The sequence below is a fragment of the Povalibacter uvarum genome (assembly GCF_014202975.1).
Lineage (GTDB): Bacteria > Pseudomonadota > Gammaproteobacteria > Steroidobacterales > Steroidobacteraceae > Steroidobacter > Steroidobacter uvarum.
Genome location: NZ_JACHHZ010000001.1, coordinates 57,672 through 115,342, shown reverse-complemented (window position 1 = coordinate 115,342; position 57,671 = coordinate 57,672). Strand labels below are relative to the sequence as shown.

At 63.2% G+C, this 57,671-nt stretch carries 40 protein-coding genes (2 of these 40 cut by a window edge); 12 read left to right on the top strand and 28 right to left on the bottom strand.

Translation table 11 applies throughout. From position 1 onward, the window contains the following. From HNQ60_RS00420 to HNQ60_RS00370, 11 genes are all read right to left on the bottom strand, one after another. Window positions 1-400: the 5' portion of a hypothetical protein gene (locus HNQ60_RS00420; protein ID WP_184329052.1), read on the bottom strand. Its footprint begins 245 nt before the window's first position; 400 of the gene's 645 nt are visible here — the first part of the coding sequence; the start codon lies at window positions 398-400; its stop codon lies off the left edge, out of view. Window positions 401-464: 64 nt separating this feature from the next. Continuing rightward, window positions 465-2,093, bottom strand: a complete 1,629-nt coding sequence (locus HNQ60_RS00415; protein WP_221303946.1) for a putative porin — start codon at window positions 2,091-2,093, stop codon at window positions 465-467. A 37-nt stretch (window positions 2,094-2,130) separates the two neighbouring features. After that, entirely contained in the window at window positions 2,131-2,775 is a 645-nt protein-coding gene (locus HNQ60_RS00410; RefSeq protein WP_184329050.1) for a TonB family protein, read from the bottom strand. 49 nt (window positions 2,776-2,824) lie between these two features. Next, window positions 2,825-3,232 carry an ExbD/TolR family protein gene (locus HNQ60_RS00405; RefSeq protein ID WP_184329049.1) on the bottom strand — a complete coding sequence of 136 codons (408 nt, stop codon included), beginning with the start codon at window positions 3,230-3,232 and terminating at the stop codon, window positions 2,825-2,827. A gap of 18 nt (window positions 3,233-3,250) precedes the next feature. Further along, a complete protein-coding gene (locus HNQ60_RS00400) occupies window positions 3,251-5,068 on the bottom strand; it encodes a DUF2341 domain-containing protein (RefSeq protein WP_184329048.1) in 1,818 nt (605 codons plus the stop codon). 142 nt (window positions 5,069-5,210) lie between these two features. Beyond that, window positions 5,211-5,981 (bottom strand): thioredoxin fold domain-containing protein, encoded by a 771-nt coding sequence (locus HNQ60_RS00395; protein WP_184329047.1) that lies wholly within the window; start codon window positions 5,979-5,981, stop codon window positions 5,211-5,213. Next, entirely contained in the window at window positions 5,963-16,159 is a 10,197-nt protein-coding gene (locus tag HNQ60_RS00390; RefSeq protein ID WP_184329046.1) for a filamentous haemagglutinin family protein, read from the bottom strand. The genes HNQ60_RS00395 and HNQ60_RS00390 overlap by 19 nt, the downstream gene beginning before the upstream one ends. Beyond that, window positions 16,160-17,752 (bottom strand): ShlB/FhaC/HecB family hemolysin secretion/activation protein, encoded by a 1,593-nt coding sequence (locus tag HNQ60_RS00385; protein WP_184329045.1) that lies wholly within the window; start codon window positions 17,750-17,752, stop codon window positions 16,160-16,162. 117 nt (window positions 17,753-17,869) lie between these two features. Next, window positions 17,870-19,411, bottom strand: a complete 1,542-nt coding sequence (locus tag HNQ60_RS00380; protein ID WP_184329044.1) for a hypothetical protein — start codon at window positions 19,409-19,411, stop codon at window positions 17,870-17,872. A 117-nt stretch (window positions 19,412-19,528) separates the two neighbouring features. Continuing rightward, window positions 19,529-20,341 (bottom strand): VPLPA-CTERM sorting domain-containing protein, encoded by an 813-nt coding sequence (locus HNQ60_RS00375; protein WP_184329043.1) that lies wholly within the window; start codon window positions 20,339-20,341, stop codon window positions 19,529-19,531. Window positions 20,342-20,674: 333 nt separating this feature from the next. After that, window positions 20,675-20,911 carry a hypothetical protein gene (locus tag HNQ60_RS00370; protein WP_184329042.1) on the bottom strand — a complete coding sequence of 79 codons (237 nt, stop codon included), beginning with the start codon at window positions 20,909-20,911 and terminating at the stop codon, window positions 20,675-20,677. A gap of 460 nt (window positions 20,912-21,371) precedes the next feature. Between HNQ60_RS00370 and HNQ60_RS00365 the strand changes: the two genes are divergently transcribed. From HNQ60_RS00365 to HNQ60_RS00340, 6 genes are all read left to right on the top strand, one after another. Then, window positions 21,372-22,175: a LuxR family transcriptional regulator gene (locus tag HNQ60_RS00365; protein WP_184329041.1), complete on the top strand. Its 804-nt coding sequence runs from the start codon at window positions 21,372-21,374 to the stop codon at window positions 22,173-22,175. A 76-nt stretch (window positions 22,176-22,251) separates the two neighbouring features. Continuing rightward, window positions 22,252-22,878 carry an acyl-homoserine-lactone synthase gene (locus HNQ60_RS00360; protein WP_184329040.1) on the top strand — a complete coding sequence of 209 codons (627 nt, stop codon included), beginning with the start codon at window positions 22,252-22,254 and terminating at the stop codon, window positions 22,876-22,878. Continuing rightward, the gene (locus HNQ60_RS00355) at window positions 22,875-23,741 is read left to right on the top strand and encodes a phytanoyl-CoA dioxygenase family protein (RefSeq protein ID WP_184329039.1); all 867 of its coding nucleotides are present in this window, start codon (window positions 22,875-22,877) and stop codon (window positions 23,739-23,741) included. Before HNQ60_RS00360 ends, HNQ60_RS00355 begins: the two co-directional genes overlap by 4 nt. Before the next feature lie 12 nt (window positions 23,742-23,753). Continuing rightward, window positions 23,754-24,680, top strand: coding sequence for a chromosomal replication initiator protein DnaA (locus HNQ60_RS00350; RefSeq protein ID WP_184329038.1), 927 nt, complete (start codon window positions 23,754-23,756; stop codon window positions 24,678-24,680). Window positions 24,681-25,183: 503 nt separating this feature from the next. Next, a complete protein-coding gene (locus HNQ60_RS00345) occupies window positions 25,184-25,888 on the top strand; it encodes a lasso peptide biosynthesis B2 protein (protein WP_184329037.1) in 705 nt (234 codons plus the stop codon). Window positions 25,889-25,900: 12 nt separating this feature from the next. Further along, window positions 25,901-27,745: an asparagine synthase-related protein gene (locus tag HNQ60_RS00340; RefSeq protein WP_184329036.1), complete on the top strand. Its 1,845-nt coding sequence runs from the start codon at window positions 25,901-25,903 to the stop codon at window positions 27,743-27,745. Window positions 27,746-27,960: 215 nt separating this feature from the next. Here the strand turns inward: HNQ60_RS00340 and HNQ60_RS00335 are convergent, their stop codons facing one another. Both HNQ60_RS00335 and HNQ60_RS00330 read right to left on the bottom strand, forming a co-directional pair. Continuing rightward, window positions 27,961-30,297 carry a prolyl oligopeptidase family serine peptidase gene (locus HNQ60_RS00335; RefSeq protein WP_184329035.1) on the bottom strand — a complete coding sequence of 779 codons (2,337 nt, stop codon included), beginning with the start codon at window positions 30,295-30,297 and terminating at the stop codon, window positions 27,961-27,963. Beyond that, window positions 30,298-32,919, bottom strand: a complete 2,622-nt coding sequence (locus HNQ60_RS00330; protein WP_184329034.1) for a TonB-dependent receptor plug domain-containing protein — start codon at window positions 32,917-32,919, stop codon at window positions 30,298-30,300. It lies immediately after the preceding gene. 175 nt (window positions 32,920-33,094) lie between these two features. On the opposite strand from HNQ60_RS00330, the gene HNQ60_RS00325 reads away from it, so the two are divergent. Further along, a complete protein-coding gene (locus tag HNQ60_RS00325; RefSeq protein WP_184329033.1) occupies window positions 33,095-33,769 on the top strand; it encodes a hypothetical protein in 675 nt (224 codons plus the stop codon). On the opposite strand, the gene HNQ60_RS00320 is transcribed toward HNQ60_RS00325, so the two are convergent. From HNQ60_RS00320 to HNQ60_RS00295, 6 genes are all read right to left on the bottom strand, one after another. Next, window positions 33,749-34,783 carry a GGDEF domain-containing protein gene (locus HNQ60_RS00320; protein WP_184329032.1) on the bottom strand — a complete coding sequence of 345 codons (1,035 nt, stop codon included), beginning with the start codon at window positions 34,781-34,783 and terminating at the stop codon, window positions 33,749-33,751. The genes HNQ60_RS00325 and HNQ60_RS00320 overlap by 21 nt on opposite strands. 128 nt (window positions 34,784-34,911) lie before the next feature. Then, on the bottom strand, window positions 34,912-36,483 hold the full coding sequence (locus HNQ60_RS00315; RefSeq protein WP_184329031.1) for a carboxylesterase/lipase family protein: 1,572 nt from the start codon (window positions 36,481-36,483) through the stop codon (window positions 34,912-34,914). Beyond that, a complete protein-coding gene (locus HNQ60_RS00310) occupies window positions 36,480-38,735 on the bottom strand; it encodes a beta-glucosidase (protein ID WP_184329030.1) in 2,256 nt (751 codons plus the stop codon). The genes HNQ60_RS00315 and HNQ60_RS00310 overlap by 4 nt, the downstream gene beginning before the upstream one ends. 4 nt (window positions 38,736-38,739) lie before the next feature. Then, window positions 38,740-39,405 (bottom strand): TetR/AcrR family transcriptional regulator, encoded by a 666-nt coding sequence (locus tag HNQ60_RS00305; protein ID WP_184329029.1) that lies wholly within the window; start codon window positions 39,403-39,405, stop codon window positions 38,740-38,742. Continuing rightward, window positions 39,402-40,730, bottom strand: a complete 1,329-nt coding sequence (locus HNQ60_RS00300; protein ID WP_184329028.1) for a glycoside hydrolase family 1 protein — start codon at window positions 40,728-40,730, stop codon at window positions 39,402-39,404. Before HNQ60_RS00300 ends, HNQ60_RS00305 begins: the two co-directional genes overlap by 4 nt. 9 nt (window positions 40,731-40,739) lie before the next feature. Beyond that, window positions 40,740-43,022, bottom strand: a complete 2,283-nt coding sequence (locus tag HNQ60_RS00295) for a TonB-dependent receptor (RefSeq protein WP_184329027.1) — start codon at window positions 43,020-43,022, stop codon at window positions 40,740-40,742. A gap of 160 nt (window positions 43,023-43,182) precedes the next feature. Here HNQ60_RS00295 and HNQ60_RS00290 point away from each other — a divergent pair, with 160 nt between their 5' ends. The 3 genes from HNQ60_RS00290 to HNQ60_RS00280 are packed head-to-tail and all read left to right on the top strand — an operon-like array spanning window position 43,183 to window position 45,340. Beyond that, a complete protein-coding gene (locus HNQ60_RS00290) occupies window positions 43,183-43,743 on the top strand; it encodes a glycoside hydrolase family 20 zincin-like fold domain-containing protein (RefSeq protein ID WP_184329026.1) in 561 nt (186 codons plus the stop codon). Then, window positions 43,653-44,387 carry a family 20 glycosylhydrolase gene (locus tag HNQ60_RS00285; RefSeq protein ID WP_322096824.1) on the top strand — a complete coding sequence of 245 codons (735 nt, stop codon included), beginning with the start codon at window positions 43,653-43,655 and terminating at the stop codon, window positions 44,385-44,387. Before HNQ60_RS00290 ends, HNQ60_RS00285 begins: the two co-directional genes overlap by 91 nt. Beyond that, window positions 44,387-45,340, top strand: a complete 954-nt coding sequence (locus HNQ60_RS00280) for a family 20 glycosylhydrolase (protein WP_184329024.1) — start codon at window positions 44,387-44,389, stop codon at window positions 45,338-45,340. The genes HNQ60_RS00285 and HNQ60_RS00280 overlap by 1 nt, the downstream gene beginning before the upstream one ends. A gap of 23 nt (window positions 45,341-45,363) precedes the next feature. Here HNQ60_RS00280 and HNQ60_RS00275 read toward each other — a convergent pair whose 3' ends face one another. Further along, window positions 45,364-46,302, bottom strand: coding sequence for a helix-turn-helix transcriptional regulator (locus HNQ60_RS00275; protein ID WP_184329023.1), 939 nt, complete (start codon window positions 46,300-46,302; stop codon window positions 45,364-45,366). Window positions 46,303-46,441: 139 nt separating this feature from the next. Between HNQ60_RS00275 and HNQ60_RS00270 the strand changes: the two genes are divergently transcribed. Beyond that, complete coding sequence (locus HNQ60_RS00270) at window positions 46,442-47,200, top strand: MipA/OmpV family protein (RefSeq protein ID WP_184329022.1); 759 nt, start codon at window positions 46,442-46,444, stop codon at window positions 47,198-47,200. A gap of 9 nt (window positions 47,201-47,209) precedes the next feature. Then, entirely contained in the window at window positions 47,210-47,854 is a 645-nt protein-coding gene (locus HNQ60_RS00265; RefSeq protein ID WP_184329021.1) for a DUF2306 domain-containing protein, read from the top strand. A gap of 8 nt (window positions 47,855-47,862) precedes the next feature. On the opposite strand, the gene HNQ60_RS00260 is transcribed toward HNQ60_RS00265, so the two are convergent. The 8 genes from HNQ60_RS00260 to HNQ60_RS00225 all read right to left on the bottom strand — a co-directional run. Then, on the bottom strand, window positions 47,863-50,211 hold the full coding sequence (locus HNQ60_RS00260; protein ID WP_184329020.1) for an MHYT domain-containing protein: 2,349 nt from the start codon (window positions 50,209-50,211) through the stop codon (window positions 47,863-47,865). A 226-nt stretch (window positions 50,212-50,437) separates the two neighbouring features. Continuing rightward, window positions 50,438-51,730: a phosphopyruvate hydratase gene (eno, locus tag HNQ60_RS00255; protein WP_184329019.1), complete on the bottom strand. Its 1,293-nt coding sequence runs from the start codon at window positions 51,728-51,730 to the stop codon at window positions 50,438-50,440. Next, window positions 51,727-52,680, bottom strand: coding sequence for a phosphotransferase family protein (locus HNQ60_RS00250; RefSeq protein WP_184329018.1), 954 nt, complete (start codon window positions 52,678-52,680; stop codon window positions 51,727-51,729). The genes eno and HNQ60_RS00250 overlap by 4 nt, the downstream gene beginning before the upstream one ends. Window positions 52,681-52,863: 183 nt before the next feature. After that, window positions 52,864-53,691 carry a 3-keto-disaccharide hydrolase gene (locus HNQ60_RS00245; RefSeq protein ID WP_184329017.1) on the bottom strand — a complete coding sequence of 276 codons (828 nt, stop codon included), beginning with the start codon at window positions 53,689-53,691 and terminating at the stop codon, window positions 52,864-52,866. Then, window positions 53,688-54,707 carry a sugar phosphate isomerase/epimerase family protein gene (locus tag HNQ60_RS00240; RefSeq protein ID WP_184329016.1) on the bottom strand — a complete coding sequence of 340 codons (1,020 nt, stop codon included), beginning with the start codon at window positions 54,705-54,707 and terminating at the stop codon, window positions 53,688-53,690. Before HNQ60_RS00240 ends, HNQ60_RS00245 begins: the two co-directional genes overlap by 4 nt. Further along, window positions 54,704-55,333, bottom strand: a complete 630-nt coding sequence (locus HNQ60_RS00235; RefSeq protein WP_184329015.1) for a gluconate 2-dehydrogenase subunit 3 family protein — start codon at window positions 55,331-55,333, stop codon at window positions 54,704-54,706. Before HNQ60_RS00235 ends, HNQ60_RS00240 begins: the two co-directional genes overlap by 4 nt. Then, window positions 55,333-57,129 carry a GMC family oxidoreductase gene (locus HNQ60_RS28010; RefSeq protein ID WP_407676426.1) on the bottom strand — a complete coding sequence of 599 codons (1,797 nt, stop codon included), beginning with the start codon at window positions 57,127-57,129 and terminating at the stop codon, window positions 55,333-55,335. The genes HNQ60_RS00235 and HNQ60_RS28010 overlap by 1 nt, the downstream gene beginning before the upstream one ends. 20 nt (window positions 57,130-57,149) lie before the next feature. Next, window positions 57,150-57,671: the 3' end of a serine hydrolase domain-containing protein gene (locus HNQ60_RS00225; protein WP_184329013.1), read on the bottom strand. 1,065 nt of this gene lie beyond the right edge of the window; only the last 522 of its 1,587 coding nucleotides appear in the window; its start codon lies off the right edge, out of view; its stop codon occupies window positions 57,150-57,152.

The following is a 57,671-nucleotide window of genomic DNA, read 5'->3' as shown; positions in this document are numbered from 1 at the left end:
TCTTGACCGTCGCACGATCGGTCTCGACGTCCCGCAGTGTCTGCGCCGTCTCACGAAACTTTGTCACGAGCTCCTGCATCTGTCCGCGGGTATGTTCGAGCTGCTCTTCCGCCTGACGGCCCACCGCCTGGTCGCGATTGACCGATGCCGCCATCGCCTTGTTGCGACTTTCGAGTGAAGCTTTCGCGGCCACCGCCTGCTGCGCTTCCTTCTTCACCGCTTCAAGCTCCTGCTTGAGCTTCGTGTTCTCCGCCTGCAGCGCCGCGCGCTCACTGGTCATCTGCTGCAACTGCTGCATGACCCGGGCATCCGCGTTCCCACTACGCTCCGTCTGCGCCAACGTGCCAGGCGCAGCCATGAGAACGAGTGGAAAAGTCAGTACCGCAACTCTAAGCTTCATGATCCTCTCCCTCTCTGGCTACAGCTCGCAGCTCGCCGCTAGGCAGCCAGCTGGCTCCACGCCCTCAGAACTGCCCATTCACATCCAGCTGCCACACATCGATCCCAAGCGGCGGCCCGTCCACCTCATTGGCGCTCAGGTACCGCAGACGTACCCACGCACCGCGTGCCAGCCCGAGATCGAAGCCAAGCTGATAGCCCTTGGCATCAGTACCACCGAGGTGGAAGTCGGAGTCCGTGAAGGCATCCAGAACCGCATCGCGCTCGAGATAGCGATAGAGCATGAATGCGCGCCAGTCCCACAGCGCGGCGACAGTCGGCTGGCCCACGATGACGCCCACTTCGTAACCTTCCACGCGCTCGTCGATCGTCTGACCGGTCAGCGCAGCGACGTCATCCTGATCCCACCCGACGTTCTTGACGTACTCGCCGCCAACCATGACGTGCGTGCGACCGAAACCGAGATCGAGCAGCACATTGGCGCTCGCGAGGCTGTACTCGCCCGCCAGTGCATAGAGATTGGTCGTCGTGTCGTTGTCGTTGCGAATGTCGAATACGGTGTTGCCCTTCTGCAGGAACCGGGGCGCGGTGTAGTCGTACACGTCGCTGTCGAGCGTGTTGCGGATACCGGTGACGTTCTCGTAGTCGTAGTACGAAGCGGTGAAGCGCAGGAAGGAATCCGTGCCGAAACCGATCTGCGTTCCGAGCTGCGCGCCGTAGAGCCACTTGTCGTCCTTCGAGAGCTCGACCTCCTGCAGCGAGAACGCGCCGAGCGTCAGGAACAGGCCGCGCTCCATGCGCTCCGATGATGTACCGAAGAAATCCATCGCGTAGGTCGCGGACAGGCCCTCGAAGGTGACGTCGTTGTCCCAGAGAAGCTCATTGTTCGTCACGAACGGATTGCTGAAGCGGCCGAACCGGACATCCATCTCGCGATCCTTCGCCGAGTTGACCGGATTCCAGAGGACGGCGGCCTTGTCGACGTTGAACTGCCATCGTCCACCGTAGTTGCCGAGCGTCTGGTTGGTCGAGACCGCAGACAATGCGTTGCCGCCCGTCAGACGAAAATCGAGCGCGAAGGAATTGCCCAACTGAACCATCGCGCCGGTACGCAGCCGACCGACGAGACGGTGTCGGTCTTCAGTCGTGTTGAGCAGCGCATCGACGCCCGCACGCCCGACGCCGCCTGCGGCGTTCACTTCGTTGAAGTTCAGATACACGTTGGTCGCGTTGTCGTCAGCGTACGTGTCGCTCTCAAAGCGCGATCTCACGTCGCCATACAGGCGAACGTTCTTGATCCATTCCGGCAGTGCACCCGGCACGCCCCAGCCGTCCGCCTGCGCTTGCGCCACGACCTGCTGAGTCACGTCATCCTTGATCCGCGCGCTCACTTCCTGGCCGATCTGCTGACGAACGGTTTCCGGCACATAGGTGACGCGCACGGCGCCGGCTTCCGCGGCATCTCGATCCGACTGCGCTTTCGCAGTCGCACTGGCCTTGGCTTGAGCGGACGCGACCATGGATTCTGCCTGCTCGCGTGTCATGACGCCCTTCTGCACCAGCGCTTCGAGCAGATTGATGACGGTGTTGCGGACTTCGTCGAACGATTGCGTCGACGTCTGCGCCAGCGTCGGAGAGCTCACGGCCATCAGCGCAAGGACGACCGCGGCCCGAAGTCCCCGGCTTTGTTGCATTGCCACCTTGTTCACCTTCTCACCTTGATTGCTGCTCTTATCTCGACACGATTCGCAACGTGACCGGCTGAGGCATCTCGAGCGGAGGCGCCTCATCCATGCGGCTCATCTTCTGCAACGCCTCCTCGATGGCTCCGTCGAGATCGCGATCACCGGAAGTGCTCTGCAGCCGGATCTTCTCCACCCGGCCGTCCTGGCTGACCCACACCCGCACGCTCACCTGATACTTGCCGCGACGAACGCGCTCGTCGTCGGCGAGCAGGCTCTGAATGCTGTCCTTGAGCCGGTTCGTGTACCACGCGAACACGGCGCCACCGCCGCCGATCAGATCACTGCCCCCGCGACGCGCTGCCAGTCCGAAGCCATCGGCACCTGCGACGCCGTCGGCATCGATGCCGAGCTGTTCAGCGGGTGCCGCGTCATCGGGCGGCGCTTCCTCAGGCGTTTCCTGTGGCAGCGGCTCCTCGACCTTCTCCTCGGGCGGCGGCGGAGGCGGCGGCTCCGGCGGCGGAGGCGGCGGCCGCACGATTTTGATCACCTGCGCGACCTGCCGCTTCGGCGACTCGGGCTTGTCCTGCATCAGGCCGCGGATCCACACGACCAGGAAGCCCGTCACGATGAGAACGATGACCGCGCCCGCGATCATCGGCACATATCGGGCAAAGGATTTCTTGGACGTCACGCGTGTCTCGCCTTGCTTCCGCGGGGATGACGAATTCCTGTGTCATTCGTCACTTGACGACGCGCTGCGTCACGAGACCGAGTTGGGTAATCTCGAGCCGGCCCACGAGATCCAGTACATCGACAACCTTCTGATATTGGATCGTCGCATCCGCCTTCACGATCACCGGCAGATCGGGATCGGCAGCCTTGTACTGCGTCAGCAGGCGTTCGAGTTCCGCAAGCGTCACCGGATAGGTGTCGAGATAGATCGTGCCGTCGGCCGTGATGGATACGGCCTTGGTCTTGGGCTTGGCAATCGCCGGCGTTTCGCTCGCCTTCGGCAGATTGACGGTGATGCCCTGCACGGACGCCGTCGTCATGATGATGAAGATGACGAGCAGCACGTACGCCAGATCGAGCATCGGCGTGATGTTGATGTCGTCGTAGACGTCTTTTTCTTCGGCGGAGGCGGACATGATTTATTGGCCTCCTTCTCAGCTGTAGTGCTCTGCGACACGCGTAACGAACTCATCTACGAACACGCGCATGTCCGCATTGATCTCCTTGATCTGCGTGTTGAGCCAGTTGTAGCCGAAGAGTGCCGGGATCGCGACGCCGAGGCCGGCGACGGTCGCTGCCAGTGCGGCTGCGATGCCCGGTGCGATCGAGTTCACGTTGACGTCGCCGCTGGCGGCGATAGCTGCAAAGGTGATCATGACGCCGACGACGGTGCCGAGCAGTCCGAGGAACGGGCCGCCCGATATGGCGATCGTGAGAATCACCATCTGCGCGGACAGCTTCTGCGTCATGCGAACCTGCGTCGCATCCATCGCGGCACGAATTGATGCCATCGCCTGCGGCGTGAGCGAGTTCACCGCCCTTGCGCCGACCGACTTGAGCCCGACGCGGCCGAGCATTTCCTGCACCCCGTGGTGGTACAGGCGGTAGATCGTCGAGACGCGATACTTGTCCTCGTGCCCTTTGACGTGCGGCATGAAGGGCGACTCGTCGAGCGCCTCATCGCCTGGGGCATCGTCGGCTTCGGGCCGGTCGAGTGCCGTCGGGTCGCCTTTGAGCTTGTCGAATTCCTTGAGGAAGGCGGCATTGGCCTTCTTGACCCGCGAGAGAAACAGCGCCTTGCTCACCATGATGAGCATCGCGATGACGAACATGATCGCCAGGATGACGATGACGACCCAGGCGTCGACGGTGAGATTGTCGAGGGTGACCTTCAGATAGGAAACTTCGCCGCCCTCCTTCTGAGCATCGTTGCCGTACGCAACGAGCAGGCTGTCGATTCCCTGGCTGCGCGCAGCGGCCTGCAACCATTCGGCCGAGCGCACGGTGTTCGAAACCTGCACTTCGTCGATTTCGCCGGTGAGGAAGTTCGTGCTTCTGGCGGTTCCGCCCAATGTCAGCGTGCCTGCAATCTCCGCGATATCTGCCGGCGACGAAGACACTTCGACGCCATCGACGAACAGTGCGAAGCGATTGGAGGACACGGTGACTGCGAGGTGATGCCACTGCCCCATGGCGAGGATCGGTGCCGACTGGGCCTGTGCGACCGCGGCCCCATCGGGTTGATATCGGGCGAACACCTGGGCGTCATTGATACCGAGTGTCAGAGAGCGTCCCGGCGCAGCCAGCTCGAGCACGATGGCCTCCGCCTGAGGCGCCTCGATCCGCACCCACGCTGAAAGCGTTACGCCTTTGTCCGGCAGGAGCCGCAGGGACGCGCTCCCCGGAATCGTAACCACGCCAGCGCCGGTGAACTTCACGCCGTCGCCGATGAGCGATGCCGACGTCGCCTCGGCGCCCGATGCACTCGAGTTGTTGGCGTATGCCGTTGCATCGACGGGGCTCGTGCCGCCGAAGTGCATCACCAGCACCTGGCTCGGATCGTAGGTGCCAGGAGCGTCCGAGCCGGCCGGTGCCTTCGGATTGCCGTAGTACAGGTAGATCTTCTCGGCAGCCCCACCCGCGAGCCGAGGCACCTTCACCCAGACGAAGGCGAGGTTGTTCGTCGGGTCGTAGCGTTCGACATGAAACTTGAGCGGCGTCTTGTCATCGCCGGCCACGAAGCGCAGGTCGGCGCCGTCAGGCAGCGTGTCGCCGAAGTAACCGAAGTTGCCGAGGTGCAGCCGGACCAGCACCGGGACTTCCGCCGGGCTTCCGGCGATGTTGGCGCCAGCGGGTGTCAGGTCGAGCGTGATCTCTTTGCGGAAATTCCACTCGTCGTTCCACCAGGCGTGGCTGATGGCAGGCGCCAGCGAACATGCGGCCAGCAAAAGTGTTGCGAACAGTCTTCTCACGTGTAGTCCCCATAGTCATCCGCGCGATGTTGCGCGCCGATGACGCCCCTCATTGCAGGCCCGGAATTATGGAAGTGCCGGGTGATGATTTTGTGACACGATGCGTCTGACGAATGCATGACACACGCATGCCGCGTCGCTTCTATCGGGCGGATGCCACGCTCGCTGTCGATTCCAGCGTGCGCAGCAACTGCTCCGGCGTCACATAGCCGCCGATGGTTCGCCCGTCCTCGAGCACGATCAGAGGCGTACCCTGCAGGCCGAACTGTTCGCCGAGCTGGTAGTCGTGCTCGATTGCGGCCGGCTTGCACGGCTCGGTGCGATCGATCGCCTCTCCCCGTTTGGCGCGCGTCAGCGCATCGCGGGGATCCTTCGAACACCACACGGATTCCATGGTCTTCCAGGACGGCGAGCCCGGGCCCGTTCGCGGAAAGGCGAGATAGCGCACCGCAATACCCTTCTCGTTGTACTCGCTCACATGCGAATGCAGCTTTCGGCAGTAACCGCATTCCACGTCCGTGAACACCGTGATCGTGTGCTTCGTCACGGCCGGCGCAAAGACGATCGCTTCCTTGTCGTCGACCTTCGCGAGCAGTTGCTTGCGCTCCTGCGCCCGACGCACGTCGCTGAGGTTCTTGCGCGTTGCGATATCGAACAGATCGCCGCGGATCAGGTACTGCCCATCGGGCGTGACGAATGCCGATCCGCCATCGAGCCGGATCTCGAACAATCCGGGAATCGGCGACGGCCAGACCTGCTCCAGGGTCAGGTTCGGCAGTTGCTTCACGAGCTTTTCGTGCACGTCACGCGCAGTCGGCGCGGCTGCATGCAGATTGCCGGTCGCTACCATCAGAGCCAGCAAGGCCGACCACACGCCGCGGCGCACGAGCTTCTTCACTGTCGCTTCAAGCATTCGACATCATCCTGGCGACAGCCTTCTTCGCCCAATCCGACCACGAAAACTTCGAGCCATGAGAGCGCCGTGTCGGCCAGCGTCGCCGGCGCTTCTTCCTGCGCGCGCTCGCCTTCGACAGCAGTCGTCGCTGCACTGCTGGCGCTGCTCCCCACCGAACTGACCGCAGCGAGACTTGCGCCGATCCCGCCGGTGTCGACGGGCACACCGACCGAAACACCGCTGACCTGAATGTTGTCGGCGCCCAGCACGGCCGTCGCGGCGATGGTGAGATTTCCGGCCACGATGCCTGCGTCGCCAGCGTTCACTACTCCGCGCGGCGCGAACAGATCGACGTTGCCGGGCTTGCGCCCTTCCGTGCTGGCCAGCGTCTGGATACCGCTGCCGGCGAGAGCCGGCGGGAACACGATGACCGGCGCGCCCGTCGTCGGATCGAAGGAGATCTGCGGCGGCGGCGCGGAGATCGCCGTCTTCGCACCGCGACCAGCGTCAATGTCGCCTTGAGTCGCCCACACGAGAATGTCGCCGCCGTCGGCAGCAAACACGCGCGATTCGTTGACGAGGAAGTCGTAGAACGACAACGCACTGACGCTGCCCGAGCGCTGAGCCACGATGCCGAGATCCGCGGCACCCTTGTTCAGATTGAACGCGGCCGGTGGGCTCGCGAGACCCGCATTGATCTCACCGCCCGGCGCGAGCAAACGGATATCGCCATCGTCCATCGTGTAGATCTGGCTGAAGTACAGCCGCATGTCGCCGACGTACGGATTGACTTCCTTCGCATCGAGATCCGGGTTCGCGCCCGGATAGTAGGTCGTGAGCGCGGCGAAACCCCGGCTGAAGTCCTTGTTGGTCTCGCCCGGCTGCGCAGCCGAGCGGCCCGAGGCACGCAGCTCGCTCATCAGTATCCGTTCGAGCAACGGGGCACGTTCTGACGCCGAGAGCTGCACGAATGCGGTCAGCGCCTCGTCGAAGCCCCCAGTCACGCCGTACCTGCGCATGTAGGTGACGAGATCGTTGCGATATTCCTGCGACGACTTCGGATACTGCGACGCGAACTCCGCCGAGCGCAGGTACTTGTCCGCGAATGCCGTGAGGTTCGGCGCCTTGGCCGCGGTGCCCACCTCGACACTGACGTCGGCGCCGCTGTCCGCAAGCGCAGGATTGTTCAGGTTGCCCCATGTAGTGATGCCGGCCGATGCCTGGAGATCGAGATCCCGCCCCGCCCGGATCTCGAGCGTGCCCGGACCATCGAGCATGATGCGTGAAATGTCCCTCTCCACTCCGCCGAATTGATTTCGGCGCAGCGGATAGATGACGTCGCGGCCCGCGCTGACCGACGTAACGTCACGCGCTTCGAGATTCTGCGCGTCCAGGCGCAGGCCGGTGACGTCGCGCCCGGCGGAAATACGCATCGACTCCGCCGAGTAAATGCCCGACGTGCCGCCCAGCATGACTACGTCGCCTTCGCGGGCAACGATGCGTGAAGGCGTGAAGTCCGTGCGTGGCAGGCGAAGCCGCTCCGGCACACTCGCGTGGAACACGTTCTTCGCCGTCGTACTCAGTGAATCACTGCTCTTGAAGACATCGATCAGGCTGAGTGTGTTGGGCTGGGGCCGATTGAATGTCGGCAGGGTCTGCGGATCCGCATCCGAGATGATGACCTCCACGCTGCTCGAGAACAGCACGTCGCCGTAGCCGAACATCTCCAGTCCGCCGCGAATCGCGGGCACCAGCGAGAACGAGCGTTCGATCAGGGCGTCGCCTCGCAATGCAGCCGCCTGCACCGTTGCCGGATACAGCGCGGTCACGTACTCCTCGCCCGGTGACCGGTTCAGAGTGGTGAAGGTCTGCAGCAGGTCTTCAGTGCTCGTATTCAGCAGGCGCACATCACCACCCGTGCTGCGGGCGCTGACCGCGCTGTCCGCCGTGTACGTGGAGAAATACGCGTTCGTGTTGGTCTGCGAGGTGCCTCGGCCGAGCAGCGTCGGATTGAGAACATTCCCCAGCGTCAGATCGGTACGGCTCGAGAGCTGAGCCTGCGCATCGCCCAGCGCAATGATCGGCGCCAGCCCCGAATTCGTACTGACGTTGATTGCATCACCGGCCGTGAGGCTCACACTGCCGCGACCCGAGTAGGCGCTGCCGCCGCTGATATTGTGCGCTGCGCGCACATTCACATGACCACCCGCGATCACTTCCAGATTGTTGGCCGCGAGCACCAGACCGCCAACCTGGCGTCCGATCGAGGGCGCCGAGGCATGAAGATCCACGACATCGCGGCCCGCGCTGACCGTAACGTCACCGCCACCGAGCGCGCCGATGTTCTGCATGAACCGATCGAAGTTGACCGTCCACGCCGGCGCCCGCGAGGTGTCTACAGTAGAGGTGGTGCTGCCGATGGCGCCGACACGCCACAGCCAATCCGTGACGAACTGGTTGGTCGATGCCCCGACGACGTCCTGCCCTGCGCTGATGGAAATGTCGCCACCGCGATCGGGATAGAGCCGGCTTCCCAGTTCCACGGGATTCTGGCCGCGGCCGGGATAGATCACGCCCTGTGTGGCGATGCCGGCCGTGTAGATCACGGAGCCGCGATTGCCCAGTTCGACGTTCCGGGCGGCAGCGATATCGATGCTGCCGGTGCCCGTGCGAATCATGCGCGTCGGCCTGGTCGTGCTCGTACCAGGGGCGACCAGCAAGGTGCCTCTGCCCTGCTCGCCGAGATCCGACAGCGAGCGAACCGTCATCGGGTCTGCGCTCGTCAGATCCGCTCCGGCTGCGAGCCGGTACGACCACGACTGTGTCGTTTCTGTGAGCAGGCCGGGACTGTCGGTTGTGAAGCCGTCGCTGAGCGACGCGTTGAATGTCAGATCGCCCGCGGCCCGCAAGGTCAGGAATCCTGGCAGAGAGTTGAAGCGCCAGTCGTTCAACGACCAGTCGCTCTGCAGCTCGAGGTCACCCGTCGAATTGATCTCGATGCCGGCCATGATCTGTGGCGTCGGCGCGCGCACCGATCCAAGACCCTGGACCATTTGTGCACTGAGCGAAGTGAACGCTAGTGCGTCGTCGTACATCGCCGTGCCCGGCGTCGCCGCGATCTCATCGGCGGTGATGGCGCCGTCGAGATCCGTATACGCCGCGTAGCCTTCCAGAGTGACGCCGTTCAGACGCGTCAGGTCGCCCGCAAGCACGAGTGCATTGTTGGTGGCGTCGCCATCCAGGAGAGTTTCGAACGCGGTGCGCGGCGCGCGAATGTGCAGCGTGCCGTCCGCGACCGAATGATTGATACCGGTGTTCGCGACACCAACGATGCGCGCAGGCGCTGCGATTCGGATCGTGCCCTGCGTCGTTCCGAGCTCGATGCGCCCGTTTCGCTCCGACGCGTTGGCCGCGCTGACATCGAGTACGCCCGAGACCGCAACGCCATTGCGTCCGGACAGTACGATCTCACCGCCACCCAAGTCATGGCTGCGGAGTGAACCGTCGACAACGACCTGGCCCTGATCGCTCACCAGCGCGATGCTTCGTGCAGTGATCGAGTTGTCGGCGCCGACGACGAGGTTTCCCGCACCGCGCTGCCGCACGTACCGATCACCCGAGAAGTTGCCCGCCGTCAGTGCGCGATTGAGCGCCATGAAATCGACGACCTGATTCGCATCGATCGTGAAGTCAGCGCCTGCGCCCGTCAGGGTTCCCGCGACAATCGCGTTGCCGGAAGCAGCGCGCACGGTAACGGCCCCACGCTCATTCGCTACGTTCGAAGCCTGTGCAACATTGATCGCGGCTCCCTGCGCCACGGATACATCTGCCCGCTGGCTCTCCAGTGTCAGCCAGCCGCCGCGACTGCCCACGGCTACGGAGTCGAAGAGTGTCGTCAGGCCATTGAGCCGCAGATCGGCGGTCTCCCTCAACGTGACATCGCCTGATGTGGCGACGAGGTTCAGCACCCCGGAGTGCAGTTCGACTCGACCGCCGACGTCGATCGAGGCAGCACGGACCGCCATGCGCGCACCGAGCGATTCGTCTTCAGACGCAGGTGTCGTACCGTTCTGTGAGTAGCGGAACGCGCCACTCACCTGGATATCGCGAGACGCTCCGGACGCAGCCCCCAGCCGCGCTGCTGAAAGCGACAGATCGCCGTCGACGATCAAGGCACCGGTGTCCTTCGCATCAATGTCGCCGCTTGCTTGCAACGCGACCGAGCTGAATCCAGAGACCGTGGTGCTGCCTTCGCCCAGAACCATGTCGCGAGCGCGGACGTTCAGCGATCCCGCCGGATCGCCCGCAGGCTCGCTGCTGGCCGTGCTTGCCCCTTCGAGCGTAAACGTGCCGGTCGCAACGAGCTGCGCTTGCCCGTCGCCGAAGCCACGGACTGCGCCACTGCGCAGCGACAGGTCGCCGGAGGTGAGTGAGACATTGCCATAGAGATCGATGGACGAGCGGCTCGACAGCACCAGCGCGTCGAGGGTCAATCCGGCCAGCTGCTGGTTGGACAGCACCAGTCCCGAGACATTCTCGCCGACCGCGCCAAGGCTGATGCGATCGCTGGTCAGCGACAGCACGCCGCCCGCGAGGTCCAGAGTGCCGTCGAAGGTTGCGGCGCCCGCCGATTCCGCCGCAATTGCGCCGCCGCGCGCGTAGAGCTGCGCGCCGGATTCCACGTTGAGCAGCGCGGTGCCGCCAGCGCTGTTGGTACGCTCGATCGCGGCGTCCGCTCCACTCGTGACTCGCAGAATCGCGCCATCGCCTTGCAGCGCAACCTCTTCGCTCTGTACCCCGGCCAGCGTGCCCGATCCACGCAGCTCGGCGCCTTCTCGTACTGCGACGCTCTGCGTACCGACGATCAGGAGCTCCGGTGCCGTGAGAATCGAGCCTTCCAGGATCTCGACTTCGCGTGCGAGAGTCGTGATCGACAAGCCTTCGCTCGTCTGTGTCCGACTGCCGCCGAGCAGGATCGATTCCGCACCGAAAGCGCTGAGCGCGTCGGCATCGATGTCCACTACGCCATCGACCGGCGTCGCACCCGTACCGTGAACGATTCGCAGAGAGTCGCTCGAAATATCCAGCGCGGTTCCGCGTCCGCCAGTAGCGGTGCTGCCCAGCAATTCTCCGTCGAGACGCAGCATCTCGCTCGCGCCGATCGAAAGCGTGCCGGCATCGCGCGGCAATCTCGCCAGCGCGGTCTCGGCATCGTTCGCAGCAAAGAACTTGTTCGCGTTCGTGAGGTTGTATTGAGCCTCACGCATCACGTCGCTGCCGGGACGAATGGCATATCCCTCGCTGCGCCCATCAATGCGTAGACCGGTGTCGGCAAACATTCGATAGCCGCCGACGAGAGTCGATCCGTCCGGGCGGACGTTCACTTCGGTCGGGCCGATGTCCTGATAGCCGTCAACCGGACGCACGTAGTACGCACCGGGCAGATGCGCGTAGCGCGCGGGCAGGATCGTGTACGTGCCCGCCGGAATCTTATCCGTGCCGTCGAGATAGATGCTGTCGCCTGCGCGAATGCCGGAGCCATCGTAAAGAGAGATGTCGTACGGCGCGTACGGCATGTTGGCCGCCGGCACGATCACGAATGCATCCGGGCGAACATCCGCCGACAGAACGTCGCGCGTGCCACCGACGCCGGGCACGAACTCGTAGGCGACCAGGTCACCGCCACCGCGGACGTCGACGACTGCGCCGTCCCCGATATCAACGTCAGCGCCGTTCAAGCGCACGGACTGACTCGGCATGGTTGCATCCTTGCCGTTGTAGACCAGCGTCTGATTCCCGAGCTGATACACCCAGTCGAATCCGCCCTGGGTCTGGCCGAACGGAATCGACAAGCCCGCGGCGCTGGTAGCCGTCGTGCTTCCCGCGAGCAGCGACAGCGAAGGTGCGTTGAGCGAGATCGTACCGAACGGCGCACGCAGTACACCGCCCTGTTCGATCGTTTGGGCGGTCAGTGAGAGGCGACCACCCGCTGAATACACGGGCGCAGCGGTGCCGCTCACGGGCTTGACCCGAATCGCGCCAACCTCCGCTTCGTCTGCGATCAGTGCGAACTGCGACAGAGTGGTCGGATAGACCTGCTGTGCTTGCAGAGTCAGCGCGCCACTCGTGCGCAGCGATCCGGTGGCCTCGCGTGCCGAGCCGAGCTGAACGCCACGTGCGCGAATGTCGCCCCGGGATTGCAGTTCAACGTGCCTGAACCCGCTGAAGGTGCTGTGACCGACGAGGTCGATGAGCCCGGCATTGATCGTCAAGGACCCCGGCCCGGACGCGACAGTGCCCGGCACATCCTGCAACACACTCGACCGCTGGCCGAGCGTGACGACGGACGCTGCAAGATTCGCTTTCCCGCCGTCCGACACGATGGACGCCGCGTCGATCGCCAACCGGCCGCGCAGCGAAAGATCGACGCCGTTGCGAACGGCTACTTCACCAGGAACCGGCGTCAGCGAACCGATGCTTCCCTGGCGCGTGCCGGCTGAGAGCTCCAAGTTGTCGAAGCCCGCGGCTTCGATCTGATCCGCGACCAGCACGGCACGGCCGCTCGATTCCGCATCGAGCGCCGCACCGGCCCGGATCACTTGCGAGGCTCCAGTCGCCGCCAGTTCGATGCGGCGGGCCATTTCCGGGAACGGCGGCGGCTCGAGATCGAACCGACCATAGCGTCGCGTCGGATCGAGCGTCACCGACAGCGTGCCGCCGATGACATTCTTCGGATCTCCCGAATGAGCGCGCAGCTCGCCGCCGAGCACGATGCTCTCGGCAGCAGTCACGGAAATGCTGCCGGCGCGCGATGCGATCTGCCGCCGTTCGTAGCTTTCCTGGCCGCCCCGTCCCACCGTTCGAATATCGACCGGGGCCGAAGTCCCGGAGACATCGAGCACCGACGACGGGTTCGCAGCGATGTAGCCGCGCGCCGCATCCATGACGATGCTTCCGCCGTTGAGCACTTCACCGATCAGCAGTCCGCGCGCATCAGGCTGGTAGCGCGTCGTACCCTCTGCGGAGAGCCGTGCGTTGTTTCCGAGCCAGATCGACTGCGTCGGCAAATACTCTGCGACGGTCAGATCGCTGTTGAGCGCCAGCGAAATCGTTCCTGCCGGTGCCGTGATGTGTCCGTCGACGCGGATCGAGGTGTTGCTCTCGAGCTGAACCCGCGCACCGGGTTCCGTGTTGATGCGAGCCCCTGCGAGGACGGAGAGGTAGGGCAGATTCGCGAACTCCGCTGCGGTCAGCAGCGTGCCGGTCGCCTGCAGGTAGCTCGATTCAAGAGAAAGGTCGACTGGTCCGCGCTGCCAGCTGTCGAGGAGTGCAATGGAAGTGAGGTCCGCCAGCGAGCGGGCAGATGCGACGCCCGCGGCACCGTCGTCGAGAACGAAGTTCTCCGCCTGCAACTGGACCTGCGTATCACGGCCGACAGTCAACCCACCTGCAGTGGACGAGACCGAGTAGGAACTGAAGCCGCCGCTCTGGAAGCGGCCAGGGTGGATGAGGAACATATCGTCGGCGAGCCCGGCGCCGCACAACGCACTGTCGACGCCGATACAGACCTGCGCGGCAGCGAGCGACAGGCTTCCGCCCTGTGCAAGCGCATATCCGCGCAACTCTCCGTCGAGCCGCAGCGCCGCAGCGTCGTCGGCAAAGATGGACGAAGTCTGTACGGCAATCGCGATCGATCCGCCGCGACCGGCATTGACCCGTCCGCCGCGCTGCATGCGTGCGCCGCCGGATACATCGATGACACTGCCCTGCTCGACTACGACATTGCTGTCGACGCCGCGCAGACTCACGCTGCCGCCGTTGATCGACAACGCTTCCGTTGCCTGCCCCGGATTGAGCACCTGCGATTCGTTGACCCAGCTTCCCGCCAGGTCGAGCCGGGCCGATGAACCGAGTCGCACCTCGCCCTGGCCGAAGCCCTGTTGCGTCGTGGTGCGATTGGCTCGCAGGTTGACGCTGCCGCCGGCACTCGAGAGTGAGCCATCGAAGTCCACATCGCGTGCGGTGATGCTCAGGCTGCTGAACGCAGGCATCGAGAGCTGAGTCTCACGCGGCACACTCACTCGACCGTCCGATCGGATCTCCACTCGCGTCGCGGCGCCTTCGCCAAAGAGCTCCGGACGCACGCGTGTCGCCTTCAGCGACGACGGCAGAGCATCGCTCAAGGGATCGAACGCGCTGCCGTTGGCATTGCGCAACGAAGGAAGCACGAGTCCCGTCGTGACCTGCACGTCGCCGAGCACGTACGGTGAGTTGTCACCAGCAGCCGGGCCAAGCAGCAATTCGCCACCGAGCGGAATCTGATCCATCGGGCGGTAGAGCGAACCCGTGAACGTGCTGGCCTGCTGCCGCTGGCGCGGACCGATCGTGCGATCCGCCTGCAAGCGGCCGTCGAAGATCGCAGTCGGCGCAAGAATCGACAGCGTGCCCGCGTCCTTGCCTTCGATGTAGCCGCTTTCGAACTGACCCAGGCTGCCAGCGAATGTGCCGTGATAGCGATCCGTCACGCCCCAGCGCTGATCCTGCCGCGTGTACGACGCTCCGCTCACAACACCTGTGTACTCGAGGTTTGGATCGGCATCGGCCATGTCATAGACGCGCCCGTCTGCGCCCATCAAAGCGGACGGCGTGATGTAGCCATCCTGATAGCGCACGGAACCGCCGGAGACGTTCACCGTGGCGCCCTGAGCCACGATCACATCACCTTGCGATTCGATCGCGACGGTACCGCCGGTCAGGCTGCGCTGTTCGATCGTTCTGGACATCGTCGCGACGTCGCCGGCGAGATCGCCAATCGGTGATCCCACCCACGTGCTTCCGTCTTCGCGCTTACCGGTCTGTCGTGTGTCAATCTGCACACGCTGGCCGCGCAGGGCGCCGTTGCGTTGCGCCGGGCTGTCGGCGAGCTGGCTGCCGCGCAGTTCGACGGTCAGCATGTTGCTTTCCATGGACTGCGTCGTGTGCACACCGGAGACGTCGAGTACCGCGCCGCTGTCGATGAACACGCGCGAGGTAGTATCTGTGCCAACGGCCGGCGGATTGCGAACCGCGCCGGAACCTTCGTTGCTCGCCTTGATGCGGATGCGGCCGCTCGGCGCGACCACGGAAGAGTCTTGTTCGAGCACGACGCGATTGCCCGCGAGCAGGACGTTCGATCGCGGCTGATCGTTGATGTCGACGGTTTTGGATTCCGCGTCGCTATCGAGCCGTACTTCGGTGCGGCTGCCTTCGGTCAGCGTGAGACTGCCACCGGAGTTGCGAGTCGCCGCGATCAGCTGGACAGAGCCGTTGGCGCGCACCGATGTCGTCGCCGATACGCGTCCCCGCTGATTGACCGTGAGGCCCGCGAGAGTCACGTTGCCGCGTTCGGCAATGATCTGCCCGACGAGCTTCGAAGGGTCCGTCACGCCTGCGTTCGATACGTCACCGTTCTCGACCGTGCCTTCCAGGTCGACCGCGACGATGAGTCCGCGCAGATTCTGATCGGTGCTTGCGCTCAGGTACACCGACTGGCCGGCTGCGAGGATCGTCTGTCCATCAGGCGTTTCGATCCGGCCCTTGTTCTCGACGACCGGAGCGAACAGGAAGATCTGTCCGCCATCGGCCCGCAACAGGGCGCCCTCCTCGACCTGCAATGCCCCAGCCACCATTTCCTGGCCATTCTCGTCGAATCGGGTGGCGATCGGCGTTGCTTCACCGCCGCCGGTCAGGCCGGAGGCCATCACCTTGTCCGCGTTGATATTGAGCGTGGAAGCGAGGAGCGCTCCCACGTTCACTTTCGCGCGTTCGCCGAAGATGATGCCGTTCTGATTCACCAGGTAGATGCGGCCATTGGCCTTGAGCGAACCGAAGATCCGGCTCGGGTCGGCCTGGAAGATGCGGTTCAGCGCGACCGACGTTGCGTCCGGCTGCTTGAACTCGACCGTACCGTCCGGTGCGATATTGAAGCTGCGCCAGTTGAGCACGGCGTTCTGCGTTGTCTGCGTGATCGTCAGCGAGTTGTTCTGGTACACGGCAGTGGCGTTGCCGGAAGTAACCCAGGTCGACGGTCCGTTGATCCCGCAGGCGCCCGCGGCGCACGGAACGGGCAAGGGTTCCGCCGCTTGTGCCGCGGCGACTACCGCCGTTGCCGAATAACCTGCAATCAGGAGCTGCAGGGCGATTTCGATGTTCTTCATTCAGAATCCGTAGCGCACTTGGAACAGCACGCGGGTGTCATAGGCTTCGGTGCGATCAGTGGCGCGCAGCGTGTAGGCACCATCGAGGGCGAGCAGCAATCCGCCGAATGCATTCATGCGCAGGCCGAGGCCGGTGCTCGTCAGCTCGAAATGATCCTGCTGGTCCGGCAGCGGATCGAGGATCGCGACCGTACCCGCGTCGAAGAAAGCGAAGACGAAGAGCTCCGACACGAAACCGTTCGACCACTGCGCGAACGACGGGGTGCGCCATTCCAGCGACGCACTTGCGCCGTGATCGCCCAGGGCTTCGGATTCGAGATAGCCGCGCACACTGTCGGCGCCGCCGATGGAGAACTGTTCGTTGCTGATGAGCGGGTCGACTGAGTACTGCGCCGCCACGCGGGCGTAGAGACGCGTTCCCCAGAAGATCTGCTGTTCGTGCTCGCCGCTGCCGCGCAGATAGAAGAAGTTCGGCCGCGCGTGATAGCGCTTGTATCCGAACTCCTCCGGATCGTTGAACACACCGCGCATTCCGAAATTGGCCGCGAGGCTGAAGCCACTGTTGCTGCGTTCGCCGCGCGCGCCGCCGGCGTATGTGACCGACCACGTCGCGTACTCGATCGGTGTGTCATCGGTGTCTGAAGTATCCGGAAGCGCGATGCTTTCCTTGAAGTCCTTGTAGTCGAACCCGAGGTTCACGCTGCTGTAGACGCTCCCGATCTGGGGCACCGGCAGGATGTAGCGAGCGCCGTAGATGCGCCCTGCGCCGAGCACTGAGAGCGCACCGATGGTCGAAACATCGCTGTTGGTGTCGACCGCATACACCGCGAGCGTCTGCCCTGATGTCGTGATCGGCGCCACGTAGGTCGCTGCGATGACTCGCGCTTCCTCGGGCTCCTGCGGTGCTGTCTGATACTGAAGAGAGAGACTGTGGAACTGCTGCCACAGATTGTCGTAGCTCAGATTCACGCTGGCCCGGGTCTGGCTGGTATCCGCGGTATAGCGATTATTCACTTCCGCTGCCGCATGAACGGGCAGAGAGTCCTCGACCTTGAGCTCGACATCGACCGTGCCCGGCGTGCGACCGGCCCGCAGCACTGGGGTGATGACGCGATCGCGTGACTGGCGGTTGGCAACTTCGAGCTCGCGTTGCACCCGCGGCAAGTGAGGAACGTCACCCGCTTCGAGCGCCGGCAATACGGCCCGCAACTGGCCATTCGAGTAGTAGCGCGCGCCGGTGATACGGATGCGATCGAGGCGCCCTTCCGTCACCTGCAATCTCACGACTCCGTCGGCGCTGACGTCCTGTTCCGGAATATCAACGAAGACGGTCGCATATCCCGCGTCCTTGTACGCCGTCTCGAGCGCCGTGCGTGCCGCTTCGACATCGGCGAGCGATTTCTTCGGTCCGAGGAATGGCGTGATCGCACGTTCGATCTGTGCGTTGCCCAGCACCGAATTGCCGAGCACCCGCAGCTCGAACACGTCGAACGACTGCTCGGCGGCAGCCCCCGGAGCGACCTGCGCGTGTATGACAGATGAAACACAAAGCGATGCGATCAAGGCGGAACAGGCTGGCGCGACGTGTTTCATTTCACAATTGTCGGAGGCGATTGTTGTACTGATATTGCAAAGAGAAAGGGCGGCGCTGCTTTCGCAGTCGCCGCCCTCGCAGTCTCCGTCTGCTATCGACCGAACAGCATCACTCCATCACAGCGGCGGAACCACGGTGATCGGCGCGTTGCAGTTGTTCGGAGCGGAACCCGGCAGCGTGCGCGTCTGGCTGTTCACCGGACCGCCGTTGGCGGCGAGCGGCGAACGAACGTTGGCGGCAACGATCGGGAACACCGGCTCGATCGAACCGGCGACCGGCGTCACGAGAATGCCCGTGTCGGCGGCACCGCCCGTCGTGCCCAACGCTGCAGCATTCTGGAAGCCTGCATTCGTTGCCGAGACGGCCGCGCGATCACCGATACGCGTGCGGATGTGCGTCCAGATGGCGCGATTGCCGCCAGCCGTGGTCACATCGGGATTACGCGTGTTGAGCGTGTTCTCTGTGAAGAAGTTGTAGCGGCCTTCCTGGGCTGCAACGAGCGTCGGCTCCTGGCCGTCGACGCGAACGTAGCGGAAGCGATCCGCAGTGCCCGTCGTGAGCGGCAGGCGCTCGGTGCTCGCCGTACCGATGCGATACTGCGTCGCGGTGTTGAACGACACGCAGTTGCGCACGTCGCCCGAACCTGCGCCGGCGAACACGAAGTCATCACCGAACTGGCCGGCAGCACCGCCAGTCGTCGGGCTCCAGGCGCAGCCGCCGTTCAGGCACGAGGGCTGGTCCGGCGCCACGAACGTTGCCGAAGCTTCGCCGCGGTTGCAGTTTTCGTTCAGGAACTGGATCTCGAAGCTGGTCTGCGTGCCCGAGGTCTCGCCACGACGGCAGAGGTAGGCGCTCGTGTCGCCGGAGATGCCGACCTGCTGGCCGTTGATGTAGACCTGCGACCAGTCGAGCAGCTGGCCGGAGAAGATGCCGGCGAGAACCGACTTCGGAATCGACGGGACGTTGGCCAGCGTGTCGCTGCCGGAAGTGAGGCCCTGAACCGTCTGGAGACGGTTACGCAGCGCTTCGGAAACGATCGGCGCGAAGAGGACCTGGAGGCCCGGATCGACGCTGAGCGCGGCAGCATCCGCGGCGGTCACGCCGGCGGTGCCGATGAAGGTGCGCGGATCGATGTCAGAGATGCCGACGTGCGGCGGTGCAGCCGTGTTGGTCAGAGTGGTGGCACAGGAACGCACCTGGTAGCTCATCAGGCCACCGGCACCACCGGCATTCGTCGCGGCTGCCGTGCAGTTCGCAACGATGTTGGCTTCGGTCGGCGTGATGAAGTTCGACAGATTCGACTGGCGTGCGACGGGGAGGACACCGTTGGCGGAACCGCCAGCGGTTTCCTTCACGACGACGATGTGGCTGCCGGTGGCGAGACCGACGACGTTCGCGGTCGAGAGGCAGGAGATCAGAAAGTCATTGCCGCGCGTGTAGATGTCGAGCGAGCCGGCCTGGCAAGCGGCACGATTGCCCGTCTCCGCATCGGCCGGGTCGAGCGCAAACAGATTGCGGAGTGTGTTGTCGCTGGCGGTCGCGCCGCCGACACGCAGCACCACCGGTGCGGTGTCATCGAACGCAGCCGGATCGACGGCCCATGCGCCGGCGCTGCCGAGGCAGAGCGCGCCAGCCACTGCTACTTTCAACATGTTCATATTCATCTCCAGTGAGGTAAAGCGATCCCGTACCGGCCGCATTTAGAGTGCGGCCGGCGTATTTCCGGGAAGGGATCAAGGGACGCGTATCGCCGCGAAGGGCGATACGCGTTGAGGTCATGCCTTGCGACGACGGCCGACCACACCCATGCCGGCCAGACCCGACAGCAGCAGCCATGCAGCTGCAGGCAGCGGGACCGGGGCGCCGCCGCCAACGTTCCAGCTCAGCGTCGAGGTGGCGAGATCGAAGGTCCAGCGACCGATATCGCCGGCCAGAGTCTCGTAACGATCGATGCTGGCAGCGCCGCTGGCGCCGCGAGCCGGGTTCGTCATCAGGAAGAACGCGAGCGCGTCATCGAGACCGCCTGCAGTGGCGAACTGGAAGACGTTGGAGCCGACACCGTAGCGCGTCGGAGCGAAACGCGGATCCGCCGGATCCGTCACGACGTCCGGGTTGCCCGCAACGGCGTTCAGGTTATTGACGAAGTTGTAGTAGGTGCTCGACGACGCACTCACCACACCCTGGTTGGTGGCGGTCGGGTTGTCGATCAGGGCGGTCGTCAGGTAACGGGCCGAGTTGGCGACCGTGGTGGCGCCCAGGTCAGCGGCCGTCACGTGCCAACGCAGATCGGCAACGTTACCGAGGGCGCTGATGTCCGGGAGAACCCAGCTCAGCGACTTGCCGGCGCTCGCCATGTCGCTCGTGCCTTCGAGCACGTCGTTCAGGCGCAGGCCGAGGTTCACGGCATACGACCACGGTGTTTCCGAGTTCACGCTGAAGAGGGTGAAGATCAGGCCGCCGTTGTCGGTGTCCGAGTTCGGAATGACTTCCGGGATGTTCGTCGGCACGGTGACGACCTGCGCCATCGTGGATGTCGAGGCGAGCGCGATGGCGCTGGCAGCGACAAGCTTCTTCAGAGACAGTTGCATTGGGCGATCCCCTTCTCGTTTGTTGACAGTAACCATGTCGGATCGGAGCGATCCGTCCTTGCCGAATCGAGTTCACGTGTCCGATCCGAGCGATGCGCACAGTGCGCGTGCGATGTGTCACTCGATCTCGAACTTCTTGACGCTTTTACGACGCGCGGCCGGCACATCGATGAATCCGCCTCAATCCGTGACGCGGGCAACGTTAGTCACGGTCCATGACACGTCGGTGAAGAGTTGGTGAAGCGGCCGCAGATGGCGGCGCACGTTGGAAGCGCAGGTGTAGGACGAATGAAAGACAAGCGGGCCAGCTGGTAGCTGCGAGCCACTGGCTGTTTAGCCGGCTAGCCGGGCGGCGTTGGCGCTCCCCTGCTCTCGAACGATTCGATCCGCGAGCGCGAGCAACTGTGCCCGCTGCACGTGCGTGAGCGTCAGTTTCTCTCTTTCGGCGAGGACCGCTGCGTGCAGTTCCTGCATGCACGGATCCTCCATTCCGTATCGGAGTCGCCACTCCAGGAATGTCCGGACGTACTCGGCGACCGGATCGTCGGGCTGGCGGTTAGCGAAGACCATGCTGCACCCCCACGACCTCCGATGAAGCAACACCTGTCATTCCCGCGCACGCGGGAATCCATCCGGCTGAAGCCGGGCCGACTGGAGATCCTGCAGTGAGCAGGCGCTGCTGCCGCTGCCGCGCCACTACGGACTCCAGATGCGCCGTCCAACGCACGTAGTGCGCGTCGCGCACGGATTCCACTTCGCTTCCTGGATGCCACCGGCTCATTGACATATCCGCCCTTGCCTTGAGATGGCGCGCATCCTCCGCGCGCAACGTGAAGCGATCGTGACAATCCACTTGAAGTGTGGAGTGCGTCTCATTGAAGGCGAAGACTGCGGGATGCGCGCATTCCCTTGCTTCGGCAACGCACTACGCTGCTCGTTGCCGTCATGCGGCATCATCGATTCGCCGCGAAGCGGCACCAGCAACGGAATGCTGGCAAACACTCAAGGGACGCACCAGGGAGACAAGAACATGGACCAGTTGGATATCGCCCGGCATTTCATCGAGCACGCCGAGCAGACCGCCCGGATGGATGAGCTGACGAGCACGTTCGAGGCGGCATTGCAGCGCCTGGGATTCCGCTACTACGCATGCGGCTCGCACGTTGATCCGCTCAATCCGCGCGAAGCTCTCATGGTGCTGAACTACCCGAAATCCTGGGTGGAGGACTACAGCGGTTTGCAGCTGCATCGCGTGGACCCTGTCTTTCAACGCGCGAGCCGCAGCCTGATTCCCTTCTTCTGGGACACGCCGGAATTCAGGAAGTCGATGACCCCTTCGCAGCTCAAGATGCTCGATCTGGCGCGTCGTCACGGAGTGGCGCACGGCTACACGATTCCGATCCATGGCCCGATGGCCTTCTCGCTGACGCCCTCCTCCTGCTCGCTGATTCCGGACTCGGCATCGCTCGATGAGCGGGCCTACCTCGCGGCGCAACTGATGGCGGTCCACCTGTTCGATCGTGCTTCGCGCCTGACCGGCGGTGATCGCAGCGACGAGGATGTACCGCGGCTGAGCTACCGGGAACGGCAGTGCCTGGAATTCGTCGCCCGCGGAAAGTCCGATTGGTCGATCGCCAAGCTCCTGGGCCTGAGCGTTACCACAGTCCATAACCACATCGAACGCGCAAAACATCGGTTATGCGTCGTTACACGCGTCCAGGCAGTGGTGCATGCCCTTGGGAGCCGACAGATCGCCTTCGGCGACGTGATCCGGCCAACAGACCGGCCCCGTTGCCAGCACCGCCGACGCAATGTGCCCTCACAGGACAGTTGATCCAATCAGATCAATTTCATTCGATTCGTCCTCGTTGCAGTCTTGTGACAGACAGGGGCAGGGAGGGCGAATCATCATGATCTTCATCGTCACGGGCGAAAACCGTCATCTGTTCGAGTCCGAGCTCGCGCAGATGCACCGGCAGCGCAAAGCGGTATTCATCGACGACCTCGGCTGGAAGGTTCCGGCGATCGGTGGCATGGAAATCGACAGCTACGATCACGCAAATACGATCTATCTTCTCTTGCACGACGAGGCCGGCCAGGAGCTGCTCGCTTCCGCCCGCCTCTTCCCCACGACGCAGCCGCACCTGATGACGGATGTGTTCGCTCATCTGTGCGCACTGCCGCCTCCGACCGGTCCCCTTGTCTGGGAAGCATCGCGATTCTGCGCCTCACCCGAACTCGCCGGTCGTCGGCGGCTCGAGGTGCTGTGGCAGATCCTCGCGGGTGTCATGGAAACGTGCCTTCTCTTCGGCATCGAACAGATCGTCTTTACCGCGAATCGCGCCTTTCTGCCGCTTGCGATGCAATGCGGCTGGGATGCCCGCACTCTCGGTAATACGGTGGCGGATGGCGATGATCACGTCACCCCAGTGTGCGTGCAGATTCATCCCGCCGGGCTGCGCTCCCTGCGCCGCCGCTTCGGCATCGAAGGCCCCGTGACGCGCTTCGTGACGCCGCGCCTGAGGGTTGCGGCATGAACGCATCAGCAATCGGCAACGATGATCTCGTCGACACGCTTCATCGCCTGAGAACGGACGGCTACGTTGTGCTCGAACATCAGGCCAGCGAGTCGTTGATCGGGCAGATCGAAGAGGAACTCGCGCCGTGGTTCGAGGCTACGCCGCGCTGCGAAGGCGATTTCCATGGATGGCAGACGACCCGCATCGCGTCCGTGCTCCTCAAGTCCCCGGCTGCACAGCAACTGCTGCTGGATCCGTTCGTGCTGCGCCTGCTCGATCATGTGCTCGCGCCTTATTGCGACTGGTACCAGGTCAATCTCTCGCAGGCGATCCGGCTGCATCCGGGACAGCGCCAGCAGTTTCCCCATCGGGACGACGACATGTGGCCCTGTTCGAAAACGAACGAGTACATGGTGAACGTGATGTGGGCGCTGTCGGACTTCACGCGCAAGAACGGGGCGACGCTCCTCTGGCCACACAGGCACCTGGCATCGTCATCGGTACCTGACCCGCGCGAAGCCATCGCAGCCGAAATGCCACGAGGATCGGCGCTGATCTATCTCGGATCGACAGTACATTGCGGCGGAGAGAACCAGGCAACCACCGCGCGCACGGGCCTGGTGCTGAGTTATTGCCTCGGCTGGCTCAAGACCTACGAAAACGCATTCCTTGCCTACCCACCGGCAATCGCGCGGTCCTTTCCAAAATCCGTTCGCGATCTTCTGGGCTATCGGATGCACCGACCCAACCTAGGCAACTGGGAAGGTCAGGATCCCGCGATTGCACTTACCAGCAGCTCGCGCGTCCATCCGACCGTCGATGCCCTTCCCGAGGACGTTGCCGAGCAGCTCCGCTCGTACTACGAGATGAACGGCCGATAGCGACTTCCCGTCATGCCGCGTCCACCGCGCATTCATCTGGTGGGTGGGACTTACTATGTGCTGCAGCTGTCGAGCCGGCATCAGCCGCTGTTCACGACGGACAACGACTACGAGTACCTCGAGCAGTTACTTGCGAAGTCCCTCGTGCAAGCGCAGGCCCACGCGCATGCCTATTGCTGGCTGCCGCACGCGTTGCACCTCGCGATCCGCACCTGCCAGACGCCGGTCAGCCGGATCATGCAAGGGTTGACGGGCAGCTACGCACGGCATTTGAATCGACTACGGAGGGACGCTGGTCACGTATTCAGCAGCCGCTTCCACTCGACGCTGGTCGATCCGACACAGTGGCTTCCCGAACTGGTTCGCTACATTCATTACGCCCCGGTACAAGCGCAGCTCGCGGAAAATCCAAACACCTATCCACAGAGCAGCTATCCCCGCTTCACGCGGTCGAGAGCGGCACAATGGATCGACAGCGATGCTGTGTTCTCGATCCTGGAAGCTCGTGGGATGGGCCGTGCTCAGGCGTGCGAGTTCCTTGCCGCCCCACCTCCGGTCCGCGAACTGCAAGTGTTTGCTGATGCAGGTCGCGGTCACAATCGCATTCTTGGCAGTACGGAGTTCCTGGAATCCTTACCCCGATCGCTCCGGCGAGGGCGCCCGCGCCTGACTCTGGACACGCTCACCGACCTCGTCGCACGCGGTCAGGGCACAACGAAGTCCGACCTGCACTCACATTCCCGGCAGCGCGACCTGGCCCTCTGCCGCTCTCTTGTCGCGTGGCACGCCATCGAGCGACGCGTTGCTACATTGACTGAAGTGGCCCGCTACTTCTCACGTGATGCATCCACTTTGTCGAAGGCCATCATCCGGCATCGTCAGATGCATCCGGAGCTGTTTCAGCTCAATGCCTGGCGTCATCTCGTGCCGATTGCTTGAGCGCAGGCGCGGGAACACATGCCCACAACCCAAGACTGGCACCACCGCATGCGAGCCCGGAATGTGGAGGTTCGAGCACCGAGCTGGCCAGCGAGATCGCGGGCGACGATCAAGTCTGGCACTGACTTTCTGGTTGTATTTCAACAGCGGATCAGACCGAACGTGGCGTTCGCCCCGTGCACGACTGACGAGCGACGCCGCACGCACGGGTCTGCACGCGCGAACCTCAACGCTTCCGCATTGACGCTGATCGCGAGTCGAAGCACGGTCGGCTCGCCACCGCGGATGGCGCTTACACACTCAACAGGAGAATCGTCATGAACGAAGAACTGATGCTCGTCGATCTGGGCGACGCGACGGAAGAGACCAAGGGCAAGGTCGGTCCGGAACGGGACAGCTTCCAGTTGCCCGACATCGAGCCGCTGGGCTGAACCTTCGATGCTTTGGCGGATGCGCGCAAGCGCATCCGCCCTTCTCGCGATTCTCGCCACTCTGTCCGCTGCATGAGCGCGCAACCTGCAACGTCCGAGGAAGGATTGGTGTACGGCCTTCCAGGTCACGTGCGCTGGTGCACGACCGGCTCCGGGATCGTCTTCCTCGATCTGCAACGCAACCGTTACTTTGGCCTAGGCGCGGATCAGGCACCGCATCTTCAGTCGCTGCTCCAAGCACAGCGCATTTCGAACACGCAGCAGGCCGCCCTTGCGAAGCTATTGATGGAGCGCGGCCTGCTCACCGCGTCCGCTTCTTGCTGTCCTCTGCCTGAAGAGTCGTTGCCCAAACCCACCCTCAGCATCGATGCACCCGCTGTCGCCGCATCCTTACGACCTGGGCACTGGATTCGATATCTGCTGGCACTGCGCTGGGCGAAACGCCACATCGATCGTTTTCCGCTTTACACCACAGCAGTCGAGTTGCTCCGCCAGCGATCGTCCCTGTCCACCGGCAACAACGACACAGAGCGCGCTATCGAACTAGCCCTCGCGTTTCGCAGCCTGCGACCGTATCTCATGACAGCGCGCGAGCGTTGCCTGCTGCACGCGCTCACCCTCACCCGATTCCTCGCGCTGCATCAGCTGCGCGCACATTGGGTAATCGGCGTGCAGACGCATCCTTGGAAGGCTCATAGCTGGGTGCAACTCGGCACCTACACGCTCGACGCCACACCAGAAGAAGTCGTCGGCTACGCGCCCATCCTGGTGGTCTAGGAACTCGACGCGATGTTCCGATACCTGGCCTTCATCTACGAACCATCGAGCCCGGTGCAATCCAGGTTCATGCGGCACGCACAAATGGTTCTTTCAGCGCACCAGCAATGGTCCGCTGCAGCAGCGTGCAACGGCCTTCAAGTCTGGTCGGCCGGCGGACATCCTTCGAGACTGCACGCTGCAGCACTCCCCGGCGAGGCAGGCGTCGTCCTCGGCTCCGTATTTCGCCGACTACCCATCGAAGACCCGGAACCCGCACCGCGGGCTCATTGGACCGAACCGCTCGCCGCCGAACTGGTGCAGACGCGAGGCGATCTGCTGCTCACGTACTTCTGGGGTAACTACGTCGCCGTCCTGAATGATCGCGAATCCGGCAGCACGTTCGTTCTGAAGGACCCTACTGGCGATCTTCCGTGCATCCAATGCCGCCAGAGCGACGTGACGATCCTGTTCTCGCACGTAGCGGACTGCGAACTCATCGGGTTGCATCCCTTCACCCTGCGACGCGCCTACCTCAGCGCCCGGGTCCTGGGCAACCTCGATCCGCGAGAAAGTCCGTTTCACGATGTGACGCCCGTGCTGCCGGGCATGCGCCTCGAGATTCGGCGAGGCGTGATCGGTCAGACGATCGTCCCATCGATGCGCTGGTGGCCGCAGACGTTTTGCTCCGCAGAGCAGCGCATCGAACAGGATGGCGCGGCGCAAATACTCGAAAGCACCTTGCGCAGTTGCACGTTGGCACTGGCTCAAGGACACGAACATCCGCTCGTCGAGCTCTCCGGCGGACTGGATTCCTCACTGATATCTGCTTGCCTGGCAGCGCTGCCGGCCCGGCAGCGTCCTTTCGCGTACACCTACTTCGACTTGCGAGCGATCAGCGACGAACGGCCCTGGGCACGGCGCGTCGCCGATCATCTCGGACTCGAGTATCAGGCCTTTGGCTGCGACCCACGCGGCGTACGACTCGAACCATTGGAATCCCTGCAGAAGACATTCGAGCCTGTCTATGTGATCGCGCATTTGCAGGGAAGCACTGTCCGCCAGACACTTGTCCAGGATCGTGGCAGCACAGCGGTCTTCACTGGCATCGGCGGTGATTCCATTCTCGGCAGTCATTCCCTGACGCATACGCTGAGCGACTACTTCAGCGCCCGCGGCCCCGGTCCGCGCACCTTCGCCCTTGCTGCTCAGCTTGCCCGCTGCCGCAATCTCACGGTGTGGCATGTGCTCCACCGGTCTCTGCGCCGCTGGCTTCTGGGATCGACGATGGCGGAACAGCGCTCCGGACTTACCTCGGCCAACTCCATCGCGAGCGCTGAAACTCGACGTATGCAATCGCAGCAGCGGACCTATCCGCACCCCTGGTTCGAGCATCAAACACGGGTTCCGTGGTCGCTGATCCGCCGCCTGGGTTCTCTGCTCTACTCGCCGCAGTTCTATGACGCCTCCGTCGGCCCGGATGAACACGCGGCAGAGACACTCTCGCCCCTTTACTCCCAGCCCGTGGTCGAACTTTGCCTGCGCATTCCGCTGTATGTGCATTTCGATGGCGGCCGTGATCGCGGGCTCGCGCGGCGCGCATTCGAAGCGCATTTGCCCCGAGAGAATCTCGAGCGGCAATGGAAAGACAGGGCGCCCGACTACGCTGAGGAACTGATTCGCGGCAATCGCGCCTACGTGCGCGAGCGCTTGCTAGACGGTGTACTAGTTCGCGAGGGCCTCCTCGATCGTGCCGCCCTCGAAGCTACGCTGTCTGACACGCCTTCTCGAAGCTCCGTCGGTACGGGAGAGATCCTGCGTCACCTCGACGCGGAGCTTTGGCTGTCAAAGTGGACCGCGACGTCATCCCTGCGTTGAAGATCGGTCGCAACAACGAAGCGGCAATATCTTTCTCACTGCTCAAACTTCGATCAATCCAACGTCGCTGCCGAATTCTTCCGCGCTCCAGTGAAGTCAAGCCCGTCTTATTCAGAAGTTGTGCACAGCTTCTGTGGATATCTGATCGCGTGAAAAAGACCGCTCGCGGCAAGTGAGCCTCGCAGTGCTCCGGGAGACTGCCGCGAGCGGTGGCGTCAGCGCGATGCTTGGGCAGAGGCATCCAGCGATTGCAAGTCCTTTTTGTGCTGCTGGCGAAGGATGTCCCAGCGCGCGTACTGCTCGGCTTTGGCCGGATCGGGATCGCGCTCATCCTTCAGCCAGTAGCACCACCAATCCAGAGCCCGCCCTTGCAACGATATGAGTTGCCCGGGGTTTTGCAGCTGGTGGCTGCCATGTTGCTGATCGGCTACGAAGAAATACTCGACGGGCTTGCGCTGAAAGCGAAGCCTCGAGAACAGCTCCCATCCGCCCAACTCCACCGCGGCTGACGACACCGTCATCAGGAGAGGCGTATGAATGCGTTCCGTGTTCATGGCCGGAGAATGCTCGAGCCAACGCTTCAATCCCTCGCCGAAGGGCGGAGCACCGATCAGGTGTTCGCCCAGGCTATAGGGCCATCCGGATATGGCAGCCTGCATGTAGCTGCCGTCCTTGTTGTCATCGGTGATCGCCGCTGCATACCGGAACTTTTCGCGGACGAGCGCATAGCTGGTCAGCCAGCCCGTCGCACTGAATCCGATGATGCCGACCCGATCGCGATCGACCTTCCCTTCGTCGACCAATCGATTGATCTGCGCCTCGAACGCATCGGCCACTACATTCACTTCATCGACCGATTCGGCGCGTGACGGTCCGTGCAGCACGAATACGTCACGACTTGCGAGCGGCTGTGCAATGTAGGCGGATATCCCCGGCCCCAAGGGCGAACCGTCGAATCCATACAGAGAGAATTCCTCGCGCCGGGCGTAGACGTAGGTCTGGAACACGAGCGGGTAGCGCCGGCCGGGCTGGTAATTGAGGGGATAGTAGAGACGGCCCTCCCACGCTTTACCGTCCGGACCCACCTGCTTTATCCATTCCACCTTGGCGAAACGGATCTGCGATCCGAGCGCCGGGTTCGGGTCCAGCAGCACCGCCTCCTTGCCGGCTTTGCCTCGACTCACCAGCTTCGGCGGCGAATTCAGATCCTCCTTGACATAAACCGGCCGCTGCTCCGCACTCATATATATAGAAGGATCGGTCGGTCCGGACTGGCTGACCCAGCCAGCTTCTTCCCGACGCAGAGTCCACTGGCGCCCGTCACGAACGCGGATGTCTACCGTCGCCGCATCCAGCCAACGGACCGTCTGAATGTTGCGAGCCTCAGAGGCCGGAAACGGAAGACGCCAGTACCGACCTGTCGCGACATCCACTTCCGCCACCGCCAGTGCGTTGCGCGCGTCATCATCTGCAACTTCGGTTGGCAGGAACGTTGGCCCCAGCAACAGTCGATCGCCACTGGGCGACCATGCGATGCGCGTGCGACCAGACGGGTCATTCGGGACATCCCACAGCGGTCGCGCATGCGCCTTCTCCATGTCGACGACAAACAGAGACTCAAACTGCCGCCCGTACCACGCGTTGGGATCCTCATCACGCTCCTTCCACATATCCTGGAAGTGCGGGAGCGTGTAGCTGCGCCAGGACTGGGGCAGTCGCTCCGGCAGCACCGAATGCGGCGTGATGGTGAACCTGCCGTCAGGCGAAAAGGCCGGTGTCCTGTTGACTGGCAAATAGCGGCTCACAACCTCGCCACCCTCGAACACGACACGGCGTGGCGCCTCCGCGCCACGTGCAATGAACCGTTGGTTGAACATCCAGTCCCACCCGCCGCGGAGACTTCCCTGCAACAGCTCGATCGCATCAGAGTCTGTGACTACGTAGCTGCCGCGTCGTCGCGCCTCCGCACGAGTCCGGTCTATTGGCATCGCGGCCGTGTAGAAGATCGTCCCGTCGGGCGCCGCTCCGTAGTACACGACACGCGTCGGATGGCGCGTCAACGGCGTCACACGCCCCTCTTCGACATCGGCGCTCATGACTTGCTGGACGCCCCGTTCATCCTCCCAGAAGAACGCGACATGCCGTTCATCCAGCCAGACCGGGACATTGCTGCCCGACGTCAGCGCATCGCTTCCGTAGACCTCCTCGTACCCCGCTCCCTTGCCACTCGTGAACAGCCGCGCAATGGAACGAGGCGCCGCCGGCTTCGGCAAAGCCTCACCCACTTGCAGCTCCCACCACACGCCATCGCGTGCAACATCACCTCGCACGAGCGCCACTGCGTAACGCTTGCCGCTCGGCGAAAAGAACACAGCATTGCGATTGCGATCTCGCATGAAACGCGTCGATTCGATCGCGTCCGTCAGCGTCAACGCACGTGCGTCAGCTTCTGCCGCCGTCGAGGCCGCATTCGTCACCGCAGCCAGCGACAATCCAAGGCAGCCAAGAGCCGCCAGCCCCCCTGACTGGCGGCGATTCATTGCATTGATCATTCAGAACCTCTTCGACAGATTGATGTAGCCGAAACGCTGGCGCATATCGCCTTGCGTCAAGTCATAGCCGAGCGTTGCGCTGATCTCGGCGAAGGGAGGCTCTTCGTCGAACAGGTTGACCACGCCGGCTTGCAGCGACAGGCCTCGCAGCCAGGTGGGTGCGCTTTCCATACGCCGGAAATCGAGACTGACCTGGGCATCGAGCAGGAACTGGTCCTCGATGGTCCGCCCGTTGCGTACGCCGATTGCATTCGCATCGTCGTACTCCGGTATGTATCGGGCTGTGAGCGCAGCACCCCACACGTTGCGTTGCCACCCCAATCCCGCCACCGCGCGCCAGCTGAGAATCGATCCGTCCTGACTTGCGAGATCGACCCGATCGAGTGGCGGCGTCCCGGGCGCCTGTCCTGCTTCGTATCGATTTACCCACGTGGCGCTCACGTGCGGCAGCCACTCACCCCAACTCGAACCGATAGACCAACGCAGATCGAGATCGACGCCATCCGTTTCCAGTGCACCGAAGTTGAGGCGCGACGAATCGACGGCCTCAACCACTCCCGGCAATCCGGCGGCGACATCCGCAGGAGTCGGTGCTGCGCGCATGACTCGTTCGGGGAACAGGGACTCGTACTCGAGCACGAGCTGTTCCGTAAAGGTCTGCACGCGATCGTCCAGTTCGATGCGCCAATAGGTCGCCGACACCCGCAATCCTTCGAGAAACGACGGTGACCATGTAACGCCAGCAGTCAGCGACTGCGCGCTGACCGGTTCCAGCTCTGGATTTCCGCCGTGGATGACCGTCACGAACGTTGGCTCGTTGTTGCGACGTGGATCGGTGACGGGCGTGTTGTCGAACGGGGTCCGCGGAAAATAGAGATCGAACAACGATGGCGGCCTAAAGCTGGTGCCGTACGAGACGCGCACGTTCAAGTCCGACACTGGCTGCCACACCAATGTGTACTGCGGATTGAAGTCGCTGCCGAAGTCGCTGTATCGATCCTGTCTGGCGGCGACCGTCATCGACAGTCCACGCACGGCTGGAATCTCCATCGCAGCATCGACGAGCGGCACACTCACTTCGGCGAACGCTGCGGACACATAGCGACCGTTGTCGATGAAGATCGAGCCGTCGAACACCACCGACTCTTCCCGATACTCACCGCCCAGCACGACTTCGAGCGGGCCCGCCGGCAGTTGCCACACGTTGCCTCTCATGAAGCCGCTGACGAAATCCGCACGCGACACGTAGTTGGCCACTGTCGGCTGCGCAACGAGTGAGTCCAGAAGCGCTTGCGATCCGCCCGGCCCATCCTGAAACGGATTCAGTGCCAACGCCGGATTGGTCGCAGCGAGCGCCGCCGCGACTGCCGCTGGCGAAGCGGTGTTCTCGACCCACGAGCGGCCCGTCTCGTCCGAATACAGATACGACAGCTCCCAATCGAACGAACCGACCTGCCCTCGTGCACCGGCAACGGCCCGCAACGAATCCGCCTCGACCACCGAGTGCTGCGGACCGATGCCCGTCAGCAGGAAGTTCGAGCTCACCGGCACCCCGAAAGGATTGAAGGGATTTGTCGCGGGAACGAGCGTTCCGTTGAGCGCGGAAGGCGGTGACTGTGAGATCGAGCTTCGATCTGTGTAGAGGCCTTCGACGAAGAGCGAGAGCGACTGACCCACGTCGTACGTCGCATTGAGGATAGCGCTGCCCCGCTCCACCTCCGGAATGATCGAGCGATACCGCGACAAGCTTTCGAGATTGCGCACCCCCGCTGTCTCCAGAAAGTCCTCCGGCGTTAGTCCAACCCCCGTACTGCCTTCGGGCACGCCCGCGGTGCGTGATGGCAGCCCAGGGAGATTCGCGGTCGTTCGCGACGTGACGTTGCCGGGATTCCCATTCGGCGATCGCTGATCGACGCTGCCGAAGCGCCTGTAGTCCTGATTCCGGTATCTGTCGCGCGCCTCGCCCAGCAGGAACTCGCGATTCAACCAGTCGAGTGACAACGCAGCGGAAAAGCGTTCGGTCGAGAAGCCTGCTCCAAGGGATGCGCGGAACTCTTCGGCGCCATCGCGCGCCGTTCCATAGCGCAACCCGACTTCCGGCGCATCGATCGCGCGCTTGAGCACGATGTTGACGACACCGCCGACGGCATCCGCACCGTAGACAGCCGACGCACCATCCGCCAGCACATCGATTCGCTCGACCGCGGAGATCGGCATCGAGTTCAGGTCGAACGCGTTGAAAGCAATCTGCGGTGCTGATGTCACCGCGCGTCGTCCATTGATCAGCACGAGCGTCATGTCGGCGCCGATGCCTCGGAGCTCCACGAACTGCGCGCCGCCGAAACGAGAACCTTCGACGGGCATGAAAGGCTGCTGCGGCAGGTACCGGAGCAGGTCGGGCACACTGGCTGAACCCAGTTCTTCAATGAGCGCACGATCGAACACGGTCAGCGCGGATGCCTCCGTCGAACTGCGCAACCGCGTTCCCGTTACGACCACCTCCTCGAGCTCGATCCGTTCCTCCGTGATGTCGCGCCCGGCGGCGTATGAGCCGCTCGCGCACGCCACGCTCCCCATCGTCAGCAACAACCATCGACCTGATACGAACATCGATCGTCTCATCGTCGTGCCCCCTGTTGTGTAGTTCCTGGCGATCCGCCAGGTGCGTCGTGCAATGCACGTTCGCTGGGACACTAGGTCGGACGAACGCCCGGGAGTCGGTAGCAAATATTTCCCTCCCGACTTTCCCTCGCGAGACCGACGTGGAAGACGGACACAGTATCCAGGGAGGTGATCGATGCCCTTGAAGTCGATGGAAGTCGACGAGTCGCATGCGCCGATCGCCGCGGAGAAGATGCATCGACGCGTTCTTTGTTACGCACTACGACACTGGCACACGCCCGGGGAACTCGATGACTTGGCGATGAAAACTCACGCTTACCTGATCCGGGTGCCGCGCATCTGCTTGCGCCAGACTCCGTGGCGCTGCTTGTTCATTCTTTCGGCTCGCACGGTTCGCAAACTCGACCATCAGCGCGCACTACCGTCCTTGAGCATCCCGGATCTGCTCGCTCGCGTACGTGAGACCGCCGCGGAACTGCGCGGTACGCACGGTGACGTGATGCGTTCAACGATTGGAGACGACGAACATGGATCGCACGGCACGCATGCTCTCTCGCCGAGTCTCCGGGAGTTCTACTTTGCCCAGGCCCGCGCTTTGTTGAGATGCGCCCGCGTCGAGGCGGATCACGGCCGTGAGGGCTCGCTGCTCGCGGCTCACGCCGCTGCTCTATGGGTAATGCGTTACAGCGCTCTCACGCTCGCACAGAAATGGGAACTGGGAGACTGGCTCTGTGCCTCACACGAGCATGTGCGTGAACTGCTGCTCGCGTGCGTCGATGACGTACTTCTGCTGATGCTCAGGCGCAAGCATCCTTGCACCCGCACCGAGTCAAGCGCCGCTCGATGCTGAGTCGACCCACACCCGATTTCGGCCATTGCGCTTCGCCTCGTACAGAGCGCGATCGGCGCGATCGAGCACGGATTCCAGCGTGTCGGATTCGCCCGCTTCCGCGATCCCCACTGACAGAGTGACTTGCGCGATCGGCTGTTCGAGGCCGGAGCGGCGAATCCGGCATCCCGCCATGGTGGCCCGGATCTGTTCCGCCAGGGCCGTTGCGCCTTTCACCGACGTTTCCGGAAGGAAGATCGCAAACTCCTCCCCGCCGATGCGTGCCGCAACGTCGCGTCCCTTGATGTTCCCCCGGATGATCTGCGCGACCGTACGGATGACCTTGTCACCGAGGACGTGGCCGTAGTTGTCGTTGATCTGCTTGAAATGATCGAGGTCCGCAACCAGCACGACACCGCGACGCAATCCGCCGCCACTGGACTCCGGCGCCTGCAGTTGCTGTTCGAAACCACGGCGATTGAAAATGCCCGTCAGCGGATCGAGCTTGGCCTGGTGCTCCGCCCGCTCCAGCTGTTCCGTCAGCTCCTGAACCTCATTCTTGTGGCGATCGAGCTGCTCCACGAGCTCCTCGGTCACCCGTCGCATCCGTTCGGTATCCGCCAGGAGCTCCGTCACGACCGTCGGCAGATGTTCGAGCGGCAAAGGCTGCATCAACTGGTTCTTGTGGATCGTCAGGGTCTGACTGAACTGCGACGCTTCGATACCGGCGTTCGTAGCGCTCGTGGACGTATCGTCGAGGAGCGCTTTCAGCCGCTGCTGAATCCTCTCCATCGATTCCGCATCCCGGGCCACGACGAAATTGACGTAGAGGCGCCAGACTTCTTCATCGTTGAGCGGCGTATTCTGGGACAGCCGCTGCTCGAGCACATTGGTCAGGCGGGGATTGATGCCGGCCGAGTGCTCGTACCAGATCGTGTAGCTTTGGGGATGGAACGCCGCGGCCTGCTGCGACATCAAGGGAAGCGTCAGGCGCAGCAACTCCGCGCTCTGCTCCCGGGTCTCGTAATACCTCATCTTCGCTCCGACGGCTCCCCGCTGCCCGCTGTGGCCGGGCATTATGGCCGCCATTCCGGAACGTGCAACATTGCGCTGCCGCGCAAAGGCGGGGCGTCAAGAAAGCCGACACCGCAGAGGTTGCGGACTCATCGATCGTTCTGCAATGCCTCCACCAGGTCCAGGCGCCTTCGCCATGGATCCGCACGGGCCCTGACGAAACCGTCCGCCGCAAACTCGAGGATCTGCTCGTCCTCGCCGTATCTAGGCCAGGAGGTCCGCCCCCCCGCATTCGGATCGCCTGCCTTCCCGAAGGCCACCCAGTAGTCGCTCATCGCCGCAGCCATCGCGGAATCGCCTGTGCTGACCCCGGCTCCATGAACCGCGTTCAACCGATCGAATGCGAATGGAACGTCACTGGCATGCTGCGCCCCGTAAGGAGAGGCCGCGCGCTTGGCATCGAGCACGTAGGAAAACCGATAGCTGTAGACCGGTTGCCGCAAGCGGACCATCGAACGAGCGATGAAGCGCGCGGGCTCAACCATGGCGCGGTCCGCACCGATGGCGTTGTTGATGCGCTTCAGCTCACCAGACTTCTGCGGGTCGTACAGTTCCTTTGCGAGGGCAGCACTCGATCCGAACGCAGCGAAGGCTTCGTCGATACTTTTTGCCGTGTGGAGACTGAGATCGGAGCTGGTCGTCCCGATGATGACGGGCATCGGATGCTGTCGTCCCGCCGCATACGCGGCCTCAGGCGTTTCGGTGAACAACCGACCATCGATCACGGGACCGCTGAACAGTGCTCGCTCGGGCAGCAGCAAACTCACCATGTTCAGGCCCGAAGTGATTTCCTCTGCGCTCAACGCGCGCAAGCGCGAAAGCGCAGCCGCATCCGTCCCTTCGATTCCCTTGCTGCGCGCAAACAGGGAGCCGAGTGTCGTTGCACTGAGCGCTCCCGGCAGATCATCGGTCAGCGTCCGTCGACGCACGAGGTCTCTGCCGCCGCCCGACTGGATGATTGCCCGATCGAACAGGCCGCTGGTCGACGGTGAGGTCAGCAGCATGTTGATCGAGATCCCGCCGGCTGACTCGCCGACGACCGTCACATTGTCCGCGTCGCCGCCGAATGCTTCGATGTTTCGGCGAACCCACTGCAACGCGGCGATCTGGTCCATCAGCCCATAGTTGCCCCTGCCCCCGGCGGACTGTTCATCGTTCAGTGCGGGGAATCCGAAGAAACCGAAGCGCCCGAGCCGATAGTTGAAGCTGACGAAGAGGACGCCCCGGGCCGCGATTCCTTCTCCGGTGGAGTCGGCAGAAGAGGAGCCGCCGTTCACGAAACCACCGCCATGGATCCAGACCATCACGGGCAGCTTGCGCGCAGCCCTCGCCGGCCGCCACACGTTGAGATACAAGCAATCTTCGGCCACGGGATGCCGGCCGCCGGGAGGCACGACACCGAATGCCCCCTGCATGCAGTCCGGACTCAGCTTGTCCACGGTCCGAACGCCCTTCCACCGCTCGACGTGCTTCGGCGCGCGCCAGCGCAGATCGCCGACCGGCGCCTTCGCGTAGGGAATGCCTCGAAAAACTACGAGTGCCCCCTCCTGCACGCCTGCAACGCTGCCGCTTTCCGTTCGAACGCGGGTGGGAGTCTCGTCCGCCTGAGCGAACGTCGGCAGAGTCGACGCCGCCAGGATCAAGGCAACGCGCAACATCATGAGCCGCGAGCGGCCTCAGCAGATTTCAGGGTGATCTTCGACTGCAGCGTGCGCATTCCCGCCGCGGGGCCGACATACATCGAATACGTTCCCGCAACTCTCTGCCAGCCGGTCTTCTTGTCATACGAAGCGAGCAGGCGCGGGTCCGCGTCGATCGTGATCGAGCGCGATTCGCCGGGTTGCAAAGTCACTCGAGCCCATCCGGCGAGGCGATGCGTTCGTCCCGGCGGCGCTGCATAGAGCTGAGCCGTCTCCGTGCCGGCACGCGACCCGGAGTTCGTCAGCACGAAAGTCACCCGAGGCTTGTCCCCATCTTCTATGCGCAGGTCGCGGTACGCGAACGTCGTATACGTCAGGCCATGACCGAATGCGAAGAGCGGCTGCTCGCCCTGACGTTCGAACCAGCGATAGCCGACATCGCTGCCTTCTTGAAAGTCGATCGCGAACGGCTCGACCGGCGCGCCGAGCCCGAAGGGAGTCCGCCGGGCGCGCTCGATGCCGGCAATTACCGGCCTTGGCAGTTGCTTCGCAGCGCGCGGAAAGGTCATCGGCAACCGGCCCGACGGCGACTCGGCACCGGCAAGAATCTTCGCGATCGCTTCGCCGCCGCGCTGGCCCGGATACCACGCCTGCACCACCGCACCGGCCTTCGACAGCCAGGGCATGGCGATGGGATTGCCGGTCTCGAGCACGACCACACTACGAGGCTGGGACGAGGCGACTGCATCGATCAGCGCGTCCTGATCGAAGGGCAACTGAAAGTCCGGCGAGTCCGAACCCTCCTCCTCCGCACGAGTTGCGAACACGATCGCAACATCAACGGATCGTGCGAGCGCCGCTGCCTTCGCAGCGTCGGCGCCGTCGTCGAACTCGATCTGGGCCGCCGGTAGCAACGCGCGCAGCGCCTGCAATGGTGAAGACAGGCCGTACACCGGAGAAAAGATGGCAGCGATCCCCTCGCGGCCACGCGTGTCGAGAAAGTGCCCGCCATAGGGCATGACCTGCGATGAGCCGCCGCCCGAGAGCACACCGCGATCAGCGAAGCCGCCGATGACTGCTATACGGCGAATCTTTTTCGAAAGCGGCAGCACGCCATCGTTCGTCAGAAGCACCATGCCGGCCAGCGCTACCCGCTCGGCAACGTCACCGTGCGCGTCACGATCGATCGCACCACCCGGCCGCGCAGGGTGATCGATGACCCCGACCGCAAAGAGACTTCTCGCAATGCGCCTCGCCGCCTCGGCCACGCGTGCGCCGGAGACATCTCCTTTGAGCACTGCTTCCTTCAAGCCCGCGAAGTGCGATGCGTCCTGCGGGGACTCCTGGTCGAGTCCCGCATCGATGGAGGACTTCAGCCCGTGTACCGCACCCCAATCCGACATGACCCAGCCCGGGTAACGCCATTCCCCTTTCAATACGGTGTGGAGCAGGAAGGTGTTCTCGCACGCATAACCCCCGTTGATGCGGTTGTACGCGCACATGACGGAACCGGGCTGGCCCCTGTCGATCGCAATCTCGAAAGCCAGCAGGTCTGACTCACGCAACGCGGCCTCGTCGATGCGCGCGTCATGAACGAATCGACCGGTTTCCTGACTGTTGAGCGCGAAATGCTTCGTGGTGGAGACAACGTGCCGGCTCTGAATACCTGCGATCTGCTCGCCGATCATGATCCCCGACAGCAAGGGATCTTCGCCGGCGTACTCGAAGTTGCGGCCGTTGCGCGGCTCGCGAGTCAGATTCACGCCGCCGGCGAGCTGGATATTGAAGCCTTTTGCATGAGCTTCGGAACCGACCATGGCGCCAGCTTCGTGGGCAAGTGCCGGGTCAAAGGTGGCGGCCAGCGCGAGACTCGCCGGCAGCGAGGTCGCTTCATCGCCCCGTCGCACGAAACCGCCAAGATTCGCGACGCCAAGACTCGCGTCCGACATCTGCTGTGCCGGCATGCCGACACGCGCAATCGCGGGCACAAACCCGGCCGAGCCCAGTGCGCCTTCCGGAGTGTGCTTGCGCATCGACTCCGGGACAGTTGGCGGCAGTGGGATCCCCAGCGACAGCAAACCAAAGCCCGACTGCGTACGCAACAGCGAGATCTGTTCGTCCAGCGACAGCGCATCGACCAACAGACGCGCACGTTCGTCCGCTGACCGTGTGCGATCCTCCCAACCCCGCGCCGGCTGCGCGTTATCGGCAAGCGACTCTGTCATCAGCGCGCCGCTCATGAGCAGCGCACCCGCAATCGATTTGAATTCCATCGTGCTACTTGACGCTCTTCTTCTTTCTCGGCCGGCCGGCGGCTGCCGGCACCTTTAGGACATCGTTCTCGGTTGCCGCAGCGAGGAGGTCGCGCAGCAATTTCACCGACCTGTCGATATCACCCGGCTCGTCGGTCAGCACTCGCGCAACAGACAGTCCGCGCAGCGCCCAGACGAACAATCGCGTTGCCGTGGACGAGGCGCGGCCTCCGACATGACCGATGATCGCACCGGCTTGCCTGAAGGAGTCCTGTTCGATCTCCCGCTGCAGCGGCTTCAATCGAGCGGACAGTTCCGGATCGCTGCGCGACCCCTGCATGATCTCGAGCACGGCCACACCTGCCGGCCTGCTCAGCACCTGCCACGCCACTTCCGGGAACGCGAGCATGCGCTCGCGCGGGTCCTCGATCGGCTCCAGCGCCTTCTGATAGAGGGCCACTTCTTCTTCGTACACGGCCTTGACCACATGCAGCATCAAATCGACCTTGCTCGGGAACTGATGCAACATCGCACCGCGACTCACGCCGGACTCTTCGCAAACGACCATGGTCGTCGTCGCTGCGTAGCCGCGGGTGTAGAGCGAACGAACAGCCGCTTCCAGGAGTCGCGCGCGCGTGGCAGCACTGCGATCTTCCTGGGTCCGCCGCGGAGCCGATTTCGAGCGTTTCACCTTGCTTTCGATCTCGCTGGCAATTCGGCCCGTGCGATGCGGCCGAGATGGTGGGCGCTGGGCTTGGGTGTGCGCACGAAGCTCGAACGGTCGACCGACACCAGTCCGAATTTCGGACCGAAGCCGGAGACCCACTCCCAGTTGTCCAGCAACGACCAGTGAATGTAGCCCCGAATATCGATGCCGTCATCCACGCAAGCGGCGACGCCCGCTACTGCCCTGTCGATGAACGCAATGCGCCGCGAGTCATCCTCGGTCGCCACGCCATTCTCGGTGACGTAGATCGGTCGCTTGGACAGCCGTGCCACGGCACGAATGACGCCTTCCAGTGATTCCGGCGCAAAGGGGTATCCCATCTGCGTCAGCTCGACACCGGCCGGTGGCGGCAGGTCCGAGTCGCCTTCGACGACGCTGTACGTGTAGTTCTGAACGCCCACGAAATCGCCCTGCGCGTCGAGCCATGGCTTCCAGACTTGCGCCTGTTTGAGTTGCACGGCGTCGGGGTCGCCGCGCTCATCGTTCAGCGCCAGCGTGACCCCGACGGGGAAACGACTCCCGGAAGCTCCCTTGATCGCCTCGTACGCCCTATCGTGCGCCTCCACCATGATCGGCTGTTGAATGCGGAAGTCACCGAGCATCGGCGGGCTCCAGTGGGCCGCTCCGATCGATGCGCGAGCCAGCTCACGAGCCGCCAGGATATGAGGCCGCAGAGGCCGAATCGCCGGCGACCAGCTGACGAGCGCACCGAGATTGGGTTCATTGAATGTCGCAGCGATATCGATCAGATCACCCAGCCGTTCGGCGATCAGCCGACAATAGCGCACGAAGGGTTCGATGCCTTCCCGCGTCTCGAATCCCCCGGCCGCAGCGAACCAGCGCGGCGCCGTGAAATGATTGAAGGTCACGAACGCTGTCAGTCCATGACCGCGAATCGTCTCGAGCACGCGCCGGTAGTAGGCAATCGCCGCGCCGGAGATCTGGCCGCGCTCCGGCTCGATGCGCGACCACTCGATGGAGAATCGATGGGTGTTGAATCCCAGGGACGCTGCCAACGCGATGTCCTCATTGACGCGGTGATAGGCGTCGGCGGCGTCGCCGGAGGGGTCCTTGAAGATCGATGGCTTCGTGTGCTCCATCACCCACAGATCGCTCGCGTAGTTACCGCCTTCGATCTGATAGGCCGCTCCCGCACTGCCCCACAGGAAGCCCGGCACCCTCGCTTTGCGCGCTGTGCTCGTGTTTGCGCTCGCGGCCGCTGCTCCGCCGGCCAGCAGTGAGCTGCCGACCAGGAGCAGGGCCGAACGCCGGTTCAAAGTCGTGGTCATCGCGGCGGCCTAGAACTTCGCCGTCACGTTGACGCCGACAGTGCGGAACGCATCGGGACTGACGATACGGTAGTAGCCACCGGGATTCAGCGTGCCCGACGCATACGGCGCGTAGAACCGCTCATCGAGCGCGTTGCGCGCATAGATTCCGATTCGCCACGCACCGTCATCCCTGCCGAAGCCCACACTCGCATTCAGAATCCCGTAGTCCTCGATGCGTGCCTTCGGATCGGCTGTGACGGCCTGAGCTTCGCTTCGCCAGGCCCAGTTGAGACTCGCGTCGATCGCGTAGCTCGCGCCGATGGATCGCTCGTAGTTGCCGCGGATCAGATAGGTCCATTCCGGGGCGTTCGGCAGGCGCTCGCCCGCGTAGTTCGCGACTCGCAGACCCGTCTCGGGATCGAGGTAGCAGCCGACGCCAACGACGCTCGATGCCGGCTGGCCGGCGTAGCAGGCCGCCTCATACTCCTCGAACTGTGCGTCGCTGTAGGTGGCACCGAGACTCAGCTCGAGTCCCGCGGTCACCTGCATCGACGACTCCAGTTCCACGCCGCGCGAGCGCATCAAACCCGCATTCGAGAGAGCGAAGCTCGGCGGAGACGTATTGAGATCGAGCGCTTGCGCCTGGAAATCCGAGAAATCCGACCAGTACAGCGCGGCGTTCAGCGTCATGCGTCCGTCAAACAGTGTCGACTTCACGCCGGCTTCGTAGCTGTCGACGGTTTCCGGCTCGATCTTGCGCGCAATGCCGCCCGTTCCATCGATCGCCGGTCCTTTGTAGCCGGTCGCATAGGTCACGTACAGCATCACGTCGGTCGCAGGCTCGTACTGCAAACCCACGCGCCCGGAAATATTGTCGTCCTTGACCTTACCGTCATAGGGAAGAAGCACGCCGATTGGCGCGGCCGGGAACGGCAGCGGCGTCACGACCATCTTCGCTGTCACCTCATCGTGCGTGTAGCGCAGGCCAGCGATCAGTTTCAGCGAATCCGTCAGACCGAACGTCGCATGACCGAAAGCTGCAATGCTTTCGTTGGTTCCAGTCTGGTCGCGGCGTCCGCCTCCCAGAACCACCGGCACGCCGAACAGCCCGTAGTAGTTCCCGACCTGCGCTGCCCAGCCGCTGCTGTCCGTCTCGAAGTAGTAGGCGCCGAGCACGTACTCGAGACGCTCACCTGAAGGTGACGTAAGACGCAACTCCTGCGTGAACTGGCTGTTATCGACACCGCCGTCGCTGTTGTTGAAGATGTTGACGGGCGCAGCATCGATATCGCTCAGTTGCAGAGTCTCCACCTGGCGGTAGGCACTGATCGAGGTCAGTGTGTGACTACCGATGGTGTAGTCGACCTTGAGCGAGGCCGCGTCGACTCGCGTATCCGCGGTCCAGTCACCATCTTGATAGCTCTTGTAGACGCCATGCCCAGGACGCACATCAAACGCGGCGAACTGTGAATTGAAAAGCGCGCTCGTTCCCAGCGACTCGATCGTATGTGCATCGCGAGCGAATCCATCCTGATGCTCCGCGCTCACCAGGAATGACAACTGGTCCGTCGCCCACCACAGGAGCTTGGCGCGAACGCCGCTATTCTCGCGGTCGCCCACATTGCCGTCGCGAACGAGATAGGGAATCGCGCCGTCCTGCGCCTGGTAGTAACCGGAGACGCGCAGCGCCGCAGACTCACCCAGCGGCACGTTGACATTGCCGCGTGCGATCTGCTCTTCGCGTTCGCCGTAGGAGAGACTCAGATCACCCGAGGTATCGCGCAGCTTCGGGTCCTTGGTCACGATTTGAATCACGCCGGCGGAGGAATTTTTGCCGAACAGCGTGCCTTGCGGCCCGCGCAGCACCTCTACGCGCTCGATGTCGCTGAACCCGGTGGCACCCGGATCTCGCGAGGTCCCGATGACGACTCCGTCGACCACCAGGCCGACGGTCTGCTCGACGCCGCTGTCATACGTCTGCGTGCCCACGCCGCGAATCTGGTATCCACCGCCGTTCGACACCGGATTCGTCGAGGAGAATGTGACGTTCGGTGCGAGATACTGAAGGTCAGTCACTTCGCGGAAATTCGATTGCGCCAGCGCTTCGCCGGAGACAGCCGTAACGGCGACCGGTACATCCTGCAGACCCTCTTCACGACGTGTCGCCGTCACGATGACCGTCTCGAGGCGAAACTGCTCCTGCGCCGGATCGCCGGCCTGCTGCGCCCGCACATCGGCCGCCAATGAGGCAACCCCCGCCGTCGATACCCACAGGGCTGCGCGTACAGCCTTAGAAATCCGCCAGCTCATGAACTCCCCCTTTTTCAACTTGTGCCTGCGTCGGCAGGTCCGCCTGATTCATTTACAGTCAATCATGACTGTTATTTACAGTCAACACTGACTGCATATTGAGAACGGATGCTCCCTGGCTTACATTTGGGCCACTGCATTTCGACGACGCGGACCTCCGATGACATCTCCACGCAGCGCATCGATCGTTGGGCTCTTGTTCTTCTGCGCGCGATTCGCGGCCGCGAATACGACACCGTCGCTGCTGCCGCTTCCGACATCTGTCCGGGTTGAAGAAGCGGAACTCGTGCTCAGCGGACGGTGGGACGTTCGCCGGGACGGTTGCGATGGACCCGTTCTCGACCGCGCCTTCTCACGCTTCGAGGCAGACTACGAGCGGTCGACAGGCATCGTGGCCGCGGCAGGGCAGGACGTCGCCGTGTCGATCCGCTGCAGCAACCCCGCCGCCGCAATCAACGCGACGCAGGACGAGTCGTATGCGCTGAAAATTTCGCTCGATGGCATCCGCATCGACGCGGCCGGATCTGCCGGTGTCCTGCGTGCTCTGGCAACCCTGCGACAGCTGGTCTCATTGCGCAGCGGCCGGCCGACGCTTCCGCTGGCGCTCATCGGCGACGCACCCCGCTTTGCATGCGGGGCCTCATGCTCGACACCGCGCGTCACTTTCTCGAGATCCGGACCCTCGAGCGACAGATTGATGCCATGGAGCGCGTCAAACTGAACGTGCTCCATTTGCACCTGAGTGACGACCAGGGCTTTCGCGTCGAGAGCAAGCGATTCCCCCGGCTGAACAGCGTGGGCTCACATGGACAGTTCTACACGCAGGACGAGATCCGACGTCTCGTCGCCTATGCAGCCGATCGCGGTGTGCTCATCGTCCCGGAGTTCGATGTTCCCGGGCACAGTCGGGCCATGGTCGAAGCGTATCCTCAACTGGGCGTAGTCGCGGCGCGCAGTCGTCCGCCATTTCCCGCGGATGTCGCGCTCAATCCAGCTTCCGCCGAGGTCTACGACTTTCTGGGCAAGCTGATCGACGAACTCGCCCCGCTGTTTCCAGGCCCCTACTTCCACATCGGTGGGGATGAGGTGAGCGATTCCGTCTGGGCCGACAACGCGGACATCGCCGCATGGATGCAGCGGGAGGGCCTTCATTCGAAGCAGGACGCTGAAGGCTATTTCTCGCGTCGCGTCGTCGAGAGGGTTCTTCGGGCCGGCAAGACGCCGATCGGCTGGGAGGAATACGCGGCAACTGCGCTGCCGCGCGAAGCAATCGTCCAGGCGTGGCAGTCGTCGAACGCAACCGCTGGCGCGACGGCCAGAGGACACCGCACCATCGTATCTGCTGGCTCTATCTGGACCTTCTGATGCCAGCGGACTTTCACTATCAGATCGATCCGCTCGCCACCGCTGACGCAGGATTCACGCTCCAACAGGCAGAGCACATTCGCAGACTCCATCCGCTGCTCGCGCAGCTGCTGACGGACGCGAAGATTGCCAAGCCGCTGCCGGCGCTGACGACCGGTCAGGAAAAGCTGGTCCTCGGCGCCGAAGCACCGCTGTGGGGTGAACTAGTGACCGACGAGATGCTGGACGACCGCCTGTGGCCCCGTGCAGCCGCGCTGGCTGAACGCTTCTGGTCGGCTGCGAACGTGCGCGATCCTCTCGACATGTATCGGCGCCTCGCAGTCGTTCAGGATCAACTGACCGTGAGCGGTCTGATGGCAGACGCCAATCGTCGCCGCATGGCATCGCGTCTCGCACCCGGAGACAGCGAGCCGGTGTACGAACTACTGCAGATCGTCACGCCCGTGCGCAACATGGCGCATGACCATCGCATTCGCGCGGCGGCCCGCGGACAGCAGATCCGGCAGCCGCTCAACGCACTCGCGGATGCGGCACCAGTCGAGAGCCTGGTCGCTCAACGATTTGCAGCCGATGCGCAACGATTCGTGAGCGGCGATGAGAATCTCGCGGCCTCTCTGCGAGCACGGCTGACGCGCTGGCGTGACAATGACGAGCGATTCGCCGCTGTCGCTCGTGGCAACGCCATGCTGGAACCCGCCCTTCCAACTGCCGCCAGCATTGCTTCGCTAGCCCAGATCGGCCTGGACGCGCTGGATATCATCGCCGGGAAAAGAGACCGGGACGCCTCATGGACTCAGACCGCGGAGACTGCGCTCATGCAGGCAGAGGCGCATGACGCTGCTTCGCGACTGCCGCTCGCGAGCTTTCTCGGAAGCCAGCCTCCTGCCGACCTGATCATCGCCATCACACCGGGAGTTCGGGTGCTGGTGGGCGCGGTAGCGAGCGGCAGCTGAACCCGGAGACTCGCCGTCTGAGCCTAGCCGGGCGGCCCGCCGCCTCCACCCACCACCGAACGCGCCAGCTCGAACCGGCTGCGAACGTTCGCTTTGCGAAAGATCTTGTTGAGATGGGTCTTCACCGTCGCTTCGGAGATGTGAAGCTCGTTGGCGATCGCCTTGTTGCTCGACCCCTTGAGCAATAGCTCGAGCACCTCGCGCTCCCGCTCCGACAAGCCCAGTGCCTCCACCTTCGTGCGATCAGATTCGGCCGGAGCGTCACCCCTGGGGCTGACCAGCGGCAACATATATGCCGCAAGGAAGGCGCTGAAGATCGCGTACGGGACGGAGCTGAACAGGAAGTACTCCCCTTCCGCGCCTAGACCTTCGACTCGATTGGCGATTTCCGCAATCAGCGAGAGTGAGCTTTCGACGTAGCCCACGGCGCCGAACGCGAGCAGGACGCGCGCAAACAGTCGATCTCTTGCATCGCTGACGCTCATGGCGGCATGGACCGCCATGTACATCACATAGGTGAACACGCTGAAGTAGACGAACCCGGCCGCGTAGTGCCCCCACTTCAACAGATATGACTGACCATCCGGCGCGAACTCGACGCTCCAGGGCGAGATTCCCAGGAGCGCGGCGACACTCAAAGCGGCAGCAAGCAGGCGAGTGAGACGCTGCCTCGACCAGCCAAGCAACTGGTGATACGTCGGGACGATGAAGACCAGAACCAGGTAGCTCAGCAACGTGCCGATGCCGTAGGCCCAGAAGACGAACTGCGAATGCGTCCCCTCGACATTGAACACGACGTAGCGTCGCGACATGGCGACGAAGAGACTGAGTGCGAATGCCGCGTAGAACCCGGCCAATGGCACGAGGAACGGCTTGTGTCCCCGGGCGAGGAACAACAGCAGCACATTGATCGCGCCGATCGTGACCAGCAGCGCGTCATACGCGATCCACAAATGATTCATCTGGGACGAAAAGAAGCTGACCGGGGCCGGTCAATCCAAAGGATGATGCGGCCGCGCGCGATTTTCAATCCGACGATGGATGGGCGGCGCTCCGCCTGTCCCGGACGATGCCGGCTTCTCCCATCATCGAGAGGCCCCTATGACAAATCGGATGGCGGCGTCACGCGCTGCAAGCGCCCTGGCGGGATCGCTGACTGCTTTCTTCGCAACAACTCCGGCGTTCGCGGGCGAGTTCTCCCTCGGACTGGCGGCGGGCACCCAAACGACGCTCTATCGTGACCAGGACGACGAGGCGTTCGTCATACCGGTCGTCGGATACGAGGGCGAAAGATTCAGCTACTTCCTGGACACCGCCGCATACCAGCTCTTCGGCGGCGAGGCCGGCGAGACCGGATGGCGTGTGCGGGCACTGGCATCCGCGCGGATTTTCGATCAGCCCAAGCGTAACGCCGACCTCGAGAAGCGTCACTCCACTGTGGATGTCGGGCTGGAATCCGGCGCGCAGGGTCCCTGGGGCAGCCTGAATCTTCAATTCCTGACGGATGCGATGAACCACCACGACGGGTTCGAGATCGATCTCACCTACGCCTACGAGCTCAAGGTCACGGAGCGACTCTCGCTGAGCCCGAGCCTCGGAATCAGCTACTACGATGAGAAGCTGGCCGACTACTACTTTGGCGTTCGCCCTTCTGAAGTGCGGACCTCCCGCGCCGAGTATCACCCCGGCAAGAGCGGCGTCGCGACGGTCGGCCTCATGACGATCTATGCGTTGACCGACCACTGGATGCTGGTCGGCGTCGTCGAAGAAATGGTGCTCAGCGATGAGCTCGCGGACAGCCCGCTCGTCGAAACGGACTCGAGCACGACTGCCCTCGTCGGCGTGCTGTATCGCTTCTGAGGGCGACCCATGCAATCGACGATCGTTCAACGCCGTGGCTCAGCGGTCTCCCCCGCTTGGTGGCTCGTAACTCTGCTGTGCTGGGGCGTCGCCGCGTGGTCACTCACGAATTACGCTACTTTCGACGCTGCCCGGTTCTTCGACGAGCAGCGCGAAACCTACATACAGCATTGGCTGGTGATGTACGGGCATACGCTGTTCGCGCCTCTTACATTGCTCATCGGCCCGTTGCAGTTTCATCCGGGACTGCGGAATCGCTGGCCGCGCGTTCATCGCACGAGCGGGATGATCTATCTCGCTGCAGTGGTCATCAGCGGCCTGGGTGCGTTGTCGCTCGCGCCGGTCGCCTATGGGTATGCCTCGACTCGAATTGGCTTTGCAGCGCTCGGCGTGCTGTGGCTTGGCTCCGCTGCCATTGCGCTGTACTCGATCAAACGCGGCGATGTCGATGCGCATCGACGCTGGATGATGCGCAACTTCTCGCTGACGTTCGCCGCGGTGACGCTGAGACTGTGGTTGCCGGTTCTCATGTCGCTCGACGTGAGTTTCGATGTCACCTATGCAATCGCGGCGTGGAGTTCCTGGGTACCGAACCTGATCGCGATGGAGATGCTGCTGCGGCGCTCAGCGAAGCTGCAGCCGGTCACAGCCTGAGCCGCCGTTCATTGATCGACGACCGCATCCCGCTTGTTTCGGGCAACACGCACGAGATGCTCCGCGAGTTCGTACTCGACATAGGGCTTCTTGAGGAAAGGCCACGCGCCGCCCGCCAGCGCCTCCTCCACTTCAGCGCCCGTGTAACCGGAACTGAGCAGCACCTGCAGCTCGGGTCGCAGTTGAACCGCGCGCTGCGCAAGCTCGAGGCCATTCAGACTGCCGGGCATGACGATGTCGGAGAGCAGCAGATCGACTGACTTCTCCACATCCAGGATCTCCAGCGCACGCGCCGCATTCTCCGCCCGAAAGACCTGGTGCCCGAGGTTGTGCAGCATCGCCTCGGTGATCGTCGCAACGGCCGCATCGTCCTCGACGAGCAGGACGTTCATGGGCTTGATGTGAGTCCACGCCGTCGGTGTCTGCGATGGCTTCTCCTGCGCGCCCTGATCGGTCAGCGGAAGGTAGACACTGAAGGAGGCACCCGCGCCCTCTTCGCTGTCCACCGTAATCTCCCCACCGGATTGTTTGACGAAGCCATAGACCTGGCTGAGCCCGAGACCGGTTCCCTTGCCCGGTCCCTTGGTCGTGAAGAAGGGATCGAAGATCTGCTTCATCACTTCTTCACTCATTCCCGTCCCTGTATCCGTGACACGCAAGCGGAAGAAGCGCCCACCGCCCAGGGTCGGCGCTCCCGTGACGATCGCGGTTTCGATCGCGATCTCTCCATTCTCGGCACTGGCGTCAGCCGCATTGACGATGAGGTTCAGGAGCGCGCCTTCGAACTGCGCCGGATCGATCAACGCGACAGCAGGCTCACTGCACAGCACCAGCTTCACCAAGCGTTGCTGACCCGCAGCACCACGGAACAGCGGCTCTCCCACCCGGAGCAGATCATTGAGATCGCAGGCTTCCGGGCGCAGCGGTTGCCTGCGAGCAAACGTCAGCAACTGGGCGGTCAGACGTTCTCCACGGCGCGCCGCTGCCAGCGCAGCATCCCCGAGACGCACAGCGCGCTCGCTCTGCGCAGGCTGCCGCAGGATGACATCGAGCGCGCCGATCACGACGGTCAGGAGATTGTTGAAATCATGAGCCACGCCGCCGGTCAGTCTTCCGAGCGATTCGAGTCGTTGAGCGTGATTCAGCGCTGCCTGGACTTCGGCCTTCTCGGCGAGCGCTGAGGCAACTCGCTCTTCCAGCAGTTCGTTGACACGCTGCAATTCGGCTTGTCGCCGGGCCTCTTTCTCAGCGCGCAGCTTTTCAGTTACGTCCTGAAATGCCACCACTGCGAGAGTCGAGTTGCCCTTGCGATCCGGCACCGGAGCCGCCGTGACCTCGAGCTGAACTACACGGCCGTCGCCGCGACGGTACGCCTGCAGTCTCGGACCAATCCGTCGGTTCTCTTGCATCGCCTGGTACAAGGCGTGGTCCCGCTCCGGCAGGTGACTCCCATCCTCTCGGACAGCGCCGACATCGGCAGAACGCGACCAGACCGGTTCCGGGCCCACGGTGTGCCCGAGCAATCGCGCTGCCTCTGCATTCGCGAACCGGATGTCGCCGGAGGGCGCCGCCGCGACGAACACGCCCATGGGCAGATGCTCGATGACCGCGCGCAGCAGCTGTTCGCTGCGCAGCGCTTCCCGGGCCGCCAGCGCTTCGAAACGCCTGTCAGAGAGTGCCGCGATCAAAGCCAGGAACAGGATGAAGAATGTGCCGCCCGCAATCGCTATCGCGAGCGTCATGGCATCCATGCCGCCGGCAATCCGGTTCGTTGCAGCGCCATCGATCAAGCGCACACCGAACATCGCCGTGTAGTGCATACCCACGACGGCAGAACCCAGTACGACGGCGGCCAATGCGCGTTGCGAGAGCGTGTGCTCTTGCTTTGCAGCCACCAGCGCGCCAGAGGAAGCAGTCACCGCGACGACAAAGGCTGCGAAAACGAAGAGAGGATCGTTGCGCAGTGTTGCCTGCGTCATCACCGCAGCCATGCCGGTGTAGTGCATCAGGCAGATGCCAGCGCCCATGACGACACCGCTCACCACGAGCCGGGTAGTGCCCTCCCGCGACGCGAAGAAGAACGCGAACGCGGTTGCCGCAATCGCCAGGAGCAAGGACAGGACTGTCAGTCCGACGTCGTAGCGAACTTCGGCACCGGGATCGAAGCCCAGCATGGCGATGAAATGCATGGACCAGATGCTGAGTCCCATCGCGACGGCCGCCGCAAACAGCCAGCCGCCGCGCCATGCACCGCGATGTGCACGCACGCGTCTGAACAGATCGAGCGCGGTCCACGATCCCAGGCATGCCGTCATCGACGACAGCAGCACGAACATCGGATGGTGCGCGATATGCATCACGGACGGGCCCCTCATCCAGCGTTGAACGGTCGGTCCGGATTTCTTGTATGCGCCGGGACGACTCGATTCGCTGCGGTGGCCTATCTTCCTCTAACTGCATCGGCAAGCCAATTGTGGACAGCTGTGCGACGATGTGCGGCCATCTCGAGGGGCTCACTGCCCCGAGACTGCCGACATAACGCATGGACAGCCGCGCCGGATCGTCGAGGACGTGGAGCGCGTGCTATTTGTTCCGGAACGGCAGCGCACCTTCTTCTTCGATCCGCAGCAGCTGGTTGTACTTCGACAGCCGCTCCGAATTGCGCACCGAGCCGATTTTGATCTGGCCTGCACCAGTAGCTACGGCAAGATCGGCGATGAATGAATCCTCCGTCTCACCCGAGCGGGCTGAAACGACAGTCGCGTAGCCCTGCGCACGAGCACACTCCATCACTTCGAGTGTACCGGTCAAAGTTCCGTTCTGGTTGAGCTTGATGAGAACTGCTGACGCGACGCCCTCCCGGCCTCCTGTCCCCAGGCGTTCCGCATTGGTGGCGAACAGGTCGTCGCCCACGATCTGCAGGCGCTCTCCGCGGAACGCGCTCGTGAACTGGCGCCAGGGCTCCCAGTCGTCCTGGTCGAAAGGATCTTCGATCGAGGAAATGGGATAGCTACGGCACAGCTCACTGACATGGATGAGCATCTGTTGCGAGGTGAGATCCGCGCCGATGCCGCGCAGGCTGTATCTTCCGGAGTTACTGGAGAACAACTGGCTTGCGGCGACATCGATCGCGATACTCACGTCCTCGCCGACTCGCAGGCCCGTCGTCTCGATGGCCCAAACCAGCAGGCTCAATGCCTGCTCGGAGCGCTCGTAGCCTGGGCTGAGCCCGCCTTCGTCCGCGAGCAGAGTGGTAAACCCTTCGCGGACGGCGAGCCTCGTCGCGGCACTGCGCACTTGCGAAATCCATTCGAGTGCTTGCGAATAGGATTCGGCGCCGGCTGGCACGACCAGAAAATCCTGGAAATCCATGCCTTGTCGCGCATGCGCGCCTCCGCTCAGAATATTCGTCATGGGCAAAGGCAGGCTCGGTGCAACGCCCGGCACCAACCCATTGAGATAACGATGCAGAGGCTGGCGCGTGTGAATCGCCGCTGCCCTCGCCGCGGCGAGCGACACAGCCAGGATCGGATTGCCGCCCAGGCGTTGCAGATTGGGAGTGCCGTCGATCTCACGCAGGACAGCATCGATCCTATTCTGATCGAGCGCCTCTGCTCCGAGCAATCGGGGCTGCAGCTCCGCCTGTGCCGCGGCCGCAATGCGCTGGACTCCCTGCCCTTCGTAGTGATTCAAGTCGCCATCACGTAGCTCATGCGCTTCGTACTTGCCCGTGGAAGCGCCCGACGGCACTGCCGCGCGGCCCAGGGATCCGTCGTTCAGCAGAACATCCGCCTCAACCGTCGGGCGCCCGCGCGAATCGAGAATCTGACGAAGCTTCAGGGAGGCAATGCTGCAAGCGCGCGTTGGTGTGGTCATGTTCTGCGCCTGCGCGAGAAACTGTCGAGAATCACTTCGGGAAACGAGCGCACCGGCCGCATGATGAGATCCAGCGCCATTCGCCTGACCTCCTCGATGTTCAGTTCGCCGAGATAGTTGACCGGCGAATCCCCGTCGACCCGAGCGAGCGCCAGGCAGCCGATCAGCGCTCCCAGCTCTGTGTCCGCCGCCGACACCTGCCCCTGCTTTGCGTAGGCCTCGAAGAATGCGAGGCTGGCCGCGCGAAACGGATGCGGCAGGACTCCTTGTCGCAGACCTGTAAGCAGCAGGTGTGAAATACAGAACGCGATGTCGAACCGTGGATCGCCCCAGTGCACGACCTCCCAATCCAGGACGACGACCTGGGAATCGCGCGCAAGCAGATTCTTGGGACTGTAGTCGCCATGCACGAGCGCCGTGCCGGGCGCGCGAAGCATCTGCACGACACGATCGATGGCCGGCCCGGCCTGGGGATTCTTCAGGGTGCTGCGAATGAAGAACGGCTCGATGCGCAGTGTTTCGAAGTACGCGCGGTTCGCGAATCGCGTCGCCAGGTCCGGATGCTGTGCTGAGCGCACATGCAAGAGGGCAAGCAACTCACCTGCGCGAGCGGCCGTCTCCAGGCTGACGCAGCCGGCGGAGAGCTCCACCTGCCAGTTCGTGAGGATGGGCGTGATGCGCTCCATTCCGAAGCGATGATGCTCGGCATCGACCCAGAACACGCGTGGGACCGCGGAAGGGCCCAGCAATTCGGCAGCGACATGCAAGGCTTCCACTTCGAGGCTCGAACGCGCCGGATCGCAGCGCCAGTCCGCTGCTACCTTCAGGCGCGGCAGTGCTTCCTTGACCACGACCTCGCGCCCCGCGGCGTCCTTCACGATCGCGACATCGCTTGCGACGCCGCCGTCGAGAACGGTGCGACCCGACTGCTCCCTCTCGCTCCTGTTCACGGCCATGCTCCTGATGGGGCTCATGGCTCTCAAACTATAAGCAGTCTCTTTCGCCGGCCACACCGCAGTTGACGGCGCGCTGATATGGATTTGATCGGCTGCGAGCCGTCATCCCGCGGAAGCGGGGATCCATGTCTTTGCAAAGATGGATTCCCGCCTGCGCGGGAATGACGATCTGTCTGGCTACCGGCTAGCTGGCCCTGCTCCCAACGGTCGTATCCAGATATTCCTGAACCGCACGGGATAGTCGTGGTCCTGCAATTGAATGGGGCCCGCAGGGCCATGAACGACTTGCGCCGGCAACGCGTGATGCCGCGAAGCACCGAGAAGCTCAGTGTGGTTCTGGGTGAGCACGCCGTTGTGGAGCACCGTGACGTAGCCGGGTGTCACTATCTTGCCGTCCTTGAAACGCGGCCCCGTGTAGATGATGTCGAACGTCTGCCATTCGCCGGGCGGACGCGACGCATTCACGAGCGGCGGCGACTGACCGTAGATCGCTGAAGCCTGCCCATCGGCGTAGGTGAGATTCTCGAAGCTGTCGAGAATCTGCACTTCGTACATGCCATACAGGAACACGCCGCTGTTGCCGCGACCCTGGCTGCGATTGATGGGCGGCGAAGGCGTGGCGAACTCAACGTGCAACTGGCTGTCGCCGAACTCCTCGCGAGTCTGGATGTCACCGGCGCCCGCAGTCACTTCCATGTAGCCGTCGACGATCTTCCATTTCGCGGGACTCTTGTCCTTGACCGTTCGCCAGGCATCCAGATTCGTGCCGTCGAACAGCACGATTGCATCGGCAGGGGGTTTCGCGGAAGCCCCCGCCGCACCGGGCGCCACGATCGGCGGACGCGGACGCGCTTCGTCGTGGATGCGCCATTGGCTGTTCGGCAGCTTCGGTGCATCCGAGTAGCCTGTCGGAAACTCTTCGGTCCCGGCAGCAAAGGTCGTCGCCGCGATCAACGGCCCGACAGCGAGGAGAAGACTGAACGAGAAGTAATGCCGAATGCTCATGCCTTCACCGTGCCGAAATTCTGACTGAGATACGCGTACGCAACGCGCACGGCCTGCATCGGCGTGGTGCCGTTCCAAGGCGCTTCCTGCTCAACGAACAGATGCCGCACTTTCGTCTCGCGAATCAGCGTGAAGATCTCTCGCCAGTCGACGATGCCCTTCCCGACGTCCGCTGACGCCAGATCCAGCGGATTGCGAGAGGGCTTCTGTGCATCCTTGAGATGCAGCAGGCGGATGCGACCCTGCGCTCGCTGAAACAACCCTTGGATATCCTGTCCTCCGACAGTTGCCCAGCCCACATCGAGTTCGAAGTCCACGAGCTTCGGGTCGGTGCGTTCCAGCAGGATGTCGAAGCCGCTCTTGCCATGATCCACGGGCGAGAAGTCGAAACCGTGGTTGTGATACGCAAGGCGAATACCTGAGCGCGCAAGGACCACCGCCCTTTCGTTGAGCAGATCGGCCGTGCGCTTCCAGTCATCGGCCTTCAGGATTTTGATCAGCTCCGCGAGGTTCGTCGTGTTGAAGCCCCCTTCAGGCGGGTGCTTCAGCGCTTCAACCAAGGCGTCCGAGTAGCGTGGCGCGGGAACGACCACATACGCCGCGCCCAGCGTGTACACATCATCCGCCAGTCGCGAGACGTCCCCCTCGATGTCCCACGATCCCTCGGATGCACGAGGAAGCGCATGGATCGCCGGACAAGACAGGCCCACTTCGTCGATCGCGTGGCGCAATGCTGCAGCTGACTTGCCGTAGGGCTGCGGCAACTCCACCGTGCGATAACCGATGTCAGCGACTGTTTTCAGCGTGCCGTTCAGATCTTTGGCCGGCGCGTCTTCCAACGTGTAGAGCTGCAATCCGAACACCCATGGCGTACTCGGCGGCTTCGGGCCAGAAGACGTCGACGCACCTGCGGCTGCGTGCGCCTGTTCGCCGCCCGCTGGCAATAGTGCCGCGGCAGCAGCCACACCCAGCCCCGCAAGGACCTGGCGACGCGATCGAAGAACGGGATATGTCATAGCAAGCCTGCTTTTTTCAGTACTTCCGCCGGCGGACCATCGAATCTCGCGAGCGGCACATTGCCGACGTACTGGAGATCCTTGCGGCCTTCAGGCGTCGTGTAGAACCCGCCGGCAGTCAGGTCGCGGTAGCGGGCAAAGAACTTCGCTGCATCCGCGAACTGCGCGGCCGCCTTCGGTGCGTAGCAGATGTCATCGCAGATCTGTCGCTGCTGAGCGGTCGAAAGCAGCGCGAAGGGTTTCGAGAAGCGACTGGAGGATTCCTTGTCCAGCCATTCGAAGCCGGTCAGGATCGTCTTGCGATCGTTCCGGTGCACTTCGTACGGCGCGCTGATCCATTCATCGATGAAATCGATCACACCCACCGCGGACGCGCTGGGCGATGTCGCATCCGCCGGAATGATGAGATCGGAAAGCGCCGTCGCAGTCGCGCGCTGAGTGGAACTCAGGGTCAGCGGCCACAGATCGCCCGCCTTGTAGACCTTCATCAGATCGGGATCGGTGCCGTACGGCTTCGCAACTGCCGCGGTCCCCGTGCTCTGCGCTGCATGAACAGCCACGCCCTGGAGCGTTGGGAGCGACGCCGATGCGGCCAGCATCCACTTGATCGTCGTACGTCTGTCCATTACAGCTCCTTGCGGCGCATGCGATCGAGAATGTGATCAGCCACGCGCCAGGCGTTCGCCATGATCGTCAGGGTCGGGTTTTTGTCCGCGTTCGACGGAAAGGGTGCGCCGTCGGTGAGGAACAGGTTCTTCACGTCCCACGCCTGGCACCACTTGTTGGTGACAGAGTTGCGCGCGCTTTCGCCCATGATGGCGCCACCCACTTCGTGAATGATCTCGCCTCCGTGGGCAATGGCCTTGCGACCGTCGGTCTGCACGGAGCCTCGCACGCGCCCACCCATGGACTCGATCAGCTGGGCGAAGGTCTTGTGCATGTGGGCGGCCTGGTTGATCTCGTGCGACGACCACTTCCAGTGGAACCGCAGCACCGGGATGCCCCACTTGTCTTTCACGGCGGGATCGATCTCGCAGAAGGAATCCTCGTTCGGCAGCATCTCGCCGCGGCCCGAGAAATACATCGTCGAACCGTAGTACCGGCGCGCATCCTCTTTGAACTTCGCGCCATAGCTTCCGCCCGTCAGCCACTCCATGCCGGCGGTGGTGAAGACAGACGGCATGTGCCGACCGCCTCCGAACTCGATGTGATAGCCACGCCCGAAGTCGAGCTTGCCTGCGAGTTGTTCCTTGTAGAGCCACCACGGCGAGTACATGTGACCGCCCGACACGCCGTCCTCGTTGTGCGGTGGCAGGCTCTCCAGTCGCGGGATCTGTCCGACCAGACTCGCGCCGACTGTGTCCATGATGTATTTGCCCAGCTTGCCGCTCGAGTTCGCGAGGCCCTGAGGGAAGCTCGCGGACTTGGAGTTGAGCAGGATGCGTACAGTCTCGAGCGCGCTCGCGGCGAGCACCACCACGCGAGCCGTCACGTGAATTTCCTTTCCCGTCCTTCTGTCGATGACACGGACGCCCGAAGCGCGGCCGTTCTTGTCGAGCGTGACCTCACGTGCCATCGCATCGGTCACGATATCCAGCTTGCCGGTATCGAGTGCAGGCGGCAGATGCACGGTGGTTGATTGATAGTTCGAACGCGTGGAACATCCGCGACCGCATTCCGTCGCAAAGAAGCACGCAGCGCGGCGTTGCATGTCTGCCGCGAGGATGGCCTGAGCATTGGCGTTGCCGGGATGCAGCTTCGCTGGCAGCCGCTTCGAATCGAGCTTCTCGGTCAGCACTGCACGATGGCACGCGACCACTGGAATGCCCAGCGTGCGGCCGTACTTTGCGGTCAACAGATCGCTCACCAACGGCTTCGGCGCCGGGAGAAGGCATCCGTCTGGAGAGTCCGGAGTATTCTCCAGACCCTCCTTCGATCCGTAGATACCGACGAGCATCTCGACCTTGTCGTAGTACGGAGCGATCTCGTCGTATGAGAAGGGCCAGTCGAACCCCAGGCCATCGCGCGAGTGTCCCTTGAAATCATAGGGACCATTGCGCAGCGAGATGCGTCCCCAATGATTCGTGCGACCGCCGAGCATGCGAGCCCGCCACCATGTGAAGCGGCTCGCGGGATCAGTGGTGGCCTGAACGTACGGTTCTCCAGGCACTTCCCACCCACCGTCCACAGTTGCGTCGTAGAAGCCGAAAGGCTTGTCGACCGTGCTGACGCCACGCAGCGGCGCCTGATCGTTCGTCTGGAACATCGGCGTTTCCGTCAACGGATCGTAGTGACGGCCCGCTTCCAGCATCAGCACACGCGCGCCTTCCATGGTCAGCGTGTATGCCGTCTGACCGCCCGCGGCGCCTGAGCCTACGACGATGACGTCATAGGACTTCCTGGTTGCAGCATCTAAGGTAATGAAGCTCACTGGATCTTCTCTTATTGAGATGCGAGTCGACCGCTGAGTGCGGGCCGGATCTCCGGATGTGCCCCACCGCTGATGGCGGTGATGTTGTTCACGAACTCGATGCGCACGCGATCCGCGTCGAACCTGCAGGTCACGGTGTCGTGATGCGGTGTTTCGTAGTAGCGCCACTGCATCACGAAAGTATTCTCGTCGGTCCAGGCTCCCGCTGCAGCAACCTTGATCGGCAGCGGCAGCGGCGACGTTCTTCCAATGAGCTCGGAAAACTCTGGCGGTACACCAGGCATCGTCGTGACGCCGTCGCGCCACTGACCCACGCCGAAAGTCACCGAGTGGGCCGAATCCTGCGCGTGCAGCTCGAACACACTCGATTGACCGTCGAAGCGCAGCGACACGCTGCGCAGGCCAAGATCGTTCTGCTCGAGATCGAAGTGCTTGCCGCTGAGACGCGCGGCATACGCTGAATCGGCAGCGCCTTTCGGCACCGGCAGAGTCAGCGAGTCCACTTCACCCGACAGCCGCGCAGCGCCCGCTGA

Excerpts from the sequence above, each read along its gene's own strand:
- HNQ60_RS00415 (WP_221303946.1), bottom strand. The coding sequence starts at position 2,093 with ATGCAACAAAGCCGGGGACTTCGGGCCGCGGTCGTCCTTGCGCTGATG.
- HNQ60_RS00405 (WP_184329049.1), bottom strand. The coding sequence starts at position 3,232 with ATGTCCGCCTCCGCCGAAGAAAAAGACGTCTACGACGACATCAACATC.
- HNQ60_RS00395 (WP_184329047.1), bottom strand. The coding sequence starts at position 5,981 with ATGCTTGAAGCGACAGTGAAGAAGCTCGTGCGCCGCGGCGTGTGGTCG.
- HNQ60_RS00390 (WP_184329046.1), bottom strand. The coding sequence starts at position 16,159 with ATGAAGAACATCGAAATCGCCCTGCAGCTCCTGATTGCAGGTTATTCG.
- HNQ60_RS00385 (WP_184329045.1), bottom strand. The coding sequence starts at position 17,752 with ATGAAACACGTCGCGCCAGCCTGTTCCGCCTTGATCGCATCGCTTTGT.
- HNQ60_RS00380 (WP_184329044.1), bottom strand. The coding sequence starts at position 19,411 with ATGAACATGTTGAAAGTAGCAGTGGCTGGCGCGCTCTGCCTCGGCAGC.
- HNQ60_RS00375 (WP_184329043.1), bottom strand. The coding sequence starts at position 20,341 with ATGCAACTGTCTCTGAAGAAGCTTGTCGCTGCCAGCGCCATCGCGCTC.
- HNQ60_RS00370 (WP_184329042.1), bottom strand. The coding sequence starts at position 20,911 with ATGGTCTTCGCTAACCGCCAGCCCGACGATCCGGTCGCCGAGTACGTC.
- HNQ60_RS00365 (WP_184329041.1), top strand. The coding sequence starts at position 21,372 with ATGGACCAGTTGGATATCGCCCGGCATTTCATCGAGCACGCCGAGCAG.
- HNQ60_RS00360 (WP_184329040.1), top strand. The coding sequence starts at position 22,252 with ATGATCTTCATCGTCACGGGCGAAAACCGTCATCTGTTCGAGTCCGAG.
- HNQ60_RS00355 (WP_184329039.1), top strand. The coding sequence starts at position 22,875 with ATGAACGCATCAGCAATCGGCAACGATGATCTCGTCGACACGCTTCAT.
- HNQ60_RS00350 (WP_184329038.1), top strand. The coding sequence starts at position 23,754 with ATGCCGCGTCCACCGCGCATTCATCTGGTGGGTGGGACTTACTATGTG.
- HNQ60_RS00345 (WP_184329037.1), top strand. The coding sequence starts at position 25,184 with ATGAGCGCGCAACCTGCAACGTCCGAGGAAGGATTGGTGTACGGCCTT.
- HNQ60_RS00340 (WP_184329036.1), top strand. The coding sequence starts at position 25,901 with ATGTTCCGATACCTGGCCTTCATCTACGAACCATCGAGCCCGGTGCAA.
- HNQ60_RS00335 (WP_184329035.1), bottom strand. The coding sequence starts at position 30,297 with ATGATCAATGCAATGAATCGCCGCCAGTCAGGGGGGCTGGCGGCTCTT.
- HNQ60_RS00330 (WP_184329034.1), bottom strand. The coding sequence starts at position 32,919 with ATGAGACGATCGATGTTCGTATCAGGTCGATGGTTGTTGCTGACGATG.
- HNQ60_RS00325 (WP_184329033.1), top strand. The coding sequence starts at position 33,095 with ATGCCCTTGAAGTCGATGGAAGTCGACGAGTCGCATGCGCCGATCGCC.
- HNQ60_RS00320 (WP_184329032.1), bottom strand. The coding sequence starts at position 34,783 with ATGAGGTATTACGAGACCCGGGAGCAGAGCGCGGAGTTGCTGCGCCTG.
- HNQ60_RS00315 (WP_184329031.1), bottom strand. The coding sequence starts at position 36,483 with ATGATGTTGCGCGTTGCCTTGATCCTGGCGGCGTCGACTCTGCCGACG.
- HNQ60_RS00310 (WP_184329030.1), bottom strand. The coding sequence starts at position 38,735 with ATGGAATTCAAATCGATTGCGGGTGCGCTGCTCATGAGCGGCGCGCTG.
- HNQ60_RS00300 (WP_184329028.1), bottom strand. The coding sequence starts at position 40,730 with ATGACCACGACTTTGAACCGGCGTTCGGCCCTGCTCCTGGTCGGCAGC.
- HNQ60_RS00295 (WP_184329027.1), bottom strand. The coding sequence starts at position 43,022 with ATGAGCTGGCGGATTTCTAAGGCTGTACGCGCAGCCCTGTGGGTATCG.
- HNQ60_RS00290 (WP_184329026.1), top strand. The coding sequence starts at position 43,183 with ATGACATCTCCACGCAGCGCATCGATCGTTGGGCTCTTGTTCTTCTGC.
- HNQ60_RS00285 (WP_322096824.1), top strand. The coding sequence starts at position 43,653 with ATGCGGGGCCTCATGCTCGACACCGCGCGTCACTTTCTCGAGATCCGG.
- HNQ60_RS00280 (WP_184329024.1), top strand. The coding sequence starts at position 44,387 with ATGCCAGCGGACTTTCACTATCAGATCGATCCGCTCGCCACCGCTGAC.
- HNQ60_RS00275 (WP_184329023.1), bottom strand. The coding sequence starts at position 46,302 with ATGAATCATTTGTGGATCGCGTATGACGCGCTGCTGGTCACGATCGGC.
- HNQ60_RS00270 (WP_184329022.1), top strand. The coding sequence starts at position 46,442 with ATGACAAATCGGATGGCGGCGTCACGCGCTGCAAGCGCCCTGGCGGGA.
- HNQ60_RS00265 (WP_184329021.1), top strand. The coding sequence starts at position 47,210 with ATGCAATCGACGATCGTTCAACGCCGTGGCTCAGCGGTCTCCCCCGCT.
- HNQ60_RS00260 (WP_184329020.1), bottom strand. The coding sequence starts at position 50,211 with ATGCATATCGCGCACCATCCGATGTTCGTGCTGCTGTCGTCGATGACG.
- eno (WP_184329019.1), bottom strand. The coding sequence starts at position 51,730 with ATGACCACACCAACGCGCGCTTGCAGCATTGCCTCCCTGAAGCTTCGT.
- HNQ60_RS00245 (WP_184329017.1), bottom strand. The coding sequence starts at position 53,691 with ATGAGCATTCGGCATTACTTCTCGTTCAGTCTTCTCCTCGCTGTCGGG.
- HNQ60_RS00240 (WP_184329016.1), bottom strand. The coding sequence starts at position 54,707 with ATGACATATCCCGTTCTTCGATCGCGTCGCCAGGTCCTTGCGGGGCTG.
- HNQ60_RS00235 (WP_184329015.1), bottom strand. The coding sequence starts at position 55,333 with ATGGACAGACGTACGACGATCAAGTGGATGCTGGCCGCATCGGCGTCG.